Annotated in this window: 34 protein-coding genes (1 of these 34 running past the window's edge); 24 read left to right on the forward strand and 10 right to left on the reverse strand. The window is 36.5% G+C overall.

What is annotated here, in order from left to right; genetic code table 11:
- Positions 1 to 154: 154 nt before the first annotated feature.
- On the forward strand, positions 155 to 2,482 hold the full coding sequence (locus tag BZG01_RS10585) for a glucosamine-6-phosphate isomerase (protein WP_101309810.1): 2,328 nt from the start codon (positions 155 to 157) through the stop codon (positions 2,480 to 2,482).
- Between the two features lie 611 nt (positions 2,483 to 3,093).
- On the forward strand, positions 3,094 to 4,047 hold the full coding sequence (locus BZG01_RS10590) for an ROK family protein (protein ID WP_101309811.1): 954 nt from the start codon (positions 3,094 to 3,096) through the stop codon (positions 4,045 to 4,047).
- 57 nt (positions 4,048 to 4,104) lie between these two features.
- Here the strand turns inward: BZG01_RS10590 and BZG01_RS10595 are convergent, their stop codons facing one another.
- From BZG01_RS10595 to BZG01_RS10605, 3 genes are read right to left on the reverse strand one after another with little or no spacing between them, the layout of a single operon-like run.
- Positions 4,105 to 5,451 carry a Gfo/Idh/MocA family protein gene (locus tag BZG01_RS10595; protein WP_143470882.1) on the reverse strand — a complete coding sequence of 449 codons (1,347 nt, stop codon included), beginning with the start codon at positions 5,449 to 5,451 and terminating at the stop codon, positions 4,105 to 4,107.
- A gap of 24 nt (positions 5,452 to 5,475) precedes the next feature.
- Positions 5,476 to 6,876: an SUMF1/EgtB/PvdO family nonheme iron enzyme gene (locus BZG01_RS10600; protein WP_101309812.1), complete on the reverse strand. Its 1,401-nt coding sequence runs from the start codon at positions 6,874 to 6,876 to the stop codon at positions 5,476 to 5,478.
- An 11-nt stretch (positions 6,877 to 6,887) separates the two neighbouring features.
- Positions 6,888 to 10,991, reverse strand: a complete 4,104-nt coding sequence (locus BZG01_RS10605; protein WP_101309813.1) for a hybrid sensor histidine kinase/response regulator transcription factor — start codon at positions 10,989 to 10,991, stop codon at positions 6,888 to 6,890.
- A 277-nt stretch (positions 10,992 to 11,268) separates the two neighbouring features.
- Between BZG01_RS10605 and BZG01_RS10610 the strand changes: the two genes are divergently transcribed.
- From BZG01_RS10610 to galE, 16 genes are all read left to right on the forward strand, one after another.
- Complete coding sequence (locus BZG01_RS10610) at positions 11,269 to 14,217, forward strand: SusC/RagA family TonB-linked outer membrane protein (protein WP_101309814.1); 2,949 nt, start codon at positions 11,269 to 11,271, stop codon at positions 14,215 to 14,217.
- Between the two features lie 127 nt (positions 14,218 to 14,344).
- Positions 14,345 to 16,144, forward strand: coding sequence for a RagB/SusD family nutrient uptake outer membrane protein (locus BZG01_RS10615; protein WP_180327285.1), 1,800 nt, complete (start codon positions 14,345 to 14,347; stop codon positions 16,142 to 16,144).
- Between the two features lie 113 nt (positions 16,145 to 16,257).
- Entirely contained in the window at positions 16,258 to 18,054 is a 1,797-nt protein-coding gene (locus tag BZG01_RS10620) for a DUF3472 domain-containing protein (RefSeq protein ID WP_101309816.1), read from the forward strand.
- 253 nt (positions 18,055 to 18,307) lie between these two features.
- Positions 18,308 to 18,541, forward strand: a complete 234-nt coding sequence (locus BZG01_RS10625) for a hypothetical protein (protein WP_101309817.1) — start codon at positions 18,308 to 18,310, stop codon at positions 18,539 to 18,541.
- Positions 18,542 to 19,145: 604 nt separating this feature from the next.
- A complete protein-coding gene (locus BZG01_RS10630; protein WP_101309818.1) occupies positions 19,146 to 20,807 on the forward strand; it encodes a hypothetical protein in 1,662 nt (553 codons plus the stop codon).
- Between the two features lie 263 nt (positions 20,808 to 21,070).
- Positions 21,071 to 21,640, forward strand: a complete 570-nt coding sequence (locus BZG01_RS10635; protein WP_101309819.1) for a hypothetical protein — start codon at positions 21,071 to 21,073, stop codon at positions 21,638 to 21,640.
- A gap of 188 nt (positions 21,641 to 21,828) precedes the next feature.
- Complete coding sequence (locus BZG01_RS21555; RefSeq protein ID WP_101309820.1) at positions 21,829 to 22,116, forward strand: hypothetical protein; 288 nt, start codon at positions 21,829 to 21,831, stop codon at positions 22,114 to 22,116.
- Between the two features lie 25 nt (positions 22,117 to 22,141).
- Entirely contained in the window at positions 22,142 to 22,486 is a 345-nt protein-coding gene (locus BZG01_RS10645) for a hypothetical protein (protein ID WP_101309821.1), read from the forward strand.
- Positions 22,487 to 22,872: 386 nt separating this feature from the next.
- Positions 22,873 to 25,011 carry an ATP-binding protein gene (locus BZG01_RS10650; protein WP_101309822.1) on the forward strand — a complete coding sequence of 713 codons (2,139 nt, stop codon included), beginning with the start codon at positions 22,873 to 22,875 and terminating at the stop codon, positions 25,009 to 25,011.
- A gap of 34 nt (positions 25,012 to 25,045) precedes the next feature.
- Positions 25,046 to 27,184: a DEAD/DEAH box helicase gene (locus BZG01_RS10655; RefSeq protein WP_101309823.1), complete on the forward strand. Its 2,139-nt coding sequence runs from the start codon at positions 25,046 to 25,048 to the stop codon at positions 27,182 to 27,184.
- 2 nt (positions 27,185 to 27,186) lie between these two features.
- On the forward strand, positions 27,187 to 28,506 hold the full coding sequence (locus BZG01_RS10660) for an ATP-binding protein (RefSeq protein WP_101309824.1): 1,320 nt from the start codon (positions 27,187 to 27,189) through the stop codon (positions 28,504 to 28,506).
- A 1,102-nt stretch (positions 28,507 to 29,608) separates the two neighbouring features.
- Positions 29,609 to 30,184, forward strand: a complete 576-nt coding sequence (locus BZG01_RS10670; protein WP_101309826.1) for a Crp/Fnr family transcriptional regulator — start codon at positions 29,609 to 29,611, stop codon at positions 30,182 to 30,184.
- 74 nt (positions 30,185 to 30,258) lie between these two features.
- Positions 30,259 to 31,452, forward strand: a complete 1,194-nt coding sequence (locus tag BZG01_RS10675; protein WP_101309827.1) for an MFS transporter — start codon at positions 30,259 to 30,261, stop codon at positions 31,450 to 31,452.
- Between the two features lie 15 nt (positions 31,453 to 31,467).
- Positions 31,468 to 32,466, forward strand: a complete 999-nt coding sequence (locus tag BZG01_RS10680; protein WP_101309828.1) for an aldo/keto reductase — start codon at positions 31,468 to 31,470, stop codon at positions 32,464 to 32,466.
- A 721-nt stretch (positions 32,467 to 33,187) separates the two neighbouring features.
- Complete coding sequence (locus BZG01_RS10685; protein WP_101309829.1) at positions 33,188 to 34,672, forward strand: Gfo/Idh/MocA family protein; 1,485 nt, start codon at positions 33,188 to 33,190, stop codon at positions 34,670 to 34,672.
- Positions 34,673 to 34,794: 122 nt separating this feature from the next.
- Positions 34,795 to 35,811 (forward strand): UDP-glucose 4-epimerase GalE, encoded by a 1,017-nt coding sequence (gene galE, locus BZG01_RS10690; RefSeq protein ID WP_101309830.1) that lies wholly within the window; start codon positions 34,795 to 34,797, stop codon positions 35,809 to 35,811.
- A gap of 220 nt (positions 35,812 to 36,031) precedes the next feature.
- Here the strand turns inward: galE and BZG01_RS10695 are convergent, their stop codons facing one another.
- The 7 genes from BZG01_RS10695 to uxaC all read right to left on the reverse strand — a co-directional run bounded on the left by BZG01_RS10695 (position 36,032) and on the right by uxaC (position 44,094).
- Positions 36,032 to 37,090, reverse strand: a complete 1,059-nt coding sequence (locus BZG01_RS10695; RefSeq protein WP_101309831.1) for a LacI family DNA-binding transcriptional regulator — start codon at positions 37,088 to 37,090, stop codon at positions 36,032 to 36,034.
- A gap of 147 nt (positions 37,091 to 37,237) precedes the next feature.
- Positions 37,238 to 38,686 (reverse strand): MFS transporter, encoded by a 1,449-nt coding sequence (locus tag BZG01_RS10700; protein WP_101309832.1) that lies wholly within the window; start codon positions 38,684 to 38,686, stop codon positions 37,238 to 37,240.
- Positions 38,687 to 38,732: 46 nt separating this feature from the next.
- A complete protein-coding gene (gene uxuA / locus BZG01_RS10705) occupies positions 38,733 to 39,914 on the reverse strand; it encodes a mannonate dehydratase (protein WP_101309833.1) in 1,182 nt (393 codons plus the stop codon).
- 117 nt (positions 39,915 to 40,031) lie between these two features.
- Positions 40,032 to 40,871 carry an SDR family oxidoreductase gene (locus BZG01_RS10710; protein WP_101309834.1) on the reverse strand — a complete coding sequence of 280 codons (840 nt, stop codon included), beginning with the start codon at positions 40,869 to 40,871 and terminating at the stop codon, positions 40,032 to 40,034.
- A 6-nt stretch (positions 40,872 to 40,877) separates the two neighbouring features.
- On the reverse strand, positions 40,878 to 41,549 hold the full coding sequence (locus BZG01_RS10715) for a bifunctional 4-hydroxy-2-oxoglutarate aldolase/2-dehydro-3-deoxy-phosphogluconate aldolase (protein WP_101309835.1): 672 nt from the start codon (positions 41,547 to 41,549) through the stop codon (positions 40,878 to 40,880).
- 79 nt (positions 41,550 to 41,628) lie between these two features.
- Entirely contained in the window at positions 41,629 to 42,666 is a 1,038-nt protein-coding gene (locus tag BZG01_RS10720; RefSeq protein ID WP_101309836.1) for a sugar kinase, read from the reverse strand.
- A gap of 24 nt (positions 42,667 to 42,690) precedes the next feature.
- Positions 42,691 to 44,094, reverse strand: a complete 1,404-nt coding sequence (uxaC, locus tag BZG01_RS10725) for a glucuronate isomerase (protein ID WP_101309837.1) — start codon at positions 44,092 to 44,094, stop codon at positions 42,691 to 42,693.
- 748 nt (positions 44,095 to 44,842) lie between these two features.
- Here uxaC and BZG01_RS10730 point away from each other — a divergent pair.
- From BZG01_RS10730 to BZG01_RS10755, 6 genes are all read left to right on the forward strand, one after another.
- Positions 44,843 to 47,620 carry a ligand-binding sensor domain-containing protein gene (locus BZG01_RS10730; RefSeq protein WP_101309838.1) on the forward strand — a complete coding sequence of 926 codons (2,778 nt, stop codon included), beginning with the start codon at positions 44,843 to 44,845 and terminating at the stop codon, positions 47,618 to 47,620.
- A 615-nt stretch (positions 47,621 to 48,235) separates the two neighbouring features.
- Positions 48,236 to 51,496 (forward strand): SusC/RagA family TonB-linked outer membrane protein, encoded by a 3,261-nt coding sequence (locus tag BZG01_RS10735; RefSeq protein WP_101309839.1) that lies wholly within the window; start codon positions 48,236 to 48,238, stop codon positions 51,494 to 51,496.
- Positions 51,497 to 51,534: 38 nt separating this feature from the next.
- Positions 51,535 to 53,337, forward strand: coding sequence for a RagB/SusD family nutrient uptake outer membrane protein (locus tag BZG01_RS10740; protein WP_101309840.1), 1,803 nt, complete (start codon positions 51,535 to 51,537; stop codon positions 53,335 to 53,337).
- Between the two features lie 38 nt (positions 53,338 to 53,375).
- Complete coding sequence (locus tag BZG01_RS10745; RefSeq protein WP_101309841.1) at positions 53,376 to 54,920, forward strand: IPT/TIG domain-containing protein; 1,545 nt, start codon at positions 53,376 to 53,378, stop codon at positions 54,918 to 54,920.
- 76 nt (positions 54,921 to 54,996) lie between these two features.
- Positions 54,997 to 56,256, forward strand: coding sequence for an alginate lyase family protein (locus BZG01_RS10750; protein ID WP_101309842.1), 1,260 nt, complete (start codon positions 54,997 to 54,999; stop codon positions 56,254 to 56,256).
- A 461-nt stretch (positions 56,257 to 56,717) separates the two neighbouring features.
- Positions 56,718 to 57,671, forward strand: the 5' portion of a protein-coding gene (locus tag BZG01_RS10755) for a glycoside hydrolase family 88 protein (protein ID WP_101309843.1). Its footprint extends 267 nt past the window's final position; only the first 954 of its 1,221 coding nucleotides appear in the window; it begins with the start codon at positions 56,718 to 56,720; the stop codon falls past the right edge of the window.

The following is a 57,671-nucleotide window of genomic DNA, read 5'->3' on the forward strand; positions in this document are numbered from 1 at the left end:
ATCAATTACTAATGGATAGATTTTTAATTGTGTTTGGGATAAACCCAAACACGAAGAAAAATAAAGAAAAAGTCAGGCAACTCAATAATTTTGGTTTAATAGCTGCATAAAACTTAACGAACTATTGTTAAGAGATTATAGAAATAAAAAGAAAATGAAAACATTATTTACATCAAAAGTAGAGCAGGCATTCCATGAATTATCAGGAGTGCAGGAAATTACAGCCAAAATACCTTATGTAACGGTTGATAATTTTCCAAAATTGGGTTTGATGACTTCACTTCGTTTTTTGGAGTGGGCAGAACAAAATCCTCAGGGAGTAATTAGTTTGCCAACCGGTAAAACTCCGGAGTATTTTATCAAGTATACTCAGTTTCTTCTTGAGAATTGGAACAAGCCTAAAGGAATCGAAATCCGCAGTCGGTATGGACTTGGGAACATGGCAAAACCAGATTTGAGTGGTTTGCAGTTTGTTCAGATTGATGAGTTTTACCCGATTGATCCGCGCCAGCACAATAGTTTTTACAACTATGTGATGAAATACTATATTGAAGGTTTTGGCTTGGAGAAATCCAATTCGTTACTGATTAATTCAGAGGAAATTCCATTGGTGGACAATAAGCATTTTCTGGAAGTTTTTCCTGATTACAATATTGATTTGTCGCTTCGTTACCGCGAGGCAACAAGTGTTGTGGAAGAGATGCAGCAGAAATCAATTTTCATGATTGATAACTGGTGTACTTCTTACGAGCAAAAAATCCGCGATAAAGGCGGCATCGGGTTTTTCCTGGGCGGAATTGGTCCTGATGGTCATATTGCCTTTAACACCCGTGGATCGGATCATTTTTCGACTACACGGTTAACAAAGACAAATTTCGAGACGCAGGCGGTTGCAGCAGGCGATTTGGGCGGTATTGAAGTATCAAGAAACCGTTTGGTAATAACCATTGGCTTGGATACAATCACTCACGATCCAAATGCTGTTTCCATTATTTTTGCTGCAGGCGAAGCTAAAGCTGATATTGTAAAAGGATCACTGGAAAGCGAGCCTGATGCGATTTATCCGGCTTCGGTACTTCAGCGTCAGAAAAACAGCCGCTTTTATTTAACAACGGGAGCGGCCTGTAAATTGACCGATAGCGTGAACCAATTTTACAAAACAGGAGATTGGACAAAGGCAAAAAGTGAAAGAGCGGTTATCGATCTGTGTCAGAAAATCAATAAGTATGGTCATCATTTAACTTTGGAAGATTTAAAGGCTGATCCTTACACCAGTCAAATTCCTGATTTGAATGAAGGAACTGTTCAGGCTGTGATTGATTCCATCAAAAAGAAGTTGGAAAAAGGGATGAAGCCTGATACCAACGAGGTAATTTACCATACCGGTCCGCATCATGATGATATCATGCTGGGAATTATGCCATATACGAACCGCCAGATGCGTTCGGCAACTAATGATGTTCATTTTTCTGTTCTTACATCCGGTTTTACCGCAGTAACGAATGGTTTTGTTATAGGTGTATTAAAAGAGTGTCAGGAATTTATCGCCAAAGGTGAAATTCAGATGCTGGAATATCCTGATTTCTTCGAGGTAGGATTCAGTAAGAAATGGGATAAAGATGTATATCATTTCCTGAATTCGGTTGCAGCCCGAAATCAAAACGGAAAGCGAAGAGGTTTGTGTCATCGTGTAATTCGTGCTATTGTTGAAACCTGGAAAGTAAACAGCAAGGAACATCTGAATGAGACAATTGCTTTTATTATTGCAGATTTGGAAAGCAGTTACGATGGAGGTAAAAATTCTCCTGAAGTTCAGAAAATGAAAGGGATGATTCGTGAGTTTGAAGAAGAGTTGGTTTGGGCTCATTTCGGTACTCCTGTAAAAAATGTTCATCACCTGCGTTTGGGATTCTATAAGGGGGATGTGTTCACCGAAACACCTGAAAAGAACAGGGATATGCTTCCGGTTTTGGAGGAATTCAGAAAATACAAACCCACAATTATTAGTTTGGCTATGGATCCGGAAGGCAGTGGACCGGATACACATTATAAAGTATTGCAGGCCATTGCAGGAGCAGTTAAGGAGTGGAAAGAAGAGGAAGATTTATCGAAACTTCGAATTGTTGGTTACCGAAATGTTTGGTTTAAATACCATCCTTCCGAAGCCGATGCTATTGTTCCGGTTTCTCTAAATGCTCTTGATGTTATGGAAAACTCATTTACCGAAAGTTATTTAAGTCAGGTGAATGCATCTTTTCCAAGCTACGAGTACGATGGCAAATTCAACGAGCTGACACAAAAGGTTTGGGTGCAGCAACTGAAACAAATTCAGTTGCTTTTAGGCAAGAATTTCTTTTACGAAAATAGTCATCCATTGGTACGTGCTACTCATGGTTTGGTTTATATAAAAGAGATGAATGCTGAAGAGTTTGTGGCTATGGCACAAGACTTGGAAAAAGCAGTTGAGGAAAATCCGTTTTAAGTACCACACATAAATACCTCAGGATCGGGGGAGTATTCTCCCGATCCTTTTTTTTTGCAGTGTAACGAATAGATCGGAAACAGAATAAAATGAGTTGGATTTCTTACTTTTGCGGAAGTGTACCCCCGCAATCGGACAATATAGAGGAATTATTGTTTTGCATGCAGCAAAAAAGTCCCCTTTAGGGGATTTAGGGGTAAAAAAGATAAACCCGACACGATACCGTTTCTCATATTTAGTATGAAACGTCCATGTCAAAGCGATTTTGACACACAGGGAGATGATTATTCTCAGCTTGGTAATTCCGAAAGCTTTCGGAACCATATGGCAACTTAAAAACAAATAATAAACAGATGAAAAGAGATGGAATTTAAGAATATGATACATTTTATTTTTAGGAAAACAATAGTCGTAGCACCACGACAGCAGTGGTCGTAGCACCACGACAGCAGTGGTCGTAGCACCACGACGGTAATGGTCGTAGTACCACGACGGTAATGGTCGTAGTACCACGACGGTAATGGTCGTAGTACCACGACGGTAATGGTCGTAGTACCACGACGGTAATGGTCGTAGCACCACGACAATTTTTTGTATTAAAATCAATTGGAATGACAGATATAGCAATAGGTATAGACATAGGAGGAACCAATACAGTTTTTTCGTGTATTGACGCAAACGGAAAATCATGGGGAAATGGAACCATTCCTACTCAGGAGCAGGAACGATTCGAGGATTTTCTGAATGACTTGTGTGATTCAATTGATAAGACGATTGAAGATTCAGGTGAAGATTTGAAACTAATTGGAATAGGTATTGGAGCTCCCAATGGAAATTACCATACCGGTACCATCGAAAATGCCGCCAATTTACGGTGGAAAGGATTGCTGGAAATTTCCCGTTTGGTGAAGGAACGCATGAATGTACCTGTAAAATTGACCAATGATGCCAATGCTGCCGCTTTGGGTGAGCGTATATTCGGAGGTGCCAAAAACATGGATGACTACATGGTGATTACTCTGGGTACAGGTTTGGGAAGCGGCATTGTTGTAAACGGCGGCTTGCTTTACGGACATGATGGATTTGCCGGAGAAGTCGGACACATTATTATGCGGCCCGAAGGACGGGAGTGCGGCTGTGGACGAAGAGGTTGCCTGGAGACTTATGTATCGGCTACCGGAGTAAAACGAACTGCATATAAGATGTTGGCGAAGCATATGGGTGATAGTTCTTTGCGGGCAGTTCCGTTTAATGATTTAACTGCTAAAATGGTTGCTGATGCGGCCAATAACGGAGACCTGTTGGCGATGGAAGTGTTTGCCTATACCGGAAAAATGTTAGGGGAAGCTTTGGCAAATGTGGCTTCGGTAACCAGTCCTAAAGCTATTTTCTTTTTTGGAGGACTGGCAAAAGCAGGCGAGCTTCTTTTTGAACCCGTTCGTGAGGCAATGGAGAAGAATTTACTCTTTCTGTATAAGAATAAAATCAGCCTGTTGCCTTCAGAATTAGGCGATGATGCGGCAGTTTTAGGCGCAGCCGCTTTAATATGGAACGATCAGGCGTAATGATTCCAATAAAATACTGATTGATATGGCCGTTTCACAATGTGGTGAAACGGTTTTTTACTTCGGACTACTTCCTGGTTTGGGTATTTCTTTTGAAACAGCAACAGGCCCAATCACATAAGTTTTTGGTCCCAAATACAAATCAGAATTCATCATTTCGTCCCAGCTTACTTCTTTTCCGGTATAAGCAGCTATTCTTCCCATAATACCGGTAAGGGTTGATGCTGCAATTTGGAAAGCCTCATTTACCGGATTGCCGGTTCGAATGGCTGTAAGCAAATCAATAAGTTCCTGATCGTAAGGGTTTGTTGCCAATCGGCTTAGAGTAGAGCCATTCCCTTTTCGGGGATAATCAAAAGTCCATTTTACCGATCCGTCAGGATTGTATATTGTATTTTCACAATTTGTACTTCCCTTGCTGCCTTGAATACGATCAGAAATTGAATTGCTGCAATCATTAATCTGACGGCACATGCTGTGGTAATGGATATCTTTATCGTACACAAAATCGACACTGAACATGTCGTACTGATCGCCGGTAATTCTTTGCTGCCGGGCACCAAAACCAAGAGCCTTTTCGGGATGTTTGCCTACAAACCAATTCACGGTATCTAAATTGTGAACATTTTGTTCTACAATATGATCGCCCGAAAGCCAGCACCAGTTCACCCAGTTTCGAATCATATTTTCCAGCTCAGACCAATCGGCCCGGGGATTTCTGTGCCAGAGTTTACCCACATTGTAATAGCTGTTAGCCGATACAATTTCGCCGATTTCTCCCTTGGCTACCTGTTTAAACGTTTCAATGTAATCCTGCTGATGACGTTTTATCGTTCCGGTTACTACCGATAATCCCAACATTTTAGCCTTTTCGGCAGCTACCATTACGGAACGGACACCAACCGGATCAACAGCCACAGGTTTTTCCATGAATACATGCTTTTTGGCTTTTACACAAGCTTCGAAATGTTGTGGTCTGAAGTGCGGAGGCGTTGCAAGAATCACAATGTCTATGTCGCAGTTCATCAGTTTCCCGAAGGAATTGATACCTGAGAAACACTTGTCGGGAGAAATTTCAAGTCCCTTTTGTTCTTTTATTTTCAAACGACAAGCATCAATACGGTCTTGAAAAACATCAGCCAGGGCCACAATTTCAACATTGGGTCCGGCATTCAAAAAGTTTAATGCGGCACCCGTTCCCCGGTAACCACAGCCAACAATACCAGCTTTTAAAAGTGGTCCATCAGGAGCTCTGTTCAACATGGGAGGAAAAGTATATTCTCTCTTTTTGCCCGATTGACAAGAAGTTAGAAAGGGACTAATTCCAATGGCACCTATGATTCCTGCAGCGGCAGCATTGCGCAGAAAATTTCTTCGGCTGTTGTTGTAATCATTGCTATTCATATTGTCGGAGAGTAAAAATGAAGATTATTTGATTCTGTTGTTCTGATTTTCCTGAGGCCATTCGCAAACTACACGGAAACCAACATCATTGCAATCGGAATACCACCAGATGCTTTTGGGGATTTGAGGATCGGTTCTCATCCATTTATCATGTTCGGTATGATCTTTAAAGTTCCAAAGCAGTTCGTGCACAGAGCTTTTAAATGATCCTCCTTTGATTATATACTCGGTTTTCCGATCTATTCTTACCGTATCAAGGCAAAATTCCCGAACATTACCCAGCAGGTTTACAATGCCAAATTTGTTTGGCAAAACCTCTTCCGGCAAACCCGTTTTTCCATTGCTGTTTTCTTTCCAAATCACGTAATTATTAATTTTACCACCCGGTTTTTTTAATAGATTCAGAACAATGTTTTTTGCTGTATAATCTGAAGTTTTACCACCAAAAAAGAATTCTTCATTTTCATTGGTTCCGGTAGCGTATTCCCATTCTGCGGCCGTTGGCAAACGGTAAGTTTTTCCGGTTTTTTGAGAAAGCCATCTGCAATAAGTATTTGCAGCATGCCAGGACATGGTAATTGCGGGCCGGTTTCCCATTCCCCATCCTTGCGAAGGATCTCCAAAGGGTGGGGTTGCTCCTGAAATGGCATCAACATCAGTATTGGTTTCGGTACGGCCTTCCGATTCAGTTTCGCGAAGGAATGCCTGGTATTCATTCCATGTTACCTCTGTTTTAGCTATAAAAAAGGATTTATTCAATTCTTTAACTATTGGCAGAGCGATCATTTCAAAAGCAATCGAAGTTCCAGGGATTTGTTCTGTGAAATTCTTGAAATCGCTTACTTCGGCAGCCTTGTTGTATTTTATTTCAGTTTGTGAGGATTTTAAAAAATCGAAGTTTCCAATGTGCGATTTCTTTTCACCATGCCCAACACCTAAATGGCAATTGAAACAATCCAAATCAGCTTTATTGTTTTTATAGTAAAGATGTGCTTCATCTCCTTTCTTTGACAAGTGCAGGGGAAATAAATTTTGGTGACAGCTGATACAGGATTCTGTGAACGTATGATGCTTTGCTTTTTCCAGAGTGGATTTTTCGGTCCAATTAATCTTGTTCATATCCTTACACCAATAGGAGTAAAGGTCTCTTGCGCCTGCTTTTATTTTTTCAGGCCAATAAGCCATATGTTCTTTGGGTGGTAAATGGCAATCAACACAGTGAACGGTAACACCACTTTTATTGTTGTGATGAGATGATATTCTCCATTCATTATCGGTATTGGAATGCACATGACAAGACATGCAGTATTCATCGGAGGAACTCAAATGATCAATTCCCTTAAGGCCTGTAACAAATACAAGAGCAAAAAGGAAAGACGAAAGTATGAACAGAAGAAATTTGTATTTACGGAGGGACTTATTCATCAGAAAATCAATTAATCAATATCCGGGTTTAAATTATCTGAAGAACTCAACGCTTTGTATTCCAGTTTGTATTGCTTAGGTGTTTTTTTATATTCTTTCTTGAAACATTTGGAGAAATATTTCGGATCATTAAATCCTACTTTAAAAGCAATTTCCGAGATAGTTAAATTGTGATTAAATAGTATAGGAACGGCTTTTCGCAATCTGAATGTGCGGACAAAATCGACTAGTGTTTTACCTGTTAAAGATAGAAATCTTCGGTAAATGTTGGAATAGCTCATGTTTAAACTCACGGCTAGTTCTTCCAATCTAAATTCCGGATCTTCAAAATTATTCTCTATTTCCTGAAGAACCGATTCTATGAACTTCTCATCCGGAGATTCTATTTCAAGCTCTTTGCAATCTGTAAGAATCTCAGCACGATATTGTTCTATTACTCTTCTTTGAGCGTCTAAAATGTTGTTTACTTTTAACAAGAGCTCTTTTACATTAAATGGTTTGTTAATGTATTCAATAGCACCAAATTTCAGCCCTTCCAGTTTCGAGCTTGTCGTATTTTTTGTTGTCAGTAATATAATTGGAATGTGACGGGTGCATTTTTTCTCTTTTAAATTTTTGCAGAGTGTAATTCCGTCCATAATCGGCATCATTACATCACTTAAAATGATATCAGCCTTGTAGTCAGACAGGCAGGAAAGAGCCTCCTGTCCATTTTGAGCAACTCTTACATTGTAGAACATTTTAAAGCTATCTTCCAAAAACAGCAGCATTTCATAATTGTCTTCAACAATCAAGATGTTTTTTTTGTTTTCATCAGGAATTAATTCTCTTAATTCCTGAGTGATATTTGAAGGTAGAACCGGAGTTTCATTTATTTCTTCCCTGCTGGATTCATGATAAGCAAATTCGTCCTGTCCGAAATGCTGATTACCAGTTGGTATTGAAATGGTAAATGTTGTTCCTTTATGGAGTTCAGATTCAACAGAGATTTCCCCTTTGTGCAGGAGAATTAATTCTTTGCTTAAGGCCAGTCCTATTCCTGTTCCTCCAATTGCTTTTCCATCTTTCGATTGATAAAACAGATTAAAGATATTTGTAAGTTCATTGCCTGGAATACCAATACCGGTATCGGTTATTTTAATCTCTGCTTTTCTTTCTTCAATATTCTCAGTAACGGCGATTGTTATTTTTCCTTCCCGGGGAGTAAATTTGAAGGCATTGGCCAAAAGATTGTAAATCACATGCTCCAGTTTTTGCTGATCGTACCAAAGCATAATTTCTTCTTTTTCAACTCCTTCCACGTTAAAGTCAATTTGCTTGAATCGGGCTTGCTCCATAAAAGAAAGAGCTGTTTTATGAATATCTTTAATAATGTTATTCTCGCTGACGCTGATTTTTAATTTTCCCAATTCCTTATTTCGTATTGTCATTAATTCCATTGCAATCCGCGACAATCGGTTCGCATTGTTCTTAATAACCTGCAGGCGCTGTCTAAGCAGTAAATTCCCCTCTGCGCGTTCAATCATGTTTTCGATGGGCGATAAAATCAAGGTTAGCGGCGTTTGAATTTCATGCGACATTTTTGCAAAGAAATTCATCTTCAATTCATATAATTCCTTGTCCTTTTCATTTTGAAGTTCTTTTAAATACAGTTTTTTCTTTAATCGGGCCCACATAATGGAATAACGAATGATAAAAAAACTGATGATTAAAATCAGGAATGTATAAATCAAATAAGCCCACCATCTTAGCCAAAACGGAGGAAGAATTTTAACCTCTATTGTTTGTGTCTGAATATCCCAAACGTTTCTTTTGGTTCCTGCTTTTACTTCAAACGTATAATTGCCGTAAGGGATATTGGTATAAGTGGCCACCCGCATGTTTTCGGTTGTGATCCAATCATTATCAAATTCTTTTAGCCGGTAGGCATAAAAATAGTTTGGATCCAGATGATCGTTTATTACTGAGAATTGAAAAGAAAAAGAGGTCTGTTTGTGATTGAGCGTCAAAGTTTTTATTTGTTCGATACCTGCTTTCAGTTGTTCCGGAATTAATTCTTCTGCATCCCGGTTCACAATTTTAAGCTGATTAACGCGAAGGCGTAACTCCTTTTTTGTTTTTTTTATTCGGGAGGGATCAAAATGATTTAATCCTCCCACACCTCCAAAATAGAGGATCCCATCTTTATCTTTGGCAGCACTTCCCGAAAGAAAGCGATCTTTTAAAGTGCCGTTTTTCCAGGAATAAAAATAACTGCGGCCCGCCGCAAGATCCAGATGAGAAATACCGTTTACCCGTGAAACCCATAAATTTAAGCTGTCTGCAGCAATCACAGCTATTACTCCGTGAATTTCTTCATTACTAAATCCGGTAATAGGTACCGTTTTTTTCTCTTTAGTACTGAATTTAAGTAGTTTGGAATAAGAATTTACAAAATAGAGATTGCCGTGATCATCTGTAGTACCGTGGCTGATACTATTCTCAGGCTTATTTTTAGTGTTTACTAATTGAAAAGGGATGAAAAAGGAATCTTCCAATTTTTTTTCCTCTTGAAATAAGAACAATCCACCGTCAATCATTCCTATCCAAATCTGATTGTTTTCATCTTCTAAAAAGACCTCTGCGATACTTCCTTTAAGGCCGTTTTTATTGTGCGGATAAAAGGCTGTTTGTTTGCCGGATAGTGAGTAGACAGATATCCCCACGTTACTGCCAACCCAAATTCTGTTTTTATTGTCGATAAATAAAGACCTGATATCTGTAGCCATCTGTCCGACCTTATTTACTGCTTTTATCGATGAAAATTTATTTGTCTTTGTATCGTAAAGGAGCAATCCGTTAAGGTAAGTTCCAATCCATTTGTTTTGGTTTTCATCCTCAACCAGGGCTTGAATGTAATTCCCTGTCAGCCCATTGGCTGTGTTGGTTTTTGCAGCAAATTGCTGAACTGCCTTTCCCGTTTTATCAATTATGGTGATTCCTTCTCCATCGGTACCAATCCATAGATTTCCATTGCCGCATTTTAAAATGGATAGAACCCTTGCCGGGGAACCCGAAAGACTGCCGCTGTAATATCCAAAAGTTGATGATTCACTGGGTAATATATTGATATTGCCATAATTTGTGAAGACCCAGATATCATTGTTGTTTGTTTCTCCCAGTCCTATAATTGTATTGCTCTGTAATGAAAATTTATTGGTTTTCGAATGAGTGTATCTTCTTACTTCTTTTGTTGCCGGATTCACCTGATACAGTCCGCCTCCGTCAGTACCCGCCCAAATGATTCCCTTGCTGTCGCGGAAAATGCGGATGATCATATTGGTTGGAACAAAATGTGAAGCTTTGGCTTTGTTGTGAAAATGATCGTAGGTTTCTGTTTCCGGATCGTAAGAAAATAATCCGTAAAGTTCTGTTCCAATCCAAAGATTTCCATTTTTATCAGTTGTTAAGATAGTGGTGTTGAATGGATTATTGAAAGGGCCTTTTAGTTCGGTAAGTTCCCGGGTTGATGTATTTCCCTTAAAGATTCGTCCTTTGTTGGTACTGAACCATACAATATCGTTTTTTCCTTCTGTAATGGATGTAATGGTTTCATTGGATGAGTAAATGTCAAATCGAATAATTGTTGAATCGGCAAGAGACTGACCGATTACTGTTCCGAAATTGCTGCCCAACCAAATTCCCGACGAACCAACGTATACAGATTCCAGTGTTTGATGTTCTGCTAACATGGTGATGTTGGAATATTGCGGCGAAAATTTTTCTGATGACATCAGTTTGGAAATCGAGCCTTTTTTAGATACGCACCAAATGTCTCCCCGGGAATCTTTTAATAAGCTGAGAATTGAGGCAGCAGATGCTTCCTTTCCAAATATTTCGCTGTTTGAATATTGGCGGTAATCATATCCGTCAAAGCGCAGAATACCCGTGTGCGAATTAAGCCACAGATAACCAAGTGAATCTTCTGCTACACTTGTGGCAATGGTTTGCTGTCTCCCTGATTCTGCTCTTACATGAATAAAATTCGTTGATTCATCTGCGTATGAAAAGAGATACGTAGTACAAGCCAGTAATAGTAGAATCAGTTTAGCTGCAGGTGAATTTTTTCTCAACATGATGTATCTGTTTCTAAGTTCAGGTACAAACAAAAATAGACATCTGTTAGAAGCCTTCCAAGTAGAATTCAAATAAAATTGATTGAGTGGATGTGTGTAAGTGTCTTAAAATTAACAGCATGGGAAAATGTCTACCACTTAGCCTAAAATATCCACTTTTTTATAAACACGATTCTTCACTTTTGATACTCACGAGATCTGCGACAAGAATTAACTAACCTGAATTCTTGTTGATAGACGTGAAATTATTTTTTATTCTAATTTAAAATAAACCTCTATGAAAAACATTTTGTTGACAATTTGCTTGTGTGTATTGGGTTTTGCCTTATATGCTCAGGACGATGTTGTAAAAGGAAAAATTTTGGACAGTAGCGGACTCCCTCTTCCGGGTGTTAATATTATTGTGAAAGGAACGACAAACGGAACTTCTACCGATTTTGATGGAAATTATGAATTGAAATGTGCTATGGGAGATGAGTTAATTTTCTCTTTTATGGGATTTAAAACGCAGACGATTACAGTTACTTCTCGGACTGTTAATTGCACTCTTTTGGAAGATACTGAAATGCTTGATGAGCTTGTTGTAGTTGGTTATGGCGTGCAGAAGAAGTCTAACATGACTGGATCTGTTACGAACATAAAAGCAGACGATTTAAAAACGGTAACAACTCCGAATATCGCAAACATGCTGCAGGGAAAAGCGGCAGGTGTTTATGTGAGTGCAAATTCCGGACGACCTGGAGCTGCACCTAGAATCAGAATTCGTGGTAAGTCTACATTATCAGGTAGTGTAGATCCTTTATGGGTGGTTGATGGTGTGATTCAGGCTGAAGCACCGGATTTAAATGCTCAGGATATTGAATCGACTACAATTTTGAAGGATGCTTCGGCAACGGCTCTTTATGGTTCACGTGCGGCCAATGGGGTTGTGCTGGTAACTACCAGATCTGCTCAGGCCAATCAATCTAAAATATCAGTATCAGTTAAAACCGGAGTTAGTGATTTGTCATTGGGGAATTTCTCGATGATGAATGCTGCTGAAATGACTGATTACATTAAATCGTTTGGGAACGGATATGCCGATTTGGATTGGTTCACAGAAGATGCTCAGAATGTTGATACCGATTGGTTTGATGAAGGAACCAAATTGGGTGTTGTGCAGGATTATGGCATTTCATTTAGTGGCGGAAATGATAAAATGAAGACTTATATATCGGGTAATGTGTACGATGAGTCAGGTGCTGTTAAGGGATACGATTATACCCGATATTCAGGAAGAATGAATGTGGATTATAAAATTCGTGAATACCTTACTTTGCATCCTAAAATGAGTTTCACCTACAAGGATATTGAAGACAAGCAGCAAGGTGTTAGCGAAATGTTTCTGAATATGCCATATGATCGTCCAAGAGATGACAATGGCAATATTATTAACCCTAAGGATGAGGCTGTGGGTTGGATTGGGCGTGACAGAAGTAATTCCATTTACGATTTACAATGGAATTATTCTGAATCTACAACACTCAAATTATCTCCTTCATTAGGATTTGATGTGAATATTGCACCGGGTTTAACCTTTGTGTCATCTAACAGCTTCGATTATCAGCATCATAATTCCATGTCTTACACGGATCCCCAGTCAAGTTCAGGACAAAATGATGGCGGTTCTATTTCGAACTACCACTGGAAAAGTTTAAACCGATTTTCGAATCAGTTATTACGATTCACAAAATCGATTGATGAACATTTTTTCACTGTAATGGCAGCATATGAGTATAACAACTATGAATGGTCTACAACAAAAGCACAAAAAAATGGTGTTGTTTCAGGGACAAGTATTTTAGATGCTGGTGCTGAAATGAAAAATATTGAAGGTTCTAAAGATCATTACGCTTTCAAATCCTATTTATTCAATGCTAACTATTCTTACTCTTCTCGCTACATGGCTCAGTTCTCTTTCCGTAGGGATGGTTCATCTAAATTTGGTGAGGATACTCGGTTTGGTAATTTTTATTCGATTAGTGGAGGATGGAATATTCATAACGAAGATTTCTTTGATATTAAAGAAATTAATGTTTTAAAACTACGGGCCAGTTATGGTGTTTTAGGTAATACGCCTGGAGATTATACAGTAAATAACAAGAGTAATTACCATCCAAGTAAGGAGCTGTATTCGATTACCAATCAGTACAATGGGGTTCCTGTTATTTCGGCCAACCAATTGGGCAACGACGATCTAACCTGGGAGAAAACTTACAGTACCAATTTTGCTGTTGATTTAAGAGTTTTTGATCGTTTTGATATCAATATGGAATATTATATCAAAGACACTAAGGACCTTCTTTATTATGTATCTCTGCCTGCTACATCTGGTTTTAACGGCTACTGGGAGAATATTGGTGCTGTTAAAAATAAAGGTGTTGAGTTTATGATTGGTGCTGATATTTTTAAGGCTAAAGACAATAATTTTGCATGGCATATAGATGCTAATGTTGGTTTTAACACCAATGAAGTTCAGGAATTGTATGAAAATAAGGAATTCACATCAGGAAATAAAATTCGTCGCGAAGGGGAAGATATGGATACCTGGTACATGCGCAAATGGGCGGGTGTAAATTCTGAGGATGGCAAACCTCAATGGGAAGTAATAGGTGAGGACGGAACCACTTCGTTAACCAGCAATTACAATGATGCCACCAATCAGATAGTTGGTGCTGCTTCACCGGATTTCTTTGGTGGTTTATCTTCGGTAATGTCTTATAAAAACTTTTCGTTGAATATGAATCTTGATTTTGTATCAGGAATTGATATTTACAATTCAAGTCGCGAATTGTATGACAATGATGGTGCTTACGCAAGTTTTAATTCAATGTCGTTAAAATCAGGATGGAGCCGTTGGACTAAACCTGGTGATATCGCAACGCATCCGCAAGCTTTAAATGGAGGAAACAGTCTCTCCAATAAAACATCATCGCGTTATCTGGAAAATGGAAGCTTTCTTAAACTTCGTAATGTGACCTTAAACTATTCATTTGCTGGATGTAAAGAAAAATCACTATTGAATAATTTGAGCGTTTATGTTTCTGCAGAAAATCTTTTGACAATTACTGATTTTTCTGGTGTTGACCCTGAAGTCGGAAATGAAGATTCAGAAGGAGAAACATCTCAATATGGAGATTATGCTATTCCAAGAAGATTTATGTTTGGTTTCAATTTCTCTTTTTAGAGGAATGTGTTTGCTATACGTAACTGGGATCTAAATAAAAAAATGAAACAAGCATGCCAATTTACTCCTGTTGAGGAGAGATTATTCATGCAACTTTCATAGGATAAAAACTTGAAATTTAAATCAAATGAAAAATATATATAAATATTGCCTGGTTTCTATTTTGGTTCTCGGCTTTAGCTCGTGTGAGTTGGATATGGAGCCTTATGAAACAATAGAAAAAGATGCTGTTTACTCATCGGAAAATGCACTGGAGGCATTAACTCTAGGGAATTATGCTATTCTTAAAGGATCAGGAATTGCTGATGGTTACTCATGGGTGAATAATTACTTCCGTTTTGGAGAGTATTCAGGCGATAATGTAGCCTTAAGTGGTTCTACTACTGATCCTTTATTTTATACATATAACTATAAGCGTCAGGTTAAAGGCTACAGAAAACAAGCCGTTTGGACAGCTGCTTATAAAGCGATTGTAGGGTGTAATATCGTAATTGATAGAGCCGAAGAGGGGGTAAATGCAGACTTGGATAATCTTATCGGACAGAATTATTACTTAAGAGGAATGCAATATTTCTACCTGACTTCATTGTTTGGTCGCCCATACGGTCAAAGCCCGGAAACAAATTTAGGTGTACCTATAAAATTATCGACCGATGTTGATGATCAACCTTTGCGTTCAACAGTAAAGGAGTGTTACGAGCAGGTTGTTTCCGATTTAAAGAAAGCTGAATCTTTAATGCAATCAGAAAAAACTGCCAGTTATGCTACAAAAGAAGCTGCACAAGCTTTACTGTCTCGTGTTTACTTGTATATGGGTGATAACGATAATGCAATTGCTTATTCCGATTTAGTAATCAATTCGGGTCGTTATTCCTTATTATCGAAAGATGATTTTAAGAAATACCCAACATTCACTCCTGACGAAAATCAGGAAACAATTTTTGCTTTACGATTTGTTAATGGTGCTGATAATTCAGGGGCAGATGATGATTGGTATGCATTTTCAGGAATGTATGCTGCCGTTGATGCGCAAGGAAAAGCTTCATTGGATGGTTCTGGCTGGGGTGAGCTGTATGCTTCTGTTACCTATAGGGATATTGTAGAGGAATGGGCTGATGATGCACGTGCTTCCTTTGTAACTTCAATGGTTTTAGATAAAAATAGTGAAGACCAGTGGGGAATATGGTATGGCTTAAATTCGTATAAGTCTACCGATTCTGATGGACAGAAAAAGCTGAATGGATTGCTTTTTCATCAGGATTCGGTGAGTGCAGACCGCACTATTTTGTATCAGAAATTAGCGCATACAAACGGGACTGTAAAATTAGAGGTGCCAATTATTACTGAAGTGGACTCTAAAACAGGAGTAACAAATTATTCTGTAAAACCTTATCAAATCAATTCTGAAACAGGAGCGACTCAATTATTGACATCTTTTGTAAAATTACGCATTAATCAGAAATTGGCTACTCGTCAAACCTATCCTAAATATTTTATTACCAAATGTTCGGGACAGGAGAATAAAGGTCATTTATGGTCGCCGGTTATTTCACGTTTGGCTGAAATCTACTTGAATAAGGCCGAGGCTTATGCTAAAAAAGGTGATGTTGCTAATGCTCTTCTTAATGTGAATATGGTAAGAAGCAGGGCAATTGGTTCCGAAGCTGAATATACTGCAGCTGATCTAACAGCAGGAGTCAGCATTTTAGACTTGGTTCTTAAAGAGCGTCGTTTGGAATTAGCTTATGAAGGACATCGTAAATTTGATGTTTTTAGAAACAATAGAAATTTGAATAGAACTTATCCGGGAACTCATCTTCGTGGTAACGATCCGTTCTTTGAAGTAGATTATAATTCCAATGTTATTATAGAATACATTCCAGAGAATGAAATTTTAGCTCAGCCTGATTTACAGCAGAATCTGTAAACAAATCATTTCAGGAGAGGTTTTTTTAACTTCTCCTGAAATATTTTATAGAATGAAAATTATTTAGTTGTGGACTTGGAGCGTGAGACGAATTAAAAGTGTAAAAAGATATAATGAAGATTAAAATATATTCAAAACTAATTTTATTGTTGCTTACTCAGTGTTTATGGGCATGTTCTTCTTGTTCTAAACTAGATTCTGATGCAAAGACAAATGATGAGGCACTTTTGAGTGAATTGAAAATTATTGTTCCTCTCTCGGGAAATGCCTGGCTGGTTGATGATATCTCTTTAAATGAAAGCATGATTTCTGATCAGGGTCTGAAAAACTGGACAAAGGAAACATCTCTGATCAGAACTTTTGTAAGAGTAGATGCAACAGGAGAGTTGTGTTTGGGACTAAATGCCAAAGCGCTGAAAGGATCTTCAAAAGTGAAAGTAACAATTGGAGATGAATCAAAAGAGATTGCAATTCACAAACAGGAAATGGGTGTTATTCCTGTTGGATGTTTCAATGTTTCACAGAAAGGATATGTTCAAATCGATATACAGGGCATTTCAAAAACAGATTCTCATTTCGGTGAAGTATCCCAGTTACTGATAGGCGGAGAAGCAATAGCAGCAGGGACCTATTTTGTAAAAGACGATTTTTACTGGGGACGACGTGGTCCTTCTGTTCATTTGGGCTACGAAATTCCTTCTGACGCTGGTGATATTGAATGGTTTTATAACGAAATTGAGGTGCCTGAGGGAAATGATCTTGTTGGTTCGTATTATATGGCGAATGGTTTTGGTGAAGGCTACTTTGGAATTCAAGTGAATTCCGAAACAGAACGCAGAATCTTATTTTCAGTATGGAGTTCTTTTAAAACAGATAATCCCAATGATATCCCGGAAGATGAGAAAATTAAGCTTTTAAGAAAAGGAGCTGATGTAAAAACGGGTGAGTTCGGTAATGAAGGGTCTGGAGGTCAGAGTTACAGAATATACGATTGGAAAGCCGGAAACAGATATCGTTTTCTGTTGGGTGCTAAACCAACTAATGATAATTGTACAGATTATACCGCTTACTTCTTTGCACCTGAAATTGGTAATTGGGAGCTGATCGCCAGTTTTCGACGGCCAAAAACTTCAACATATTTAACCCGACCACATTCATTTCTTGAGAATTTTATGACTGAAATGGGACAGTTTACCCGTAAGGGAACTTATTTAAATCAGTGGGTGAGAAATACTGAGGGAACGTGGTTCGAAATGACTAAGGCAACATTTACAACAGATGCTACCGGAAGTAACGGCGCACGATTGGATTATGATGGCGGAAAAGAAGGGGATCATTTTTACCTGAGAAATTGTGGCTTTTTTAGTGATAATGAAACATCCAACACATCGTTTACGAGAACAGCTAATGGAACAGCACCAGCTATTGACTTTTCTAAATTAGAAATCCCCTCCATTTCAACTCAAACCTTAATGGACAGAACAGGATGGACAATAGTAGATTTCAGCACACAGGAAGATCAAGGAGGCGAAGGAGATACAGGTCGTGCTGCCGATGTGCTTGATGGAGACGAAAATACTTACTGGCATTCGTGCTGGTCGGGTTGCACTGCAGCAGCTCCTCATCATATTACCGTTGATATGGGACAAGCCAATACTGTAAATGGTTTTTGTTTTACACAAAGACAGAATCTGTCCAGAACGGTTCAGGATTTGGAAATACAAATAAGTGATGACAATGCATCTTGGGAAAGCCTGGGAGATTTTGTCCTGGAAAAGGCGACGAACCAGCAAACTATCGAACTAAACACAGCAAAAACATTCCGGTATTTTAAGTTCATTGCTAAAGTATCTCATGATGGAACCGATAATGCTGCTATGGCAGAAATTGCGGCTTTTATCGCAGAATAAGTTGAAATTGTAGTAAGAGGCCGTCCAAAATTTAAATTTGAGTCGGCCTTTTTTACCAATTTAATTTCAAAACAGACTTTACTTAAAATGAATTAATTTTTAGCTGTATCGAGGCAAAAAAGTAAAGCACAGCCATGTTACGATGCATCTCTGCTTTTGCCAGACAATATCCTGAACCTTTAAAAAAGCAATTCTATTTGATACCACCAAAACCGACCGCTCACAACAGCTGGCGCGCGAGCTTTTCGACCTGTTGAACAAGGTTGACGGCGTAAAAAACAGCAAAAACAGACCGGAAAAACTAATGCGCGACAGAGCCTGCACCTACCTGAAACAATTGGTCGACGAAATTCGTGCCTATGGCAAGTACGCCTTCTGGAACGACGAAGAGAAACAAAAGAGGTATTCGAGAGAGTATCAAAGAAAGGTTTACAAGAAATACACTGAGGCAAAAGCAAGTAAAAATATGCCAAAACCACTACAATAGTTGACTTGTTTACCAATAGGAGCACTTTTTTACCAATAGGAGTTAATTTTTGCCAATAGATTAGAATCGCCAAGCAATAGAGTGTAATTTATTCCAATAGGAATAGTAATTATCACAATAGACATATAAAATTAGCAATAGACATATAAAGAATGCCGATAGCAATACCAATTCAAGCAACTGGAATCATTTTTTTAATTACTGCATACAACTGAAGAAAAGGAAATACCCCGAGCGAGAGCTTGGGGTGTTTTTTTATTTTGCATGATAAGGCAAAAAGCTCAGCTTATTTCCTGCTTATTTAATTTGATTCTGCTTTGCTAAACAATATTGATTTTATAATTTAGTAAACCTTTAACAAGAGCATGTAAATGAGCTGAAATTTACACTCATGTTTCTACTCAAAATATTAGTCTAATTAAGAATCCGATTAATGACATTTTTAGTGATTCATCATAATATGTGTACATTACTGCCCTATATGGGTCGGTAAATACACTTTTTAAAAAAATATAAACGAAATAAAGCCCATTGCTTTATTTAGGAGTTTATGGGCAAGCTAAAAAGAGCATCGTGCTAACATCAAACGATAAAAGAATCTAAAATGAGTGATAGTTTAAGAGATATTGCAAATCAGATTAATCAAATGTCAAAAGATTACGAGTTTGGCACTCTTCAAGATATTCGCAAGGATTTAAAAGGATTAAAGAAAAAAGCCAACAGCAATATTTTTGTGGACGACTCAAAAACTATGACTGACACTTGGGCTTTCCACTATGGTGGAAGGACTGAACTTCAATTTAATATCGGATTTGAGGATGAAGGATTTCGATATGGATTAGCATTTTCACTAGAACCAAGCCAAAGATTACCAGATATTAATCTTTTAAAACCAAAAATTAAAAAACTTAATGCTTTGTATGAGGAAAAACCTGAACTTTTTTCGGATTACAAAATGTGGTATTGGCAAAATGGAGAAAGGAGTGAGATATTTGATTTTAGAAAAATAAGTTCTGACCTCATCCAAATTGGGACTTTTATCTTTTTCGGCAAATTAGTTGAGGAGGGTAAACATGACTATGGGGTAATCCTCAATACTTTCGATAAAATGTTGCCCATTTATACATCTGTAGAAACGGAGATTCCAGAAACTAATGTTCAAAACACAAAGACCTGTGTGTTAAAACCTATAATGTGGAATACAAACAATTACAAAGGTCCATCTGGATTTATAAGTGCTGGTGGATTTTCAAAAGATTATGGTTATGGACATGAAGAGTGGAATAATGATAATAAATGGATTTGGCGAAATTACAAAGTCTTTCATACAGAGAGTAAACCTAAATTACTGGAATATTCAAGTGATGGTAACTTATGTATAGTAATGATTGCCTCATTTGATAAAAATCAATATGCTGTAGGTATTGCAACGAATGTATATCATAACGAGGATGAGGAAAGAAAATTAATAGCGACTGAACTAAATACTTTTGATAACTATAATCAAGTATGGCAACAAGATTCAGTTAGAATTGCTTTCGACAACGATAAAGAAAATTTCCTTAAGCATTGGCAAAAGAATTATACATGGGTTCAATGGAAATGTCCAATTGAAAATTATTATTGGTTTGAAAAACCTATTTTGCTTAATCCGCATGATTTTTCGGATAAAGAAAAACTGATTTCTATGCATGGTAGTTATCAACGAGTATTGCCACAACAAATTTTGCAGACATTATCAAAGTATTTATCAGATAAAGCAGAAATAATTGATTGGTTAACTTCTGGCGAATTTGATACTGATTGGTTAGCCGATACGGCAAAAGTTAGTTCAAATGCAAAATTAAGAAAGAAATACTCTGGAAGTGGAGCCAATGCTCCGACAACGAAATCATTTTCTTATTGGGTGAAAGGACAACGAAATATTGAACCTTTACACGCAAAATTGCAAGCACTTTTTGTAAAACACCTTTCTAAAAAGGGCATCAGCTATGAGGAAAACAAAGACTTCATTGATGTGCAATATAAGCATGGGACTAAATTGTATTATTGTGAAATTAAACCTACTCAGAATATGGACAGTAAATATGCTATTCGTATTGCGGTTGGACAATTATTAGAATATCAATATTTCAATCAAAAAAATGCAAATTTGGAAATTGTTATTAGTTCAAAGCCAAAAGATTCCGAAATTGACTTTGTGAAATCATTAAATATGAGGTTGACTTATTTGGATGAACTAACAAATGAATTTATAACAGAATAAAGCCAGCCCATGTATAAAAATAATAGCCGATATAGTAGTAAATTCAAGGGTTGTAGCCCGCTTCAACTTTCTTGTAACCTGACAGGAAGGTGCCACGAAATCGGCTACTATTCTTATACTAAACGTCAGACTGTCTAAAAAGCAAAGCTTGACAGTGATTTATATAAGTAGTAGTCTGTAAAAATGAATAAATAGGAGAATCTAAGCAAGTTAGTTTAGGTTATTAGACAGACTGACGTTGGCAACAAGGCTAAAAAACGACAATGACACAGCAGATAAAAATAATAACGATTTTGACTTTGGGATTTTTGATATTTGACTCTTGTTCTGTATATAGGTCTGAGACTTGTATCGGCAAGATTGGAAATTTGAATTATGAAAACACATATATCAAGAAAAACAGGTATGAAGGAGTGATTTTTTCAAAAGACTATATTGGATTAATGAATAGTTCGGATAATAAATTCACTCCAACACAGACTGATATTGATTCCGCCGAAATAGTGTTAAGGAAAGGAATTAAATTAATTAATGTAAATAGACCTAATCAGTTTGACAATTGTCCAGTGATTGATAGAAAACTTGGAAAATATATAAGACAGTATTTCGGATACATTGACACAAACGGAGATAAAATAATATTCATCAATTGCTTTTGGGATAAAAAAGGATTTTATGGATTCATTGACAGAATATTTTACAAAGAACCTGACGATACAAAATGGAAAACCGAAGAAAAATATGTTTTGGACGGTTGCAGTTATTATTGGTCGATTAAGCTGAACTTGACTAAAAAGACACTATATGATTTTGGTGTAAATGGAATTGGATAAAAGACAGATGAACAAAGCCCAGTTGCCAACACGCGGTATAAAAAATTGCCGGGACAGTAGGTTATTTAAGGGTTGTAGCCCGCTTCAACTCTTGTGTAACTTGACAGGAAATTGCACGCAATCGGCAACTTTTCATACCGCCAACCGTTGGCAACCATAAAAAAGACACTCTGCAAAATTGAAACGATTTGATTAAAGATTCTAAAAATAAAATTATCGGAATTACTATCTTGATTGTAAACATAATCTGGACAGGAGATTGGATTTGGTTATTCTACGGTTATCACTTTACTGGTAATCTATGGCTTTTTATGTATCCTGATTGGATTTTGATAACAAACATGATATTGGGAATAGTGGGAATTATAATTGGAATAAACTTGATTAAAAATAAGTTTGGAATAAAAAAAGCCTTGATTATGGATATCCCTCTCTTGATAATTGGATTTCTAATTTCTTTCATAATCCCAATGTGATTAATAATTAATTGCCGAATTAAACATGAAAACAATTTTGATTACTTTACTGGTTCTTTTAAATGTAAATTCATGCAAATCTGATAAGTACAAGCTTATTGAGAATGATGATTTAAAGAGTGCCTTTATAATGAATTCATCACCAACTTTTAAAGGATATTTCTATATGGGTTCAGATTCTGACTTTCATTATTTTGAGAGTAGATGGGATTTACAAAAAGATAGGTGCTTCAAGATTCGTAAAACTGATTTGATAGTAAATGAACCGTTTGACTTCAAAGCAGATGAGTTAAGAATTGACCTTTTTGACAATACTAAAGCTATATTTGGAGAGAATATATATTGTAAACTTTATATAGTAGATAAATAATTACGTTTGCCAACACATGGTATAGTGTATGCGGGTTTTAGCGGTTTTCGAGTGTTGGTGGCTCGTAAAAAAAGTCAGTGTAACCTGATAGGAAATCACTTCGAAATCCCGCACGACACCATACCATCAAACGTTGTATGCAAGTGTGGAAACCTTTAGCATTAAACTTTGACTCTTTGAATAAAGTTCGGTTCTAACTTGATGGGAATTTTGTTTTTTTCTCCCTCCCACAAAAGAAAATCCACCCACAAACAGCACATTTGCAAACCGCTGCAAGCCAACCCAAAACCAAAGTTTACAAAAGAGCTGTTTTTTGCCCACACACAGAACAAATTTTATTAATTTGCGAGTTAATAATAAATTGAAATATTGGATATTTGCAATATATGGAAGGTATAAAATATATAAAAGGTATTGGAATCTGGTATCAACGAGAGTTGAACACAATCAAAAGAAAGGATGATTTGTTTTTGCAGCCTATTTTTGAAGCTTTTACCAATGCTTTAGAATCCATTTCCATACAAAAGGAAAAATATCAATTAACGGAACAAGGCGAAATAAGTATTAATGTTTTCCTAACGAAAAATCTATTTTCAAAAGATACAACTAGTTACGATTTTCAGAAGATTATAATAGAAGATACAGGGCTTGGATTTGAGGATAGTGAATATGAAAGGTTTATCAATTTAAGAGATGATAGAAAAGGTTTTTCGAATAAAGGAACTGGACGAGTTCAGTTCCTTCATGCTTTCGACAAAACAACCTTTGACAGTATATACAAAGATAAAAACTCTTCTACCGGATTTAAACAACGTCTTATAACCTTATCAAAGTGTGAAGCATTTATTCAAAAAAATGCAATAATTAGACTTGATGATGAAAAAGAAGTCAAATCAGATAAACCTAAAACAGTTATAACATTTGAAACCCTTTTAAATCAAAAAGACAAGGATTTATTTAAGACAATTACTGCTAGTGAAATTAAGGAAGCGTTAATTAGGCATTATTTGGCAGGATTTTGTGAACAAAGGAATAACCTCCCATTAATTAAAATTAATTTATTAATAGATAATTCCGTTTCAACAGAATTATCTATTTTACCCAGTGATATCCCCGTTCCAAATCAGGAAAAAGAAATAGATATTCATTATAGTAGAATTGATGGAAATGATATTGTAAAATCATCAAAAAAAGAAACTTTTAAGTTTAAATCCTTTATTGTACCTGAATCAGAACTTGATAAAAATGGATTAAAATTAGTTAGTAAAGGTGAAGTCGCAAAAAACATTAAACTTGATAACTTATTGCCATCAGACCAGATAAATGGCAACCGTTATCTCTTTTTGTTATCAAGTAATTATATCGATGAAAGGGATAGTGACACAAGAGGTAATATTAATATATGCAAAAAGAAAGATTTCAAAAAAAATGAAGGCCCAGTTTTGTTTAGTGAAGAGGAAATCTTATTAGAAGATATTGAGGAAAAATCGAACCTAGTTATTATTTCATTATATAAAGAGATAGAGGAAAAACGAAAAGAAAAGGAAAGAAGTATTGAAGAATTACAGAAAATGTTCTTACTTAATCCTAAAACTATTGAATCACTTCATAACAAAATTAATATTGGAGATTCCGATGATGTCATTCTAAGAAAAGTTTATGAAGCAGATGCTAAAATTGTTGCCTCAAAAGATGCTGAAATCAAACAAAGAATTAAAGAACTAGATAACCTTGATACTACTAAAGACGATTATCAAGAGAAATTGGCTTATCAGGTGGATGAGTTTGTAAAAGTTATTCCAATTCAAAATAGAACCGCTCTTACCCAATATATTGCAAGAAGAAGAATGGTTCTCGATATGTTTGACAAAATTTTGAAAAAGGAAATTGAAAAGCTTCAAAAGGGAGAAAGAATAAATGAAGATTTATTACACAACCTAATATTTCAACAACATTCGGATAAACCAGAGGATAGTGATTTATGGTTAATAAATGAGGAATTTATTTATTTTAGGGGTACTTCTGAAAGTAAATTAGATAACATAGAAATAGAAGGTTCAAAGATTTTTAATAAAGAATTTACGAAAGAAGAAACAGAATATTTAAATTCATTAGGGGAAAAACGGCTTTCAAAACGCCCCGATGTATTGCTTTTTCCTGACGAGGGAAAATGTATAATTATCGAATTTAAAGCACCCGATGTAAATGTTGCTGAGCATCTTAGTCAAATAGATTTTTATGCAAACTTAATTAGAAATTATACTAATGATAGATTTCAGATTAATACTTTTTATGGGTATTTAATTGGTGAAAGTATTGAAGATAGAGATGTTAGAGGGAGAGTAAGTCGGTTTGAACATTCTTATCATTTAGATTATTGGTTTCGTCCATCTGAAACAGTTGTAGGATTTGAAAATCGTTCTGATGGTAACATCTACACTGAGGTGATAAAATTTTCAACGTTATTAAAAAGAGCAAGACTACGAAACAAAATATTCATCGATAAGCTTGAAGGCAATCAATAAAAGTTGAAAATCGCAGATAGTATATGATATTATAATGACAGAAACTGTAATAAATATCGAATTATATAAATCCTTGTTTAGGGGGAGAACTGATATTTACGCTGTTCGTTGGGAGAAGGATGCTCGAAGTGGTTACATGCCTGCATACAAAGTAGATTGGACGGACTACAATAAACATAAGGTACAGGGTGGCACGTTTAAAGATTACAAAAATAAGGAGTATTTACCTTTCAACAATTTAGCAATAGAATCACATTTTTCGGGAAAGGAAACCTGTGGAATTTACCCTTTATTAGAAGACAATACTTCATATTTTATTGCAGTTGATTTTGATAAGCAAAATTGGAAAGAAACTATTCTTAAACTTCACAACACTTGTAAGAAATATCAAATTTCATCTTACATCGAACGCTCCCGTTCTGGTAATGGGGGTCATTTATGGGTGTTTTTTGAAAATGCTTTTCCTGCGCAACAAAGCCGTAAAATCATGTTTGAGTTGTTACGACATTCAAACATAATTTCGCATTTTGAAAAAGAGCCCAGTTTTGACCGATTGTTTCCAAATCAGGATTTCCATTCAGGTAAAGGAATGGGAAATTTAATTGCACTGCCTTTGCAGGGAAATTCATTAGTACAAGGCAATTCATGCTTTATTAATACTGAAACCTTTGAACCAATTGAAAATCAATGGGATTTTTTAGAATCAGTACAGAAAATATCTAATGATGAACTAAAGAACCTTTATGAACAATTATTCAATACTAAACCTAATGAAGTATTTATTTCAAATACAGAGGATAATACATCTTTCGAACTTGAAATAATCATTAGCAATCAAATCTTCCTGAAGCGAGCTCAATTAAGCCAAAAGTTAATTGTGTTTTTAAGAGAACAATTAAACTTTTATAATTCTGACTATTTAGCTAAAAAGAATTTAGGGAAAAGTACATTCAACACGGAAAAGTTCTTCAGATTAATTGAAGAATCCGACAATGAGGTTATGATTCCCAGAGGTTTTACGGCTTCGTTAGTTAAGTTCTGCAATGAGGAAAAGATTCCTTTTAAAATAATTGATAAACGAGATAAGAAAGACACTATCGATATTGAATCAGATATAGAACTTCAAGACCATCAAGAAATTGCCCTTGAGAAAGTGCGAGAAAAGGATTTTGGAGTAATTGTTTCTCCCCCTGGTTCTGGAAAAACGATAATCGGACTTGAAATAATTGTAGAAAAAAGGCAACCAGCACTAATCATTGTTCATAGAAAACAATTGTTTGACCAGTGGATGGAACGCATTCAAGATTTTCTAAAGATTCCAAAGAAAGATATTGGACAAATCGGAAATCAAAAGAAAAAGATTGGTAAACAGATTACAATTGCAATGATTCAATCCTTGTCAAGGACTGATGATTTAAAAGATATAAAAAATGCATTCGGAACCATTATAATAGATGAATGTCATCATATTCCTGCCAAATCGTTTCGAGAAACAATCGTTAATTTTAATGCTTATTATTTATACGGTTTAACCGCAACGCCAAAGAGAAAAAATAACGACGAAAAATTGATATTCGTTTATATCGGGAATATTATACATCAAGTAAATCAACAAGAGTTTTTAGCAGAAAGAAATATTCAAACTGAAATTAACATTAAGGAAACTGATTTATTTGCTCCATTCGACTATAAAATAGACAAGTACGAAACTATTTCTAGGATTCTAATTCATGATACACAAAGAAATTCTTTGATTATAAATGATATAGAAAACAATGCCACAAGATTTAAAACTATTTTAATATTATCCGAGCGGAAAGCACATGTTGATATTCTAAACCTTTACTTGAAAGATAAATTTGAAACAATAACCATTCATGGTGATGATTCGGAAGTTGCAAGAAAAAGCAAGATTGAGCAAATAAAACAAGGGCATTTCAAAATAGTTATTTCCACAGGTCAGTTTTTTGGGGAAGGGATTGATATTAGTAATTTGGAATGCTTATTTATTGTGTACCCCTTTGCATTCGAAGGAAAATTAATTCAATATATTGGTCGAATCCAACGGTCGAAAAATCCGCCAGTAATTTTTGACTACAGGGATTCTAAAATTGATTACTTTGAAAAAATGTTTAAACAACGTAAACGATACTATAATAAATTGTTAAAATAGATATGCCAGAAAATCAAAATATAGAGTGGAAAGAAAGTTGGAGGGATGAATACCTCAAGTGGATTTGTGGATTTGCCAATGCCAAAGGCGGCAAAATTATCATTGGCAAAAATGACAATGGTGATATTGTAGGTGTTGCAAAAGCGAAAAGATTGATGGAAGATATTCCAAATAAAATTCAAACGCAGCTAGGAATTATTTGTGATGTTGATTTGAAAGATGAAGATGGAAAAGATTACATCGAAATTGATGTAAAACCATACGATGTTTTAATTTTATATCAGGGTAAATATCATTACAGAAGTGGAAGTACAAAACAAGAACTTAAAGGAAATGCACTTAATAAACTTCTTTTAAAGAAAGCTGGTAAAACTTGGGATGCTGTTGTTGAACCACGGGCTAAATTTGATGATATTGACACATTGGCAATTGAGGCCTTCAAAAAAGGGGCAACTACAAGCAAAAGATTACCGTTTATTGCAGATGAAGAAGATATTGAGCAAATTCTAGATAACCTGCTATTATTGGAAGATGGAAATTTAAAACGTTCAGCAATTCTTTTGTTCGGAAAGAATCCGTGTCGTTTTTTCATAAATGCATTCGTGAAAATTGGACGATTTGGACAAACAGATGATGATTTACGTTTTCAGGAGGTAATTGAAGGAAACGCTTTTCAATTGGCAGACAAAACCTTAGAAGTTCTTGATAGGAAGTTTTTTGTTTCCCCAATTTCTTATAAGGGATTACAACGTGTAGAAAGTTGGGAATATCCTTATGAAGCAATTCGAGAGGTTATTTTGAATGCAATTGTGCACCGAGATTATATGGGTGCGCCAATTCAAATAAGCGTTTACAATGATAAATTGATTGTTTGGAATGAGGGTTCATTGCCAGAAGATTTGACATTTGAGGATTTGAAAAAGAAACATTCATCTCGTCCTCATAATCCATTCCTTGCGAGTGCATTCTTTAAAGGTGGATTAATTGAAGCATGGGGACGTGGAACAATCAAAATTATCAATGAATGTAAAAAGGCAGGTTTACCTGAACCAATTATAGAATATTCCTCTGGTGGAATTAGTGTGACAATTTTAAAGAATATTTTTTCAAAGAAATATCTTTTAGAAAAAGGATTGAATGAAAGACAAGTGGAAGCAGTTATCTATACCAAAGAAAATGGAAAGATTACAAATAGCATCTATAGAGGAATATTTGGGTTAACAGAAAAAACAGCTTTTAGAGATTTCGAAAAACTAATTGAACTAGAAATCTTAATAAAGGTTGGAGAAAGAAAAGGTACATATTATAAACTAAAGGTCTGATAAATGTCCGATAAAATGGCTGAATGTCCGATAAATGTCCGAAACACAAAAGTCAGGCGAAGTTGGAGCAGGAACATCATATAAATTGATTGGCTCATAATTGGCTCAATTGGCTCAAAAATGATTCTCAAAACCAGCCCAATTTACAAGCACATTGCCAAAGCCCCTCGAGCCAATGCTCAACCAACGCTTTGTCAAAGAGCTTGAAAGCCGTCCCGATTTGCCCACAGGGCATTAGGGTTTGCCTACGCTCAAAAAACAAAATAAATTCGTGCTCCGTAAGCAACTTCGGTGCGGATTGATAGAAAAAACAAAGAGTTCTAAATAATAAATTAATAAGCAATGAAGGAACACCAGCATACAATCGAATAGCCCGCCCCGCTAGTAATCACTAGCAGGGAGAGGCTTTCACTCCACTGTACGTAGTGTGCCAAGAAGCTGCACATCGGCATAAAACCGTGTAGCATGCTTTATTTGAGATGGTGGAAAGCAGTTGTAAGCTTGACCCACCGATGTCGTTTTACAGGAGAGGGCATCAATTGAAGCGAAGCGTAAATCATGAGTGCTTTTGAAATAAACAATCTACGAACTAAACCACCTAAAGGTGCTTTGGTAAAGAGCCATGGTATTGAGCGTTTAGGAATTGCGAAGCAATCACGAACACCCGTGATAATTTTCGTGAGTAAAATCTATACCAAGAGTATAGCAGGTATTAATAGAAGAGATGAACCCTTCGTCAAGCTCAGGCTAAACATCCAGTGAACCACTGATGAGGTGTCGGGAAGTGGTAATATTCTGTCAAAAGTCGCAAAGTATGTTATGCGACGAAAGTACAAACGTTACAAGAATAGTATTTGTCGCGCTTATGAGTGGCTTAAAAGAATAAAGAAACAGTTTCCCTATTTGTTTTATTCACTGGAAATTGAATTTTTCTATTTAACTTGTAACTCGATTTATATACGACAAGAGCCGTATGATGGGAGACTATCACGTACGGTTCTGTGAGAGGCTTAGGGTGAATTGAAAATCGACGAAGTCAAACTCCCTTTGCCTACTCGACGCAAGACCGTTATGTGTAACTCAAAAAAAACACCTGAAATAAATGAACAAGCATCCTTTAAGGCAACAAATAGAAGAAATTGTAAAGCTAACCGATGATGAATTTGACTTTGTGCTACAGCATTTTCGAAAAAAGTCATTTAAAAAACACCAAATTATTCTTCACGAAGGAGACTATGCACAGTTTGACTTCTTTGTAGTTAAAGGATTAATGCGTGTTACAAAATTGGATTTTGACGGCAAAGAGCATATTCTACAGTTTGGAATGGAAAATTGGTGGATAACAGATGCAGAAGCTTTCCACAACAAAACGAAATCAACACTCATCGTAGATTGCCTTGAAAACACAGAAACACTTTCTTTGTCTTTAGAGAGCAAAGAGAAGTTGAGTAGGGAATTGCCGAAAATGCAAACTTTTTTTCTTAAAAAAACAACGAACGGATACATTGCTTTACAAAAGCGCATTCTGTGTTTTTTGAGCAGCAATGCAAATGACCGTTATCACAATCTTCTTACTTTATATCCAGGTCTAATCCAGAGAGTTCCTAAAGCAATGATAGCTTCTTATCTTGGTGTTACAAGAGAAACTTTAAGTCGGTTGTCAAAAATTAAAGCTTAAAATGTGACAAACCTCACACCATTTTTTTGACAAATGTCCTGTTCAGCAAAGTATGCTTTTCAGAGCTTTGTTATATGAAACATACATTAGTTACAAAAAAGAGTCGGTTACCTATTGCAATTTGGGCTTTGACTGTAAGTGTTTTTGCTATTGGGACAACAGAAGTTGTTATGATTGGCTTGTTGCCCACCATCGCAAAAGAATTTTTAACCAGTATATCTTCAGTAGGTTGGTTGGTAACTTCCTACGCCATAGGTGTAGCAATTGGTGGGCCAATTGTTACCGCTTTTACCAATAAAGTAAATCGCAAAAAATTACTGCTTACAATAGTATTATTTTTTGTTCTCAGTAATGGTTTAGCTTCTATTTCGTTCAATTTTACTCTTTTGATTATTGCAAGGGTATTATCAGGGGGTGCTCACGGAGTGTTTGTTGGCATCGGTGCAAATATTGCCAGTAGTATGGTTTCAGAAGAAAAAAGAGCTACAGCAATATCCATTATGTTTACAGGGTTAACAGTTGCTATGGTAACTGGTGTACCGCTTGGCACTTATATAGGGCAACAATTTGGGTGGCGTTATACCTTTGGTGGTATTGCCGTGGTAGGTTTTATTTGCTTATTGGCTAATCAACTTTGGTTACCAAACACTATAAAGAAAGGTGAAGCTATTCGTCTTAAGGACCAGTTCAAGGTTTTGACGAACAAATCAATGCTTTTAGGTTTTTCTTTGACCACATTTTCGTTTGCTGCACTTTTTGACACATTTACCTACCTATCGCCATTATTGGAAAAAATATCTGGGTTTACAGAAAATCAAATCACTTTAATATTACTACTTTATGGAATTGCTGTTGCATTTGGAAACCTCCTAGGTGGCAAGTTTTCCAATAAAAAACCTGCCAAAACGCTCATTATTTTATTTGCAATAATGTTTGTAACATTTGGGTTAATGTTCGCCTTGTTACCGTATAAAATACCCACACTTATTTTGATTGCAATAATGGGTTTTATCGGTTTTTCAACCGTTCCCGGAATGCAATTGTATGTAATACAGCTTTCAGAAAAATACTTGGCAGGAACAGGGGATGTTTCTTCGGTCTTGAATATTTCAGCATTCAATGTAGGAATTGCATTAGGTTCGTCTATTGGCGGTATGCTTATTTCAAAATCGTTGGGTCTATTGTCAATTACCTTAATGAGTGCTATATTTTCAGTACTCGCTATTATAATGGCAATTAATAGTATAAAAAGAGAAAAATTATTTTAACATAAAACATATAATATGGAATACAGAAATTTAGGAAATTCAGGATTGAAAGTACCAGTATTAAGCCTTGGAACAGGTACCTTTGGAGGAACTAACGAATTTTTTCAGCGTTGGGGACAAACAGACGCAAAAGAAGCTACTAGACTTATTGACATTTGTATTGAAAGGGGAATCAACTTTTTTGACACAGCCAATGTCTATTCAATTGGTGATTCAGAAATTGTTTTAGGCAAAGCATTGAAAGGTAAAAGAGATAAAACAATCATTTCTACCAAAGCTACTTTTCAAATGGGAGAACATCCCAACGAAAAAGGCTCGTCTCGATACCACTTGATGAATGCACTTGAAGAAAGCTTAAAACGACTGAATACTGATTATGTCGACTTATTTTTAATGCATGGTTTCGACAAAAACACACCTATTGAAGAAACATTAAGAACTCTAGATGATATGGTAAAAAGTGGAAAAGTTAGATATATTGGCTGTTCAAATTTTTCTGCTTGGCAATTGATGAAATCGCTTTCCATTTCAGAGAAGCTAAACTTAGAAAAATATGTTGTTTATCAAGGCTATTATTCGCTAATTGGTCGAGACTACGAGCAGGAATTAATGCCACTTTTAGAAGACCAAAATATGGGATTGATGGTTTGGAGTCCACTCGGTTGGGGGAGATTAACAGGGAAAATAAAAAGGGGAATGGAAATAAAAGGCGGTAGAATAAAGTCTGGAGGAGATATTGGAGCACCACCAGTTGATGATGATTTTTTACTTAATGCTGTGGACGTTTTGGAAAAAATCAGCAACGAAATCGGAAAATCAATACCACAAATTGCTATCAATTGGTTGCTTCAAAACAAAAGTGTTTCTAATATAATAGTCGGAGCAAGAAACGAAAAACAATTGTTATGGAACATTGAATCTGTCGATTGGAATTTATCCGATGAACATATAAAACTACTCAACAAAATTTCGGAACAAACACCGATTTATCCTCATTGGGTAGGAGAAAGATAAAAGGCTACACATAATATTGCATAAAAATAATAGCGGCTTTGGTGATTAATCAAAGCCGTTTTTTTTATTTACAATCGATTTTAAATGAAAGGTTAGCGTTTCATAATCTGCTATTATCCTTATACTCACCGTTACAGGGCATTCCCCACATAAGAGCAAGCAATTAATTACTGTTGCTAACGAATATCATCTTCGATTAAATTTTCCTGCTATATTTCGAGAGACTATTTGCAAGACCGATTCTTTAACTGGTGCATTCAAATCCCGTGGTGCATTCTGGTTGAAATGAAACCCTTTTTTTAATTTTTTAAAACCCGTATCATTTTGTTTTTGGAGTATATTATTGTGCTCCGAAATTGAAAAACAATACAATTCAGGAGGTTGCGGTTTTACCGTAATGTGTTTTTAGGAAAATGTCTGCCAATTAGCTTAAAATATCCACTTATAAATAAAGGATGTTTATCATTTTTGACTTTGAAAATATTGGTATTCATATCAAGGTCTTGTGCAATAAAAAATGAATTATAAATAGGTTTCAATTTTGTTTTTTATTGAATCGGATGTGCTGATCAGTTTGATAAAAATGATTTTTCAATGCAAGAGCTGAAGATTGCTTTTGAGGAAGAATTCTATATAATACCAAATTAATTTCATCGTAGGTAAATAGTAAAAATTGAGGAAGAAGGGCTGTAGCAGAAAATCAATCGAATAAAAATATATTATGGCAACAAACAGAAGAGCATTCCTAGGGAATTTGGCTTTAGGAGCTGGTGTTTTAGCAGCTGCGCCTCTTGCAGCATGCAGTGGCACAAAAGATGAAAGTAAATTTCCACACATCAAAGAATTGGTGGGAAAGAATCCAAAGATGAATTTTAATATGTGTGGTTACGCTGCACCAAAATTGGATACCGTGCGGGTAGGATTCGTAGGTATTGGTGATCGTGGTTCGGGAGCAGTAAAGCGAATGACTTTTATTGAAGGTGTAGAAATTGCCGCTTTATGTGATACAAGACAGGCTGCTGTTGACGGGGGACAAAAAATACTTGCCGATGCAGGTCTTCCGAAAGCAAAAGAGTTTGTGGGCGGAGATCTTGGGTTTAAGGAATTGTGCGAAAGTGGATTGGTCGATTTGGTTTATATTGCCACTCCGTGGGAATGGCACGTACCTGTTGCAATTGCAGCCATGGAGGGCGACAAACATGCGGCAGTTGAAGTTTCAACGGCAAAAACTCTGGATGAGTGCTGGCAAATGGTTGAAACATCGGAGCGAACCCGCAAGCACTGTGTTATTCTGGAAAACTGCTGTTACGATTTCTTCGAAATGCTCACCTTAAATATGGTGCGGCAAGGAGTATTCGGAGATTTGGTGCATGGCGAGGGTGCCTACATTCATGATTTGGACTATTGGCAATTTAATAAGCCCAAAGACAATCAAATGACTGACGGTGCCTACACTAAAATGTGGCGGATGCACGAGAACAAGCGAAAAGCGAATGTGTATCCTACCCATGGTTTGGGGCCGATTTGTCAGTCGATGAATATCAACCGTGGTGATAAGATGGAATATCTGACTGCTATGATGTCGGATGATTTTACCTTGAAACGCCGAATTGAAGAAAAAGCCAAAGAAGATCCGTTTTTCGAGCAGTTTGTTGGATGGGATATGCGTGGAAATATGGATTTGCAATTGATTCGTACCAACAAAGGGCGCACCATTATGATTCAGCATGACATTAGTTCGCCTCGTCCTTATTCACGTATTCACCTGTTGAGTGGAACGAAGTGTTTTGCACAGAAGTGGCCTTTGCAGCACATTGCCTTTGGACATAATGTTGCTGATGAAGCGAAGATGAAAGAGCTGGAAGAAAAATACACCCCTGAGTTGATTCGAAAAGTAGGAGAGATGGCCAAGCAGGTTGGCGGTCACGGAGGTATGGATTTTGTAATGGATTGGCGTTTGATTGATTGTTTGCGAAACGGACTTCCTGTGGATATGGATGTTTATGATGCTGCAGCCTGGAGTTGTATTACGCCATTAAGTGAATGGTCTATTGCAAACAAATCCAATTCAATTGAAGTTCCTGATTTTACTCGTGGTGCATGGGAAACCAATGCTCCTATCGACCTCACCTTAACTGGTGCAGGAACAACCGAGGTTCGGAATTTAATTAAAGCGAATTCTAAAGGACAGTTGAACGTTCATTAAGAAAGTTACACAGTTAATTTAAGCAATAGTGAAGTTATGTCTTTATTGATTATTAGACTTCACTATTGTTGTTTTTGCAAAGCAACTAATGTAAATTTGTTTTTGATACTAAATTATATTAAATGAACAAACAAATTCTGGTAACCGGAGGAACTGGCTTTATAGGTTCACATACTGTTGTTGAGTTGCAAAACAGTGGTTACGATGTGGTGATTGTAGATAATCTTTCGAATTCGAAAGTAGAAGTATTGGATAAAATTAAAGAGATATCCGGCATTCGTCCAAAATTCGAGCAGTTTGATTTAACCGACAGACAAAAAGTAAAGGATTTCTTTCAGAAATATTCGGGTATAGAAGCCATTATTCATTTTGCGGCATCGAAGGCTGTTGGTGAATCGGTTGAAAAACCATTGATGTACTACAACAATAATCTAAACTCTTTGATGAATATCATGGAGTCGATGATGGAATTTAATGTATCCAATCTTGTATTCTCATCTTCGTGTACAGTATACGGACAACCTGATCGTTTGCCGGTAACTGAGCAAACTCCAAGAAAAGAAGCAGAATCTCCATACGGAAATACCAAAACTATTTGTGAGGATATCATTCGTGATACAATTAAAGCATATCCATCGCTTAAAGGGATTGCACTTCGATATTTTAACCCGATTGGTGCACATGCTACGGCAAAAATTGGGGAGTTGCCTTTAGGTGTGCCAAATAATTTGATTCCTTTCCTTACACAAACTGTGGCTGGTATCCGCCCGGAGTTGAGTGTGTTTGGTGATGATTATAACACTGCCGACGGTTCAGCAATTCGGGATTATATTCATGTGGTGGATTTGGCCAAGGCTCATGTTGTTGCCATTGAAAGATTATTGAATAACAGAAATAAGGAAAACTACGAGTATTTTAATGTTGGTACAGGAAACGGCGTTTCTGTTCTTGAGATTATTAAATCATTTGAAAGAGCAACGGGAGAGAAAGTTCCTCATAAAATTGTGGCTCGTCGGGCAGGTGATATCGAAAAAATATATGCCGATACGTCTTTTGCAAATGAGGAGTTGGGATGGAAAGCAGAGAGCACTCTTGACGAAACGCTTCTTTCTGCCTGGAAATGGCAATTGAATATTTGAAGTTTAAACCAAGTGGCAAAGAATTATTTTAAGAGGATGTCCGAAAAGTAAAGTTTCCCTTGGAAATGTCATGTTGAGCGAAGCCGAAACATCTGTTATTCAAACATAAAGATTCTTCGTCCCGATTCATCGGGATCAGAATGACAATAAAATTGAACTTTTCGGACACCCTCTTATTCTTTTTATTGAGAATTACAATTTGGAAAAAGAGTGTTGAAAACTAAGCCTCATATAATTTAATACATTCCCGATTGATAATATCAACAGGAAGATACTCATCTTTTGGAATATCGTGATTCAAAAGAACATATTCGAATAATTTTTTTACGGCTTTAAATCCTTGTTGGTGGGGATGCTGACCAATTAAGAAATCAATAGTTCCGTGATTTAGATATTTGATGTTTTGTTCGATAGGATCAAAACCCACAAGAATAATATCACTGAGCGCGTTGCTAATCAGATATCTTGCTATCTTATAAACCTTGGATCCTGTTATAAAAATGGCTTTTATGTTCTTGTTTTTCTTGATTACAGAATCTAATTTCTCTTTAATAATTTCAGTATCAGATTTAGGAATTTCAATGCTTATTTTCAGACCTTGATTTTTTCCTTTATCCATAAAATAGCTTAAAAATCCTTGTGTTCTTTGATTTAAGTGATGAACATTTTCCAGATTTTTAGCCAGATTAATAATTAAAATATCTCCATTTTCGGGAATGCCAAAGTCTATTAAATTAGCGGCAACTCTTCCGCCGTGAAAACCATCACTGCCAACATAAGCTAAATAGTTGCTTTTCGATAATTTTGATTCGATAAAAACATATGGAATTCCTTTTTGATCAAGTTTTTCGGTGAAATCGAGACTTTCTTTTGAGAAAATAGGAGAGAATACAACCCCCGAAGGATTAAGCTCTAAAACTGCTTCGGCTTGTTTAATGAAATCTTGTTCATTGTAATGTTCGAAAAAGAAATTTTTAACTTTTACTTGAAATTGTTCTAATTCCAAGGCGGCTTCAGTAATGCCATTTAATGGTCTTTTCCAAAATATATCTTCCTCGGTTGGGCTTGGTAACAAAGATGCAAAAACACATTGCTTTTTAGAAGTAAGTGCTCTGGCAATAAGGTTAGGTTGATAGTTATTTACTTTTGCGATTTCCAGAATTTTATTCTTGGTTTCTTCCGCAACTTCTCCGCGATTGTGGAGTACACGATCTACCGTACCAACAGAAACACCTGCCTGTTCAGCTATGTCTTTTATTCGAATCTTCGCTTTGGTCATTTCTAGTAAATAAAAAAATCAGGAAGGAATTTATCCTTCCTGAAATTAACAAACTCTAACTACAATTATGAAACAAAAGTAATACATTTACTCATAAAAAATTTAGAATCCTAAGGGTAAAGTATTGAGGGGTTTATTGAATTGCGGTTATTCTGTTATTGGCTTGTAATGAGGAACCAAAGATTTCATAATGGCCCAACCAATTAAATAAGCAACCGCACAAATTGAAAAAATGATGAAATAACCTGCTCTGATTCCTTCAAAGCCCATAAACTTCATATTGGTGTTTGCTGCAAAGTCGAAAAGAACTCCAGAACCTTTATTGATACAGAATGAACCTAAACCTCCGGCCATTCCTCCAATTCCGGTAATGGTTGCTATTGATGAACGGGGAAACATATCACCTGTAGTAGAGAAGATATTTGCAGACCATGCCTGATGTGCAGCTCCGGCGATACCAATGATAATAACAGGAAACCAATAAGAATAAGTACCTAAGGGTTGAGCTAATAAAGCCAAAAGAGGGAAGAATGCAAAAATAAGCATCGATTTCATTCGTCCGGCATATGGATCCATTCCTTTTTTATCAACAAAATAAGTTGGGAGCCATCCGCCAATAATAGACAACAATGTGATTGCATATAAAACAAACAGTAATAATTGTGCTGTTGTGCTGTTGGAAGTTAAACCGTAAACATCACTTAAGTAGGCTGGAGTCCAGAATAAAAAGAACCACCAAACACCATCAGTCATGAATTTACCAATAATAAACGACCAGGTTTGTTTGTATTTAAAAGTATCAACAAATGATATTTTCAGACTTTCGTTTGCCGTAGTTTTGTCATCATCACTACTGTCGTCCTGATTAATATATGCTAACTCGGCAGGGTTTACTTTATTGTGCTCGTGAGGTTTTTTGTACATGAACTTCCAAAAGAATATCCAAACAAATCCTAAAGCTCCTATAATAATAAATGCCATTTCCCATCCAAAATGAGAAGCAATTACCGGAATTGTTATTGGAGCAGCCAATGCTCCTACTGTTGCTCCGGCATTAAAAATACTAGTTGCATAAGCTCTGTCTTTTTTAGGGAAATATTCTGCTGTTGTTTTAATTGCAGCCGGAAAGTTTCCAGCCTCACCAATGGCAAGAACAAATCGTGCAAAGACGAAAAGAACTACACTGACATTAATAATTTTAGAGACGTTGCTCACCTGTTTTATGGCTTCTTTTGCATTTTCAAAATCAAGAAACCATTCGCCGCTAACGATACCCGATGTGGCAATACCACAAAAAGCATGTAATACAGCTCCTACTGACCAAATACCAATAGCCCAAATAAAACCTCTTTTTGTGTCCAGCCAATCAATGAACCGGCCTGCAACTAAAAGGCCTACGGCATAAAAAACAGAGAATAAAGCGGTGATATTACCATAGTCGTTATTGGTCCAGTGAAATTCCGGGGCTATAAAATCTTTCCATGTCAGCGAGAGTACTTGCCGATCCATGTAATTAATTGTCGTTGCAAAGAATAGTAATGAACAGATTTGCCACCTGTACTTAGTCATATTTCCTTTTATCTGTATTGCAGTCATTTATTTATCGTTAGAGATTAATAATTTTATTTTTTAAAGACAAACTTTATAAATTTTTGCTTATTCCTAATTCAAGACCTCGTAATTCTGCCAATCCTTTCATTCTGCCGTACAAAGAATATCCTGGGTTTGTCTTCTTTGGAAGATCATCCAGCATTTTATTGCCATGATCGGGGCGCATCGGAATTTGCCAGTCTTTTCGGCCTGATTCTTTACGTTCTTTTTCTTCTATCAGTAAAGCTTTCATTACAGCCGGAATATCAATATCTCCATCAAACAAGTAGTTTTCGAAGAAGTTTCCTTCCTCGTCTCTGGTCACATTTCTAAGATGAACAAAATTGATTCGGGGAGCTAATATCTTTGTCATTTCCGGCAGATCATTAAAATGACCAGCACCAAACGATCCTGTACACAATGTAATTCCATTTGAAACCGAGTCAACTACTTTAGTTAATTCCAGAGCGTCTTCGATGGTGCTTACAACTCTGGGTAAACCAAGCAAAGCACGTGGCGGATCATCCGGGTGAATGGCCATTCTTACACCTGCTTGTTCGGCAACAGGAATGATTTCCTGCAAAAACTCATGCAGATGTTTTTTCAATTTGGATGCATCAATTTCTTTGTAGCCATCCAATACTTTTTGGAAACTTTCCAAAGTATATGATTCTTCGGCACCAGGGAGACCTGCGATTACATTTCGGGTAATTTTTTCGATTTCGGCTTCCGACATGCTGTCAAACTTTTCCTTGGCACGGGTTACCATTTCAACAGAATAATCTTCATCCGCATTTTGACGCTTTAAAATATAAATATCAAAGGCGGCAAAAGTCACCATGTCGAATTTTAGTGCATTCGATCCATCAGTAAAGTTGAATTCCAAATCGGTTCTTGACCAATCCAAAATAGGCATAAAATTGTAGCAAATGGTTTCAATACCACATTCACCTAAGTTTTTGATGCTCTGCTTGTAATTTTCTATGTATACTTTGTAATTGCCGGTTTGTTTTTTTATATCCTCATGAACTGGCACACTCTCAACCACCGACCAAGTTAGTCCGGCAGCTTCAATTTCGGATATTCTTTTTTTGATTTCGTCAATGGACCAGACTTCTCCGTTTGGAATTTGATGAAGAGCCGATACAATACCGGTTGCTCCGGTTTGTCTTATTTCCTGAAGTGAGATTGGATCGTTTGGACCGTACCATCTCCATGTTTGTTCTAATGACATGTTGTTTGTTTTATAGTTAATGGACAAAACGGACAAGAGGTGATTGAATTCTTGTTCCGTTTTGTCACATAAACACGCTAACCTAACTATAATATATAATTAAAACTAAAAAGCCTGTTAAACTCCGCTATACGCACTAAATCCTCCATCAACAGGAATCACAATTCCTGTTACAAATGCCGACCAGTCCGATAGCAGATATAGTAGGGTACCCTGCAATTCTTCAGGAGTACCGTAACGTTCCATTGGTGTATTGTTAATAATTTTTACGCCTCGTGCAGTTGGCTCACCTGTTGCTTCATCGGTTAGTAAAAAGCGATTCTGATTTGTCAGCAAAAATCCAGGAGCTATTGCATTTACACGTACTCCCATTTTTGAAAAATGAACTGCTAACCATTGCGTAAAATTGTTCACAGAAGCTTTTGCTGCCGAATAAGCTGCAATTCTGGTCAGAGGACGGTAAGAGTTCATCGAAGATACATTTACTATTGAACCTCCTTTTTTCTCAATCATATCCATGGCAAACACCATCGTTGGAAGAATCGTTCCTTTAAAGTTCAAATCAAAAACTCTATCAAAACCCTCCATTTTCATTCCAAAGAAAGTTTCTTCCAGATTTTCAAGATCAGAATCTACCATTTGATCTACACCAGATGTAGCCAGAGGTGAATTCCCTCCGGCTCCATTGATAAGATAATCTACACTCCCCAGCTTATTATTGATTATCCTCTTTGCTTCCTGCAGTGATTCTTTATCAAGTACGCTTGCTGCAAGCCCAATTGAAGAAACATTGTATTTGGTTTCAATTTCCTGAGCTAATTTTTCAACAGCATCAGCATTAATATCAATCAATGCCGTTTTTACACCCATTGCAGCCAATGATTTAGCCATAGTAGAGCAAATTACTCCTCCGGCACCGGTAACAACGGCTACTTTATTTCTTAAATTGGTTTCCATTTTTGTTTATTTTCTGATTTCTTTGATGATAGAGACAGCATTTGCAGTTGCAGCTTCAATTGCTTCGTAATTGAATGATCCATCTGAATTTTTCACCATCAGCTGAGATCCCATTCCTACACAATGTACACCAGCATCAAACCATTTCGTTAGGTTCTCTTTTTCTGGTTTTACGCCGCCGGTAGGCATAATTGAAGACCATGAGAAAGGCCCTTTTACGGCTTTTACAAACTCAGGACCACCCACTTGTTCTCCTGGAAATATTTTCACAACCTCAGCACCTAATTCTTCAGCGTATGAAATTTCTGTTAATGATCCACAACCTGGTGACCAGGCTATTTTCCGACGGTTACAAACTTTAGCCATTTCCGCATTTAAGATTGGAGAAACAATAAAATTTGCACCCAACTGGATGTATAATGAAGTTGTACCGGCGTCAATAATAGACCCGACGCCTAAAATCATTTCCGGACATTCTTTAGCAGTCCATTTAATTAGTTCTGCGAAAACTTCATGTGCAAAATCGCCGCGGTTAACGAATTCAAATACGCGGGCACCACCTTTGTAGCATGCTTTAACAATCTCTTTACAAACTTCTATATCTGAATGAAAGAATACAGGAATCATTCCCACTTCTTTCATTTTTAAAGCAACTTCTATTCTTGAATATTGAGCCATTTTTTTTTATTGATTATGAATTGAGAATTAGGAATTATATGTCTGAAGTATTCTTCATTTATAATTCATAACTCATAATTTATCTGGCAACCCGTCCGGATGCATCACCTTCCATTAACTTCACCACTTCGTCAACAGTAACTTGATTGTAATCGCCATAGATTGTATGTTTCAAACAAGATGCTGCAACCGCAAAATTTAGAGCTTTCTGATCATCTTTTGGCCATGTAATTAATCCGTAAATTAAGCCTCCCATAAATGAATCACCGCCACCAACACGATCAACGATGTGTGTTATTTGGTACGTATTATTTGCTTTGTACAATTCTGTTCCATCATATAAAACACCTGTCCACGAATTGTGGTTTGCGCTGATAGATCCGCGTAAAGTGGTAATTACTTTTTTACAACGGGGAAATTGTTTCATGATTTGTTGAGAAACAGATAAGTAAGCTCCTGCTTCAACATGTCCGCCGGTAACATCAACACCTTCTGGTTTGATTCCTAAAACTTTTTCAGCATCTTCTTCGTTTCCTAATATTACGTCGCAGCCGGCAACTAATTCAGGCATCACTTCGTTTGCAGTTTTGCCGTATTTCCAAAGATTTTTTCTGTAGTTTAAATCAGTTGAAACGGTAATACCTCTTTTGTTGGCTTCTTTAATAGCTTGTAAGCAAACGTCAGCAGCACCTTGTGAAATGGCCGGAGTAATACCTGTCCAATGAAACCATGATGCACCTTCAAAAACTTTTTCCCAGTCAATCATTCCGATTTCAAGTTCAGCAGCAGCAGAATTAGCTCTGTCGTAAACCACTTTACTGCCTCGGCTAACAGCTCCAGTTTCCAAAAAATAAATTCCCAAACGATCTCCACCCCAAACGATGTTGTCAACACCAACGCCGTATTTTCTTAAATCCATCATACAAGCGTGGCCAATATCATTCTTTGGAAGACGGCTTACAAAATCAACCTCAATGCCATAATTTGCCAAAGAAACGGCAACATTAGCTTCTCCTCCGCCATAAGTAGCGTTAAAATTATCAACTTGAGAAAATCTAGCATAACCAGGTGTTGCAAGTCTTAGCATGATTTCACCGAAAGTAACTACTTTATTCATCTTTATTATTTTGTTTGAGTAAGATTAAAAATTGAAATAGTTTTTAGCATTATAGTAACAGATTCCCTGCACTATTTCTTTCAACAATTCTTCGTTGTACGGAATTAATCCCTTTTCAACATCGTTACCAATTAGGTTACAAAGAATTCTGCGGAAATATTCGTGACGGCTGTAGCTTAAGAATGATCTGGAGTCAGTTAGCATTCCAACAAAGCGACTTAAAAGTCCAAGATTAGAAAGTGCATTCATTTGTTTCTCCATGCCATCTTTCTGATCCAAAAACCACCATCCTGACCCCCATTGAATTTTACCAGCGATCTCACCATCCTGAAAATTCCCCAACATGGTTGCATAAACTTCGTTATGCGCAGGGTTTAGATTGTAAAGAATGGTTTTGGTTAATTTCTCTTCCGTTGCCAATCGATTTAGGAATTTTGACATGTCTTCAGCGACCAATTTGTCCGCAATTGAATCGAATCCGGTATCGGCACCTAATTTGTTGAACATTCCGGTGTTATTGTTACGAATAGCACCAATATGGAATTGCTGAACCCATCCTTTTGAATGATCCAAAACAGCAAATTCATACAACATTGCCGATTTGAATTTCAAAATTTCTTTTTCGTTCAATTCTTCTCCTTTTCGGATCTTTACAAAAATTTCAGTGGCTTCATCATTTGTATATTCAGCGGCAAAAAATTGCTCCAAACCATGATCGGAAGCCTTACAACCCATTTCAGCAAAGAAATCATGTCTTTTTTGAAGTGCCGAAAGTAAATCTTCAAATGTGTTGATTTCCATTTCGGAAGCAATTGCCAGTTTGTTGATGTATGCGTTGTATTCTGATGCATCATCAACAGCCATTGCTTTATCTGGTCTCCATGATGGAACCACTTTGGTTTTAAATCCGGAATCTTTAATTGCTTTATGATATTCCAACGAATCGGCAGGATCATCGGTTGTACCGATAACTTCAACATTGGCTTTGCGAATTAAGCTTCTGCATGAAAACTCAGGAGTATTCAATTTTTTATTGCACTCGTTCCAGATTTCCTCTGATGTATCAGGACTTAATATTTTTTCAATGCCAAATGGTTTTTTTAGCTCCAAATGTGTCCAGTGGTAAAGAGGGTTGCGCAATGTATAAGGAACAGTACAAGCCCAATTTTCGAATTTCTCTCTGTCAGAGGAAGATTCTCCGGTGACATCTTCTTCTTTTATACCGTTGGTTCTCATAGCTCTCCACTTGTAGTGGTCACCATATAACCATATCTGAGTCATGTTTTCAAATTGCTTATCATCCGCTATTTCTTTTGGGGAAATATGGCAGTGATAGTCGATAATTGGAAGATCGGCTGCAAATTCATGATACAGTTTTTTCGCTGTATCGGTCTCAAGAATAAAATCTTTGTCTAAAAATTTCTTCATCGATATTGTATCAAATAAGTTTCGTTTTCGCACACGGGAGTTTGTAAAAAAAATGTTTAAAACGATTGTTTAAATAATAAGAACCTTTTCAAAGTTTAAATCTAAAATACTTCCGTGTTCGGACACGAAGATAGTGAGGTTTTTTATTTATAGCAAACGAGTGGGTGATTTTAAATTAAATTTATTTAAGGTATAGCTGATTTTAATTCGTTATAATAGTCAATGCTAATCAATGCAAATCCTTTGGAATTGGTGAAATACCACATGTTAAAGAGTGTCGTAAATGATGTGGTGAATTGTAATAATGAATGCATTATTTAAATTGTATCTAGTTAATAATAAGGGGATTTGTATTTATTGTTTTGCTTAGTAAGTTAATTATTGATTTTATGAACAGGTATGTCTGTGAAATCTGTTTTTCAAAACTTTTATATTTCGAATACAATATTTTGATTTTATGGATTGTAGAGAGCCGTATAGCGATCATAACCATTATATCATAGCTGTTTGCAGTTCTAGTATATTTTGAGGTTTTTTTATAGTTTAGAGGCTTCATTAGTATTATTTGTTTATTTTAACAAGCTTTAGTGAAATTTAACTGTCTGCATGAATTTTGAATTTAACTAAATGATTGCCTAGAGTGCATTTTTTGCTTAACCTGCTATTAAAAGTTGAATGGAATTATGTTAGTATTCCATTAGTTTATTCTGTATGATTTTTTAGTCATTATAAAACCTACTGGAACCTTATGAAATTGCTGAGTGTTATTATTTTCTTTATTGGTATTTCATTCAATGTTTATTCAAATAAGAATGAATCGTATGTGTTTAAGCATATTTCTGTTGAAGATGGTTTGTCTAATAATTTTGTGAAGAGTATCTATAAAGATCATTTTGGTTACTTATGGTTTGGTACATTGGATGGAATTAACAGGTACGATGGAGCTGAAATAAGAACATTTAGTGATTATTTCCCGAAAAATACGACAAGTGTTACCTCTATCTTTGAAGATTGTCATGGTAAAATGTGGATTGGTACAGAAACAGGACTTTTTTACTGGGATAGAATAGGCAGTACGTTTACGAAATTTAACAATGAAAAATTAGGGGATAAAAGAATTGATAAAATATTGGGTTATGGTAAGGATAGCTTGTTATTTTTTTCAGGCAGCGATTTCTTTTTTATAGATTCTCAATCGTTTGAGTTAAGCTCCATTTCCTTTCATAAGGATATTCATAATTTACTTAATCATATAACTGATTTTTATGTGGAGGATGATCAATTATATATTTCTACAGAAGGTGGGTTTATTGAATATGATTTAGTGGCTAGAAGTTCGTTGCTGTATAATGAATCAAATTTTGGTGAAGATGATTGTTTACATTTCTCACGCATTACGAAGCATAATAATTTACTTTTTTTTGGTACTCCAGATAAAGGGGTGATAAGTTTTAATCTTGAAACCAGGAAATTTTCGGAAATAGCGGGTACAGAGGGAAGTATTGTTTTATCACTTTCATGTTCTGAAGATTGTTTATTTATAGGCACAGATTCGAATGGATTATTAGTTTATGATTTTAAGCAAGAGCAAATTAAAAGAATTGAACATGATGACAATTTCCCATCCTCCATTTCTTCTAATGCTGTATATTCAATATTGATAGATGAAAATAAGACTTTATGGACTGGAACTTATGCCGGAGGGGTTAGTTTTTCTTCTTTGAAAGACAATAGTTTTAAAATATTAAATTCGGTAAGAGACGTTTCGTTTTTTAATAAAAGCGTTAGATCCTTGTGCTTTTGCGATTCAGTGCGATTGATCGGAACCAGAGATGGTATGTATGTGTTAAATGGTCAAGAGAGAGTTAAGTATTTTTCAATGCAAAACTCTTTATTAAAAGCTAAAATTATATTGTCGATGTTTCAGTATAATACTGAAACAGTATTGGTAGGAACATATAATGGAGGTATATACGTGTATTCTCTTAAAACCGAAAGTTTAAAAGAATGGAAGGCAGATTGGTTTAGTGGGCAGTGCATTTATGCATTTGAGCAGGATAGCCATGGAAATTTATGGATAGGTACTTTAGATGGGGTTTTTAAAGTTCATGATAATAACGTAACGAAGTACGATGCTCAAAATAGCCCAATTCAGGAAAAATTAGTATATGCTTTAAAAATTGATCGTTTGAATCGTTTGTGGGTTGGTACTGATAAAGGAGTTAAAGTTTACAGTAATTTGAATAATAAATTAGTGCAGGTAGCTGATTTTAAGTTTTTGTCTGGGTATAAGGCAAGCAGCTTTTATTGCGACTTGGGAAATATGATGTGGGTTGCTGTAGAAAAGCATGGACTTTATGGCATTAATGAAGATCTTGAGGTTGAACTTAGTATCTTGAAAGAAGATGGTTTATGTGATAACTCTGTTTCAAGTATTATTGAGGCTGATGCCGGGGAATATTGGATAAGCACTTTAAAAGGAATAAGCCGTTATAGTTCATATGATCATTCGTTTGATAATTTCTTCTTTTCAAATGGTTTGCCTGGTTTGGTGTTTAATCCAAATGCTGTAATTAAAGACCAGTTGGGAACTCTTTGGTTTGGAAATGAAAAGGGATTGGTATACTTTGATCCTAAGTCTATTAAGGAAAGTACGGATGAAAGTAATTTAGTACTTACTGATATTTATATTGGAGGCAAACAGATTAATGAGAATTTAGTCAATAAACTTAATATTCCGGTTGAAAATGTTGAAGTTTTAAGATTAAGAGGAAAAGACAATAATATTGGTTTCAGATTTATCAATTTGTTTGTGCCGCTTGCTGCAGAAACCAGATATGCTGTAAAGTTGGAGAAAAAGAATTCTGATGACAGTGAATGGATAAAATTGGATTATCAAAGAAAGGTGTACTTTAATTCTTTAAAACCAGGAGAATATAAATTTTATATGGGGGTTGTGGATAGAGCAGATTCGGTGTTGCCTGATAGTGTGAAAGTTTTAAGAATTCGAATTGCTTCTGAATGGTATCAGAGTCTTGCCGTTTTTTTGGCTGTGCCCCTTTTTTTAATCATGACTGTTTTTCTTTTTATATACTTGATAAAAAAAGCCCGTAAAAAATTGGCATCGTATAACGATCAGACTAAAGAAAAGTATGAGTTTTCGCGTTTGGATGAATCTCACAGCAGTAAACTTTTTTCAGAAATTAAAAATTATTTGGTTTCCTCGCAGCTATATTTAAATTCGGAATTAAAAATTGCAGATCTTGCTAAATTAATGAATTACTCCACTCAGGAGATTTCGCAGGCAATCAATCAAAATTTTGGACAGGGATTTACCGATTTTATCAATCATTATCGGGTATTGGAAATTAAAAAGGAAATGAAAGATCCGGCAAACAAGAATTTAACTCTAACTGCAATTGCCGAGAAATGTGGATTTAATTCAAAATCATCCTTTTACAGGGCATTTAAAAAAGTATCTGGTCAAACCCCAGCTGAATATTGGTCTGAAATACACGACAAGTAAGCTGATAAATTTCATGAAACAAATGTAGGGCAAATAGCTTATCTGTTGTTATATCTTTAATTTTGAGGATAGCATTGTGATAAGTAGTTTATTGAATCTTTATACTTTGTGCTGCTGCTTGTGTTAAGAAAACATTAAGTGGAAAAAAATGACTCCTTGAGCTCCTTTTAAATTTTCGTGATGACAAAATAATTGGCAAAAATTGACATTTTAAGTCGAATATTGTCAAGTTTAATGAATCTATTGCCTCTTTTTTATTTTCTCAAAATACAGCTTGATAGAGATTGTTTTCAAGTACTTATATTGAGTGTCAGATTGTAATATGACGCCTTTTTCGTTTTGTAAGTGGTAAGTAATTAGAGTGTTGTATGTTTTCAAATTTTTCTATCCCTATTTGTCTTTAATGTTCTGCCGTGGTGTTTCATTTTAAAATGACACAGTATAAAGTTTGTTTCATTGTATAACTCCAAACCTATTTTCAGCAATTAAAGTTTACAAATATTAACAATTGATCTAGTTTTGATGATACCAACGTTAACGTTTGCGTTTTGACGTAACATGATAAAACTAGTAAGTATTGTCTTCTAAATTAATATGAACTTAAACTTAATTTTCATGATTAAATCTATTAACTGTTGCAGCAAAAGGAATAGCAGATTGCTCAACATTAAAATCTGGTTTAAACCTATTGTAGTAGTATGTTTACTGATGCTGCAGGTGTTAAACGTGCAGGCAGTGTCTGCCAAGGATAGTGTCGGCGAAAGTAAGGCCGAAACCATGCAGGTTGAAAAGAAAGTCAGCGGTAAGGTGATAGATGATCAGGGTTTTCCGGTTCCTGGTGCTTCTGTAGTTATAAAGGGAACAACAATCGGAACAATTACCGATATTGATGGTAATTATGCAATTACTTCCGAAATAGGATCTGTTTTGATATTTTCTTTTATAGGGATGGAAACGCAGGAGGTAGTGGTTGGTGATCAATCGCTTGTTAATATCACTCTTCTTACTTCATCTATTGGCTTGGAGGAAGTGGTGGCCGTAGGTTATGGTATGCAAAAGAAATCTACAATGACTGGCGCTGTGGAACAGGTGTCTTCTAAGGCACTTGAAAGTAGAGCTGTTTCTAACCCAGTACTTGCTTTGCAAGGCCAGACTCCTGGTTTGACAATCACCAGAACATCTTCCCGTCCTGGTAATGAGGATATAAATATGCAGATTCGTGGAGCTACTTCTGTAAATGGGGTTAGCCCGTTAGTGGTTATCGATGGAGTACCTGCAGCAACCGGTAATGCATTTTTTTCAATGAATCCCGATGATATTGAAACGGTGACGGTATTAAAAGATGGAATGGCTGCCATTTACGGATCGAGGGCTGCCGGTGGTGTTATTCTTGTAACAACAAAGAGGGGTAAAGGCAAAATGAAAGTTGATTACACCGGAAATGTGCGTATTAATACACCCGGTATTAAAACTCCTACTGCAAATATGCAGGAATATGCGACTTTGTGGTTAGATGCTAATGCACAGGAAACATCACCTCTTTGGTGGTTTGCCGGAAAGGACGAAATGTTGAGAATGCAGCAGGGAATTGAAGGAATATATTCTACGACACACTGGGGCGACATATTTATTGGTCAGGGTGACAGATATCCTGAATTGTTTCAGACACGTACTTCCCAACAGCATTCTTTAAGTGTTTCAGGATCATCAGATAAAACGAACTATCGTTTTTCAGTTGGTTATGCCAATAATGTGGGTAATCTTGCTACCGCTTACGACGGGCAAAAACAGTACAACCTAAAGTTGAATTACGATTTTAAAGTTTCTGATAGAATAACTTTAACGTCAGGTGTTACTTATCAGAAAGATCATACATCTTCCCCTTCAGGAGGAATCGATTGGTCAATGACTTCTCAGGATCCTCCGTTTTTTCCGGCTAAAAATCCTTATGGACAATGGCATTCTAATTTTGGAAATGCTGGGAATAGAAATGCGACAGCTCTAACTACCGATGGTGGAAGAGATGATAAATATAATAGCTTAACAAGAATTGATTTGAAAGTTAATGTTAAACTAATAAAAGACCTTGAATTTGAAAGTTCTGCTTCAATTCAGGAAAACCAATTTAGAAGGGAAATTTATAAATTGACTGTTCCGCTTTATACGTGGGATGGAGATCCAGCTGCCGGTTCGCTTAATTCAACCTCCAGTATCAGTGCTGAGACTCAAAATATTTACTATCAAAATTACAATTCTTTATTGCGTTATACCAAAGAGTTGGGCAATCATCGTATTTCAGCATTGGCAGGTGTTTCTGCAGAAAAGAACGAATTTAAGAAACTGTTTGCCTCTCGTTCACCCATTACAGACAATGGTGTGTACGACCTTAATGCGGCAGATTATACGGACAAAGCCGGCAATAGCGGTGGTAGAAACCAATGGGGATTGTATTCTTACTACAGCAGGTTAAATTACAGCTATAATGATACCTACCTGTTTGAAGTACTTGGACGCAGCGATGCATCTTCTAAGTTTGCAGATGGTTCAAGGACAGCTAATTTCTTCAATGTTTCCGGAGGTTGGGTATTAACGAACGAAGATTTCGTGAAAGATCTTAACCTAAGTGCAATTGATTTTTTGAAGTTAAAGGTCAGTTATGGTGAAACCGGTTTGCAGTCTGGTATTGGTTTGTATGATTATTATTCAACCATTGGTTTAGGTACTGTTGTTTTAGGAAGCACTCCTGCAACTCAACCTTCGGCCGGTATAAGTGGAAATGGATTAAGTATGGATCCTTCAACTACCTGGGAACGTGTAGCGATGAAGAATATTGGTTTTGAAATGCGTTTGTTGAACAACCGCTTGTCTGCCGATTTTAACTATTACGAAAAACTCAATGATGGGATGTTAATTAGACAGACCTATCCTTCTATACTAGGAGGAACAGCTCCATATTCAAACAGTGGAGAATTAGAAGTAAAAGGTTGGGAAGCAATCGTGAATTGGAGAGATAAAATTGGTGATTTTACTTATAACATAGGTTTTAATATTACCGACAGTCGCAACAAGCTTGTTTCATACGAAGGAGCAACGACCTTTAATGCAGGATTGAATGATAGAATAATTGGTCGCCCTCTGGGTTCCTGGATGATGTATGAAACAGATGGATTTTTACAAAGTCAGGATGAAGTAGATGCCTACTATGCCAAATATACAGGTGGTTTGAGTGGGGATGCAGATTTAACGGCTTTGAAAGCAAGTGATCCTACAGCAACTTTACGCCCGGGTGATGTTAAAAAGGTTGATTTGGATAGCAATGGTTATATCAGTGCATTGGGAGATCCTGCTAAAGATGAAGGCGATTTGAAATACATGGGGGATAATGCTCCGCATTTTGTTTTTGGTTTGAATTTGGGTGCTTCGTGGAAAGGTTTCGATTTTAACGCTTCCTTCCAAGGAGTAGGCAAACAGTATATCCAACGAGGAGATTATTTGGCATACCCATTTAATGCAATTTGGTGCAATCAAAACGCTTCTTTTATTGGGAAAACATGGGCACCTGAAAATACAAATGCGTATTATCCGCGCTTAAGTACGTATACTAAACGTAACGAGTACAATTATAAAAACAATGATTTTATGTTACAAAATAACCGTTACATCCGCTTAAAATCATTGATTATAGGTTATACTTTACCAAAGGAGTGGCTTGCAAAAGCAAATATTGAGCGGGCAAGAGTATTTTTCTCTGGTAATGACTTGTGGGAAAGTACTTCGATTAAAGATGGTTACGATCCCGAACAGGGGATGGGTTCAAACAACGCAGGATACCCATTTATGAGAACATGGTCATTAGGTGTTAATCTTAGCTTCTAGCCTAATTTATTAATTGATCAAAAACAAATTATAATCATATGAAAAAAATATCAATTCTTATAGTTATCGGTTGCCTGATTATACTGGCAGTTTCATGCAGGAATGATTTTCTGGATTTGGCTCCGCAGGATCAACTGACCGAAGCATCATATTTTAAAAATCCTGATCAGTTTAAAGCTTCCACAGCTTCATTTTATGATAAGATGATAAGTTGGAAAAATGTCGACGGTGTTAATGTTTTCGGTTTCATGGATTTTGGATCTGATCTTTCTTCCAATGTAAAGGACCGTGGTTATGCCGGACAAGGGAGTTACGGACTTGGTTCTCTTACTTTACCAGACAATGATCAGTTTTGGGATAATTCTTACAAATATATTCGCAGTGTAAACCTTCTACTTGAAAAAGCCAGAGCCTATGAAGGCGATAAGGATGATATCAAACAGTATGTGGCTGAATCAAAATTTTTTAGGGCATGGCATCACTTCTTTTTACTGCAGCGTTTTGGAGGTGTTCCAATTGATACTGTAGTAATTGATTTGGATTCACCGGAATTGTATGGTGCGCGAAATAGTCGATACGAGGTTGTAGACCAAGTTCTTGCTGATTTGAATGCTGCGATTCCAAATCTGCCTACCGAACAGACTATTCCTGATGCAGACAAAGGGCGCGTGAGTAAATGGGCAGCCGAGGCATTTAAAGCCCGTGTTGAGCTTTATGAAGCTGCCTGGCGGAAATATACCGGTACTACTACCGATTTTACAGGTTCTGCCGGGCCTGCTAAAGATCAGGTTACAGAATTTTTGACTGATGCTGTTGCTATGGCAAAAGATGTAATGGATAATGGGGGATACGAGTTGTGGGATTACAACACCGGATTAAACAACAGGAGTAATTTCTACTTGTTCACGATTGACGGAACTGGTTCAAACCCTATGGGATTGGATAAGCCAAGCAATAAGGAATTTATTCTACAAAGTGTATACGACTATGAGTTACGTCAAAGTGCTGTTCAAATTACCCGTGAATCATGGAGATTAACACCTAGCCGAAAACTGATGGACATGTATTTGTGTACCGATGGTTTGCCTGCTGATAAATCGCCTTTGTTCCAGGGATATTCCGATGTAAGTAAGGAATTTGAAAACAGGGATTACCGTATGATATCCAATGTTTTGGGAGATGAATCTATACCTGATGCAGGGGCTGTGAGTTTAACCGATGGGGTTCTCTATGGTTTTGGTAATTTTAAATTTACGAGCTGGAATTTTACAGAAAATTCTTATCGTCCGGATAACACAGAATCATCAAACTATCCTCAAATACGTTTGGCCGAAGTTTTTATGATTTATGCTGAAGCATTGTATGAATTAAACGGTAGTATTAGTGATGCTGACCTTGACATTTCTATCAATTTAATTCGGAAAAGAGCTGGTGTTGCAGCATTAACAAATAACTTGGTTTCTGCTAATGGCTTAGACATGTTAACTGAAATCAGACGTGAAAGAGCATTGGAAATGTACAGCGAAAACAATCGTTTTAATGATTTGAAACGTTGGGGTATTGCTGAAACTGAATTGAACCAGAATGTTTGCGGTATGGTAGTAGGCGATGCTTCTTATCCAACCGATTTTAAGGATGCAGCGGGTGTTGCGACAGATAAATACACTCCAAATAAATATGGGTATGGCGAAACTGTTGTAAAAACTGCAGATGGCGACTTGAATTGCCTTGTGATAATGCCTGCTGCCAGCCATGATTTTCAGCGGAAACATTATTTGTTCCCATTACCAACACAACAGTTGCTGTTAAATCCAAATCTTGTTCAAAATACTGGATATTAGGAGTATTGTAATATTTAATTAATTAAAACATAGTATTTATGAAATCATATATAAAAAACATCCAATTCTTAGTGGTGTTTATGGTCTTAGCAGTCATATATAGTGGTTGCGATAAAGATCCCGAGATAAAGATGTATACTTATCCTGCTCCTCTTCCAACTGGGTTTAGCCCAGCCAGCGGATATGCAGGTACTTTGATTACAATTGAAGGTTCTGATTTTGGGGATTATAAGAACGCAGTCTCAGTATTTTTTAATGGTGTTGAGTCCGATTTGATCGTTTCATGTAAAGATGATGAAATCGTAGCACAAGTTCCTGACGGTGCTATTTCTGGGAAAATATCATTAAAAGTATGGACGGAAATAATTGATTCTATTGGTTCATATGTAGTTATACCATCTTCTGAGGTATCTTATTTAAGCTCTGAAAGGGGTAAACCAGGCGATGAAATTTCAATAATCGGTGAAAAGTTCGGCACTAATTTGGCAGATGTGCAAATTTTTATTGGTGATGCAGAAGCTGTAGTAATTTCAGTTTCAGATAATGAAATAAAATTCACAATTCCTGATGCCAGCTCTGGAGTATTGACATTATATGTAGGTACGCAAGTGATTCCTGTATCATATTTCCTTATTGGAGATGAACTGTTAACGGGTACACTTATTGGACATAGTAGTTCATGGGGCGATAATCCGGCTACATATATTACTGCAGCAGTTGATGGAGATATAACCACTTTTGTTGATGGTGCAACCAAAACTGGTTATGTAGGTTATGATGTTGGCGAAGGAAAAACAGCATTATTAACTTCCGTTCGTTATGTGCCGCGTGCATCTCATCCGCAACGTATGACTGGCGGAGAAATTCGTGGAGCAAATGATCCTACACTTTTTGATGCTGTAACATTATATACAATTACAGAAGAGCCAACTGTTGAGGTTTATACTGAGGCGGCTATTACTACCAATGAAAGTTATCGCTACATCTACTATTACTCAGCTGAGGGAAACTGTAATATCGCCGAAATTGAATTCTATGGGAATATTACTGATGCGGTTATACCAGAAGGAAAATTTATGTTTGAATTTGATGATCCAACTGCAGCTAATTATTGGGTAGGCGTAAACAGCTCGACTCCCACAAATGTAATTGAAGATGGGAAATTAAAAGTGACTTTTAATGCAAGTCAGTTTGAAGGAACAAACAAACGTCGTGCCGATTTAAAATATGTTGAAGGAGGAATTTTCCCAGGCGATTCTCCAACAGGAGCATGGAGATATTCATCAGAGTATCCTATTCTGGCTTATAAAATTTCGTTTACAGGCACAGGTGCTGCGGCTCCGGTTGCGGGTAATATTAAATTAGATAGGTTTGATAATAAAAACAATTCATATTTAGTAGACTTCATTTCAGACAACGTTATCTATTATGATATATCTACTGTAATTACTGAGAGTCAGGATTTAGCTTCATGGCAACTTAAGATTGCAGATATAACGTCGACAGAAGAAACAGGTTATGAGGTAGATTGGATAAGAACATTTAAAAATAAAGAAGAGTTACAGGCATTTATTGGTCAGTAAGTAATTATTAAAAATCATGCCTGAGCATATAGTACAGGCATGATTTTTCAAAAAATTAGGAATAATACTTTAACTCATGAAAAAAATATTTATTGCATTTTTAGTTGTCCTGCCATTTCTCATTTTTGGTTGCGGTGGCGGAGATGGATCTGCTGTCGTTGTGGAAGAAGAAAAACCACCAGTTGTAGAGGAAGAAGAATTTCCGATTGATCAAAACAAAACTTTTATACATCCGGGAATGCTTCATACAAAGTCTGACTTTGACCGAATAAAGTTGAAGGTTAAAGCAAATGCTGAGCCATGGCTGGCTGGCTGGAATATGCTGATTAAAAATGCGCACGCCAGCTTATCTTATAAGCCAAATCCTGTTGTAAAACTGATTCGGGGAGGAAATTCTGCGGAAGAACCGGAAGCTGATAATTACAGTCGTGCATTTAACGATGTTGCAGCGGCTTATCAGTGTGCTATCCGTTGGAAAATAACAGGTGATGATGCTTATGCCGATAAAGCTGTTCAGATTTTAAATGTATGGGCATCTACTTGCGAAAGAATTAGTGGGAACTCTAATGTAATGCTGGCAGCAGGAATTTATGGCTATCAGTTTGCTAATGCTGCAGAAATTCTGAGGGACTATGAAGGATGGGAAAGTGCAGATTTTGAAGCTTTTAAACAATGGTTGCTGGATGTTTTCTATCCACTTAGTTCTGATTTTTTAGTTCGGCATAATGGCACTTGTATTAGTCATTACTGGGCAAATTGGGATTTAGCAAATCTTGCTGATATAATGGCTGTTGGTATATTGACCGACCGGGCAGATATTTATAATGAGGCCATTGATTATTTAATTAATGGAGATGGCAATGGACAACTAAAAAAAACAATTTATTTTATTCATCCTAACGGACTGGGTCAAATACAGGAAAGTGGGCGTGATCAAGGGCATGCGCAATTATGTATTGGCCTGCTTGGAACGATTTGCGAAATGGCCTGGCACCAAGGAGATGATTTGTATGGTTATGATGATAATCGGGTACTGAAAGGATCTGAGTACGAAGCAAAGTATAATTTTGCAAATTTAAGTGTTCCTTTTGAGCCTTATAATAACTGTGAAAATTGGAGTAGTACTGAAATTAGTCCTGATGGAAGAGGTAGTTTCCGTCCGATCTGGGCTAGATTATACAATCATTATGTTATAGAGCAAGGACTTTCTGCTCCATATATTGAGTTGGCAGCTCGGGTGCACCTCCCAGAAGGTGGAGGTGGCGATTACGGACCAAACAGTGGAGGTTTTGATAATTTGGGTTTTGGGACACTAATGTATTCATTGGAAAAATAAATTAGGAGATGTTTAAATCAATTTAAAAAAAATATCTATCCTATTTTTTTGTGAGATTCTTGTGGGTGAGTTGTGGAAATGATAGCATGGTTATGGTTCATGATTCAAGCAATGACGACATTGTTGTTACCATCAATACAGTTTTTGTCTATCCTATTACACCATGGATAATTTCGACAGGATAAAAGCGAAAGTGAATGATGCGAGGAGCCATACCCGTTCGAATGGAATAAGTTAGTTGCGAATAGTCTTTTTCTTCACCATGCAAGGTCTCATCAAAATGCCATTTGTTGAAAAGTTTCAGAGGATTAAAGTCATGCTAAAAAAGCAATTGGGATTCCTGGTGCCTGATTAATATGAAACAACTACAGAAATCCATAGCAAGTTTGAATAGGTAGATGAAAGAATCGGTTTTACAGACAGAAAGTTGATGTAATCCGTTTCCTAAAAGAATAAAAAGAATGGAAAAAAGATTTAATAAAATTGTAACTCTCTTTGCAGGTCTTGGACTATTGGTTTCATGTGTTTCCGAAAATAAGATAGAAGAAACTTTTGGAGTAAAAAAACTGGTGGATAACTGCGTTGAAAAAACTATATTGACTATTAACGGCTTGACTGATGCAGATAGTCTGCCACGCAATATTTTGCAGGGACAAACTGAATGGAATAAGGTTGGTATTCATGACTGGACTAGTGGTTTTTGGCCTGGAATTTTATGGTATGCGTACGAAGCCTCAGGCGATTCAACAATTTTGAGTAATGCCCGTAAGTTTACGGAGCCTTTGTATGGGGTGTTGGATGTTCCTGTAGACAATCATGATTTGGGTTTTATGCTGAATTGTAGTTTTGGCAATGGTTACAGACTAACGAAGGATTCTGCTTATCATGATTTTTTGCTTGTGGCAGCAGATTCGTTAGCTACCCTGTTTAATCCTAAAGTAGGAACAATTCTTTCGTGGCCTGCCATGGGTGAAAAAATGGGTTGGCCTCATAATACCATTATTGATAACATGATTAATCTGGAGCTGCTGTTCTGGGCATCGAAAAACGGAGGTAGTCACGATTTGTATGATATGGCGGTACGTCATGCTGAAACCTGCATGAATACTTTGGTTCGACCTGACTATACTATTTATCACGTAGCTGTTTTCGATACCATTAACGGGCATTTTATTAAAGGTGTGACTCATCAGGGCTATAGCGACAATTCGATGTGGACCCGCGGACAAGGATGGGGAATATATGGTTATACTATGGTTTACAGAGAGACAGGCAATGAAAAATTTCTGGATTTGGCAGAAAAGCTTGCTGATAAATTTATTGAGCGATTGCCCGAAGATGGGATACCATATTGGGATTTTGATTGCCCATCTATACCCAATGCACCTAAGGATGCCTCAGCAGCAGCTGTTGCG

The sequence above is a fragment of the Labilibaculum manganireducens genome, from assembly GCF_002843385.1.
GTDB lineage: Bacteria > Bacteroidota > Bacteroidia > Bacteroidales > Marinifilaceae > Labilibaculum > Labilibaculum manganireducens.

Excerpts from the sequence above, each read along its gene's own strand:
- BZG01_RS10605 (WP_101309813.1), bottom strand. The coding sequence starts at position 10,991 with ATGTTGAGAAAAAATTCACCTGCAGCTAAACTGATTCTACTATTACTG.
- BZG01_RS10745 (WP_101309841.1), top strand. The coding sequence starts at position 53,376 with ATGAAATCATATATAAAAAACATCCAATTCTTAGTGGTGTTTATGGTC.
- BZG01_RS10650 (WP_101309822.1), top strand. The coding sequence starts at position 22,873 with ATGGAAGGTATAAAATATATAAAAGGTATTGGAATCTGGTATCAACGA.
- BZG01_RS10730 (WP_101309838.1), top strand. The coding sequence starts at position 44,843 with ATGAAATTGCTGAGTGTTATTATTTTCTTTATTGGTATTTCATTCAAT.
- BZG01_RS10615 (WP_180327285.1), top strand. The coding sequence starts at position 14,345 with ATGAAAAATATATATAAATATTGCCTGGTTTCTATTTTGGTTCTCGGC.
- BZG01_RS10610 (WP_101309814.1), top strand. The coding sequence starts at position 11,269 with ATGAAAAACATTTTGTTGACAATTTGCTTGTGTGTATTGGGTTTTGCC.
- BZG01_RS10710 (WP_101309834.1), bottom strand. The coding sequence starts at position 40,871 with ATGGAAACCAATTTAAGAAATAAAGTAGCCGTTGTTACCGGTGCCGGA.
- BZG01_RS10715 (WP_101309835.1), bottom strand. The coding sequence starts at position 41,549 with ATGGCTCAATATTCAAGAATAGAAGTTGCTTTAAAAATGAAAGAAGTG.
- BZG01_RS10685 (WP_101309829.1), top strand. The coding sequence starts at position 33,188 with ATGGCAACAAACAGAAGAGCATTCCTAGGGAATTTGGCTTTAGGAGCT.
- uxuA (WP_101309833.1), bottom strand. The coding sequence starts at position 39,914 with ATGTCATTAGAACAAACATGGAGATGGTACGGTCCAAACGATCCAATC.
- BZG01_RS10740 (WP_101309840.1), top strand. The coding sequence starts at position 51,535 with ATGAAAAAAATATCAATTCTTATAGTTATCGGTTGCCTGATTATACTG.
- BZG01_RS10750 (WP_101309842.1), top strand. The coding sequence starts at position 54,997 with ATGAAAAAAATATTTATTGCATTTTTAGTTGTCCTGCCATTTCTCATT.
- BZG01_RS10620 (WP_101309816.1), top strand. The coding sequence starts at position 16,258 with ATGAAGATTAAAATATATTCAAAACTAATTTTATTGTTGCTTACTCAG.
- BZG01_RS10735 (WP_101309839.1), top strand. The coding sequence starts at position 48,236 with ATGATTAAATCTATTAACTGTTGCAGCAAAAGGAATAGCAGATTGCTC.
- BZG01_RS10660 (WP_101309824.1), top strand. The coding sequence starts at position 27,187 with ATGCCAGAAAATCAAAATATAGAGTGGAAAGAAAGTTGGAGGGATGAA.
- uxaC (WP_101309837.1), bottom strand. The coding sequence starts at position 44,094 with ATGAAGAAATTTTTAGACAAAGATTTTATTCTTGAGACCGATACAGCG.
- BZG01_RS10600 (WP_101309812.1), bottom strand. The coding sequence starts at position 6,876 with ATGAATAAGTCCCTCCGTAAATACAAATTTCTTCTGTTCATACTTTCG.
- BZG01_RS10595 (WP_143470882.1), bottom strand. The coding sequence starts at position 5,451 with ATGAATAGCAATGATTACAACAACAGCCGAAGAAATTTTCTGCGCAAT.
- BZG01_RS10670 (WP_101309826.1), top strand. The coding sequence starts at position 29,609 with ATGAACAAGCATCCTTTAAGGCAACAAATAGAAGAAATTGTAAAGCTA.
- galE (WP_101309830.1), top strand. The coding sequence starts at position 34,795 with ATGAACAAACAAATTCTGGTAACCGGAGGAACTGGCTTTATAGGTTCA.
- BZG01_RS10680 (WP_101309828.1), top strand. The coding sequence starts at position 31,468 with ATGGAATACAGAAATTTAGGAAATTCAGGATTGAAAGTACCAGTATTA.
- BZG01_RS10590 (WP_101309811.1), top strand. The coding sequence starts at position 3,094 with ATGACAGATATAGCAATAGGTATAGACATAGGAGGAACCAATACAGTT.
- BZG01_RS10630 (WP_101309818.1), top strand. The coding sequence starts at position 19,146 with ATGAGTGATAGTTTAAGAGATATTGCAAATCAGATTAATCAAATGTCA.
- BZG01_RS10635 (WP_101309819.1), top strand. The coding sequence starts at position 21,071 with ATGACACAGCAGATAAAAATAATAACGATTTTGACTTTGGGATTTTTG.
- BZG01_RS10700 (WP_101309832.1), bottom strand. The coding sequence starts at position 38,686 with ATGACTGCAATACAGATAAAAGGAAATATGACTAAGTACAGGTGGCAA.
- BZG01_RS10585 (WP_101309810.1), top strand. The coding sequence starts at position 155 with ATGAAAACATTATTTACATCAAAAGTAGAGCAGGCATTCCATGAATTA.
- BZG01_RS10675 (WP_101309827.1), top strand. The coding sequence starts at position 30,259 with ATGAAACATACATTAGTTACAAAAAAGAGTCGGTTACCTATTGCAATT.
- BZG01_RS10695 (WP_101309831.1), bottom strand. The coding sequence starts at position 37,090 with ATGACCAAAGCGAAGATTCGAATAAAAGACATAGCTGAACAGGCAGGT.
- BZG01_RS10655 (WP_101309823.1), top strand. The coding sequence starts at position 25,046 with ATGACAGAAACTGTAATAAATATCGAATTATATAAATCCTTGTTTAGG.
- BZG01_RS10720 (WP_101309836.1), bottom strand. The coding sequence starts at position 42,666 with ATGAATAAAGTAGTTACTTTCGGTGAAATCATGCTAAGACTTGCAACA.
- BZG01_RS10645 (WP_101309821.1), top strand. The coding sequence starts at position 22,142 with ATGAAAACAATTTTGATTACTTTACTGGTTCTTTTAAATGTAAATTCA.